General features: G+C 60.9%; 46 protein-coding genes, 1 tRNA gene and 1 pseudogene (1 of these 48 running past the window's edge). 27 read left to right on the top strand and 21 right to left on the bottom strand.

What is annotated here, in order from left to right; all coding sequences use genetic code 11:
* The 12 genes from ACFMO7_RS12680 to ACFMO7_RS12625 form a co-directional block, all read left to right on the top strand.
* Positions 1-141, top strand: partial view of an FAD binding domain-containing protein gene (locus tag ACFMO7_RS12680; protein ID WP_376795851.1) — the end only. 819 nt of this gene lie to the left of the window's left edge; the window shows 141 of its 960 coding nt (coding positions 820-960); its start codon lies off the left edge, out of view; the stop codon is at positions 139-141.
* A gap of 4 nt (positions 142-145) precedes the next feature.
* The gene (locus tag ACFMO7_RS12675) at positions 146-3,100 is read left to right on the top strand and encodes a molybdopterin-dependent oxidoreductase (protein WP_376795850.1); all 2,955 of its coding nucleotides are present in this window, start codon (positions 146-148) and stop codon (positions 3,098-3,100) included.
* Positions 3,101-3,226: 126 nt separating this feature from the next.
* Entirely contained in the window at positions 3,227-4,255 is a 1,029-nt protein-coding gene (locus ACFMO7_RS12670; protein WP_376795849.1) for an alpha-hydroxy acid oxidase, read from the top strand.
* Positions 4,256-4,407: 152 nt separating this feature from the next.
* Positions 4,408-5,649, top strand: coding sequence for a threonine synthase (gene thrC / locus ACFMO7_RS12665; RefSeq protein WP_376795848.1), 1,242 nt, complete (start codon positions 4,408-4,410; stop codon positions 5,647-5,649).
* Between the two features lie 66 nt (positions 5,650-5,715).
* Positions 5,716-6,606, top strand: a complete 891-nt coding sequence (locus tag ACFMO7_RS12660; RefSeq protein WP_376795847.1) for a hypothetical protein — start codon at positions 5,716-5,718, stop codon at positions 6,604-6,606.
* Between the two features lie 287 nt (positions 6,607-6,893).
* Positions 6,894-7,913, top strand: coding sequence for a hypothetical protein (locus ACFMO7_RS12655; protein ID WP_376795846.1), 1,020 nt, complete (start codon positions 6,894-6,896; stop codon positions 7,911-7,913).
* 432 nt (positions 7,914-8,345) lie between these two features.
* The gene (locus ACFMO7_RS12650) at positions 8,346-9,695 is read left to right on the top strand and encodes an AAA family ATPase (protein WP_376795845.1); all 1,350 of its coding nucleotides are present in this window, start codon (positions 8,346-8,348) and stop codon (positions 9,693-9,695) included.
* A 2-nt stretch (positions 9,696-9,697) separates the two neighbouring features.
* Positions 9,698-10,711: a tetratricopeptide repeat protein gene (locus ACFMO7_RS12645; RefSeq protein WP_376795844.1), complete on the top strand. Its 1,014-nt coding sequence runs from the start codon at positions 9,698-9,700 to the stop codon at positions 10,709-10,711.
* Positions 10,712-10,812: 101 nt separating this feature from the next.
* Positions 10,813-12,768, top strand: coding sequence for a protein kinase (locus ACFMO7_RS12640; RefSeq protein ID WP_376795843.1), 1,956 nt, complete (start codon positions 10,813-10,815; stop codon positions 12,766-12,768).
* 266 nt (positions 12,769-13,034) lie between these two features.
* Entirely contained in the window at positions 13,035-13,361 is a 327-nt protein-coding gene (locus ACFMO7_RS12635; protein WP_376795842.1) for a putative quinol monooxygenase, read from the top strand.
* A 287-nt stretch (positions 13,362-13,648) separates the two neighbouring features.
* Positions 13,649-14,161, top strand: coding sequence for a hypothetical protein (locus ACFMO7_RS12630; RefSeq protein ID WP_376795841.1), 513 nt, complete (start codon positions 13,649-13,651; stop codon positions 14,159-14,161).
* Positions 14,162-14,910: 749 nt separating this feature from the next.
* On the top strand, positions 14,911-15,930 hold the full coding sequence (locus ACFMO7_RS12625; RefSeq protein ID WP_376795840.1) for a tyrosine-type recombinase/integrase: 1,020 nt from the start codon (positions 14,911-14,913) through the stop codon (positions 15,928-15,930).
* Between the two features lie 215 nt (positions 15,931-16,145).
* Here ACFMO7_RS12625 and ACFMO7_RS12620 read toward each other — a convergent pair whose 3' ends face one another.
* The 3 genes and pseudogenes from ACFMO7_RS12620 to ACFMO7_RS12610 all read right to left on the bottom strand — a co-directional run bounded on the left by ACFMO7_RS12620 (position 16,146) and on the right by ACFMO7_RS12610 (position 20,636).
* Positions 16,146-16,709 carry a hypothetical protein gene (locus ACFMO7_RS12620; RefSeq protein WP_376795839.1) on the bottom strand — a complete coding sequence of 188 codons (564 nt, stop codon included), beginning with the start codon at positions 16,707-16,709 and terminating at the stop codon, positions 16,146-16,148.
* Positions 16,710-17,133: 424 nt separating this feature from the next.
* Positions 17,134-19,667, bottom strand: a pseudogene (locus ACFMO7_RS12615) (ComEC/Rec2 family competence protein).
* A gap of 117 nt (positions 19,668-19,784) precedes the next feature.
* Positions 19,785-20,636, bottom strand: coding sequence for an SLBB domain-containing protein (locus tag ACFMO7_RS12610; RefSeq protein WP_376795838.1), 852 nt, complete (start codon positions 20,634-20,636; stop codon positions 19,785-19,787).
* Positions 20,637-20,995: 359 nt separating this feature from the next.
* Between ACFMO7_RS12610 and ACFMO7_RS12605 the strand changes: the two genes are divergently transcribed.
* A tRNA-Arg gene (locus ACFMO7_RS12605) sits at positions 20,996-21,070 on the top strand.
* A gap of 168 nt (positions 21,071-21,238) precedes the next feature.
* Here the strand turns inward: ACFMO7_RS12605 and ACFMO7_RS12600 are convergent.
* The 3 genes from ACFMO7_RS12600 to ACFMO7_RS12590 form a co-directional block, all read right to left on the bottom strand.
* Positions 21,239-21,685 carry an Hsp20/alpha crystallin family protein gene (locus ACFMO7_RS12600; protein ID WP_376795837.1) on the bottom strand — a complete coding sequence of 149 codons (447 nt, stop codon included), beginning with the start codon at positions 21,683-21,685 and terminating at the stop codon, positions 21,239-21,241.
* 254 nt (positions 21,686-21,939) lie between these two features.
* A complete protein-coding gene (locus tag ACFMO7_RS12595) occupies positions 21,940-22,737 on the bottom strand; it encodes an ABC transporter permease (RefSeq protein ID WP_376795836.1) in 798 nt (265 codons plus the stop codon).
* Positions 22,738-22,779: 42 nt separating this feature from the next.
* Entirely contained in the window at positions 22,780-23,739 is a 960-nt protein-coding gene (locus tag ACFMO7_RS12590) for an ABC transporter ATP-binding protein (protein WP_376795891.1), read from the bottom strand.
* A 504-nt stretch (positions 23,740-24,243) separates the two neighbouring features.
* On the opposite strand from ACFMO7_RS12590, the gene ACFMO7_RS12585 reads away from it, so the two are divergent.
* Complete coding sequence (locus ACFMO7_RS12585) at positions 24,244-25,215, top strand: dienelactone hydrolase family protein (RefSeq protein WP_376795835.1); 972 nt, start codon at positions 24,244-24,246, stop codon at positions 25,213-25,215.
* Positions 25,216-25,248: 33 nt separating this feature from the next.
* Here ACFMO7_RS12585 and ACFMO7_RS12580 read toward each other — a convergent pair whose 3' ends face one another.
* The 4 genes from ACFMO7_RS12580 to ACFMO7_RS12565 all read right to left on the bottom strand — a co-directional run bounded on the left by ACFMO7_RS12580 (position 25,249) and on the right by ACFMO7_RS12565 (position 28,759).
* Positions 25,249-25,770 (bottom strand): hypothetical protein, encoded by a 522-nt coding sequence (locus ACFMO7_RS12580; protein ID WP_376795834.1) that lies wholly within the window; start codon positions 25,768-25,770, stop codon positions 25,249-25,251.
* A gap of 616 nt (positions 25,771-26,386) precedes the next feature.
* Entirely contained in the window at positions 26,387-26,770 is a 384-nt protein-coding gene (locus tag ACFMO7_RS12575) for a hypothetical protein (RefSeq protein ID WP_376795833.1), read from the bottom strand.
* Between the two features lie 86 nt (positions 26,771-26,856).
* Positions 26,857-27,135: a hypothetical protein gene (locus ACFMO7_RS12570; RefSeq protein WP_376795832.1), complete on the bottom strand. Its 279-nt coding sequence runs from the start codon at positions 27,133-27,135 to the stop codon at positions 26,857-26,859.
* 148 nt (positions 27,136-27,283) lie between these two features.
* Positions 27,284-28,759: a hypothetical protein gene (locus ACFMO7_RS12565; RefSeq protein WP_376795831.1), complete on the bottom strand. Its 1,476-nt coding sequence runs from the start codon at positions 28,757-28,759 to the stop codon at positions 27,284-27,286.
* 651 nt (positions 28,760-29,410) lie between these two features.
* Between ACFMO7_RS12565 and ACFMO7_RS12560 the strand changes: the two genes are divergently transcribed.
* The 9 genes from ACFMO7_RS12560 to ACFMO7_RS12520 all read left to right on the top strand — a co-directional run bounded on the left by ACFMO7_RS12560 (position 29,411) and on the right by ACFMO7_RS12520 (position 37,823).
* Entirely contained in the window at positions 29,411-29,896 is a 486-nt protein-coding gene (locus tag ACFMO7_RS12560) for a hypothetical protein (protein ID WP_376795830.1), read from the top strand.
* Complete coding sequence (locus tag ACFMO7_RS12555; RefSeq protein ID WP_376795829.1) at positions 29,886-32,012, top strand: hypothetical protein; 2,127 nt, start codon at positions 29,886-29,888, stop codon at positions 32,010-32,012. The genes ACFMO7_RS12560 and ACFMO7_RS12555 overlap by 11 nt, the downstream gene beginning before the upstream one ends.
* Positions 32,013-32,037: 25 nt before the next feature.
* The gene (locus ACFMO7_RS12550) at positions 32,038-33,093 is read left to right on the top strand and encodes a hypothetical protein (RefSeq protein WP_376795828.1); all 1,056 of its coding nucleotides are present in this window, start codon (positions 32,038-32,040) and stop codon (positions 33,091-33,093) included.
* Positions 33,094-33,171: 78 nt separating this feature from the next.
* Entirely contained in the window at positions 33,172-33,462 is a 291-nt protein-coding gene (locus tag ACFMO7_RS12545) for a hypothetical protein (RefSeq protein WP_376795827.1), read from the top strand.
* Between the two features lie 67 nt (positions 33,463-33,529).
* Positions 33,530-34,126 (top strand): hypothetical protein, encoded by a 597-nt coding sequence (locus ACFMO7_RS12540; protein WP_376795826.1) that lies wholly within the window; start codon positions 33,530-33,532, stop codon positions 34,124-34,126.
* A 147-nt stretch (positions 34,127-34,273) separates the two neighbouring features.
* The gene (locus ACFMO7_RS12535) at positions 34,274-35,431 is read left to right on the top strand and encodes a hypothetical protein (RefSeq protein ID WP_376795825.1); all 1,158 of its coding nucleotides are present in this window, start codon (positions 34,274-34,276) and stop codon (positions 35,429-35,431) included.
* 47 nt (positions 35,432-35,478) lie between these two features.
* A complete protein-coding gene (locus tag ACFMO7_RS12530) occupies positions 35,479-35,889 on the top strand; it encodes a hypothetical protein (protein ID WP_376795824.1) in 411 nt (136 codons plus the stop codon).
* 4 nt (positions 35,890-35,893) lie between these two features.
* Entirely contained in the window at positions 35,894-36,334 is a 441-nt protein-coding gene (locus ACFMO7_RS12525; protein ID WP_376795823.1) for a hypothetical protein, read from the top strand.
* A gap of 160 nt (positions 36,335-36,494) precedes the next feature.
* Positions 36,495-37,823 carry a hypothetical protein gene (locus ACFMO7_RS12520; RefSeq protein WP_376795822.1) on the top strand — a complete coding sequence of 443 codons (1,329 nt, stop codon included), beginning with the start codon at positions 36,495-36,497 and terminating at the stop codon, positions 37,821-37,823.
* Positions 37,824-38,508: 685 nt separating this feature from the next.
* On the opposite strand, the gene ACFMO7_RS12515 is transcribed toward ACFMO7_RS12520, so the two are convergent.
* Positions 38,509-38,919, bottom strand: coding sequence for a hypothetical protein (locus ACFMO7_RS12515; RefSeq protein WP_376795821.1), 411 nt, complete (start codon positions 38,917-38,919; stop codon positions 38,509-38,511).
* Positions 38,920-39,487: 568 nt separating this feature from the next.
* Here ACFMO7_RS12515 and ACFMO7_RS12510 point away from each other — a divergent pair.
* Positions 39,488-40,933: a hypothetical protein gene (locus ACFMO7_RS12510; protein ID WP_376795820.1), complete on the top strand. Its 1,446-nt coding sequence runs from the start codon at positions 39,488-39,490 to the stop codon at positions 40,931-40,933.
* Here the strand turns inward: ACFMO7_RS12510 and ACFMO7_RS12505 are convergent, their stop codons facing one another.
* The 5 genes from ACFMO7_RS12505 to ACFMO7_RS12485 form a co-directional block, all read right to left on the bottom strand.
* Positions 40,934-41,614 carry an RNA-guided endonuclease InsQ/TnpB family protein gene (locus tag ACFMO7_RS12505; RefSeq protein ID WP_376795819.1) on the bottom strand — a complete coding sequence of 227 codons (681 nt, stop codon included), beginning with the start codon at positions 41,612-41,614 and terminating at the stop codon, positions 40,934-40,936. It lies immediately after the preceding gene.
* 324 nt (positions 41,615-41,938) lie between these two features.
* Complete coding sequence (locus tag ACFMO7_RS12500; RefSeq protein ID WP_376795890.1) at positions 41,939-42,094, bottom strand: helix-turn-helix domain-containing protein; 156 nt, start codon at positions 42,092-42,094, stop codon at positions 41,939-41,941.
* A 267-nt stretch (positions 42,095-42,361) separates the two neighbouring features.
* A complete protein-coding gene (locus ACFMO7_RS12495) occupies positions 42,362-43,735 on the bottom strand; it encodes an ABC transporter permease (RefSeq protein ID WP_376795818.1) in 1,374 nt (457 codons plus the stop codon).
* Entirely contained in the window at positions 43,732-44,568 is an 837-nt protein-coding gene (locus tag ACFMO7_RS12490) for an ABC transporter ATP-binding protein (protein ID WP_376795817.1), read from the bottom strand. The genes ACFMO7_RS12495 and ACFMO7_RS12490 overlap by 4 nt, the downstream gene beginning before the upstream one ends.
* Positions 44,569-44,820: 252 nt before the next feature.
* On the bottom strand, positions 44,821-46,350 hold the full coding sequence (locus ACFMO7_RS12485; protein WP_376795816.1) for an efflux RND transporter periplasmic adaptor subunit: 1,530 nt from the start codon (positions 46,348-46,350) through the stop codon (positions 44,821-44,823).
* 393 nt (positions 46,351-46,743) lie between these two features.
* Between ACFMO7_RS12485 and ACFMO7_RS12480 the strand changes: the two genes are divergently transcribed.
* The 3 genes from ACFMO7_RS12480 (at position 46,744) to ACFMO7_RS12470 (ending at position 50,443) form a co-directional block, all read left to right on the top strand.
* Positions 46,744-47,691: a hypothetical protein gene (locus tag ACFMO7_RS12480; RefSeq protein ID WP_376795815.1), complete on the top strand. Its 948-nt coding sequence runs from the start codon at positions 46,744-46,746 to the stop codon at positions 47,689-47,691.
* A gap of 236 nt (positions 47,692-47,927) precedes the next feature.
* A complete protein-coding gene (locus tag ACFMO7_RS12475; protein ID WP_376795814.1) occupies positions 47,928-48,410 on the top strand; it encodes a DinB family protein in 483 nt (160 codons plus the stop codon).
* Between the two features lie 380 nt (positions 48,411-48,790).
* Positions 48,791-50,443, top strand: coding sequence for a hypothetical protein (locus ACFMO7_RS12470; protein WP_376795813.1), 1,653 nt, complete (start codon positions 48,791-48,793; stop codon positions 50,441-50,443).
* Between the two features lie 132 nt (positions 50,444-50,575).
* Here ACFMO7_RS12470 and ispF read toward each other — a convergent pair whose 3' ends face one another.
* From ispF to ACFMO7_RS12445, 5 genes are all read right to left on the bottom strand, one after another.
* On the bottom strand, positions 50,576-51,085 hold the full coding sequence (gene ispF / locus ACFMO7_RS12465; protein ID WP_376795812.1) for a 2-C-methyl-D-erythritol 2,4-cyclodiphosphate synthase: 510 nt from the start codon (positions 51,083-51,085) through the stop codon (positions 50,576-50,578).
* Entirely contained in the window at positions 51,082-51,792 is a 711-nt protein-coding gene (gene ispD / locus ACFMO7_RS12460) for a 2-C-methyl-D-erythritol 4-phosphate cytidylyltransferase (protein ID WP_376795811.1), read from the bottom strand. Before ispD ends, ispF begins: the two co-directional genes overlap by 4 nt.
* Positions 51,793-52,022: 230 nt before the next feature.
* Positions 52,023-53,192: a PIN/TRAM domain-containing protein gene (locus tag ACFMO7_RS12455; RefSeq protein ID WP_376795810.1), complete on the bottom strand. Its 1,170-nt coding sequence runs from the start codon at positions 53,190-53,192 to the stop codon at positions 52,023-52,025.
* A 337-nt stretch (positions 53,193-53,529) separates the two neighbouring features.
* Complete coding sequence (gene radA, locus ACFMO7_RS12450) at positions 53,530-54,966, bottom strand: DNA repair protein RadA (protein WP_376795809.1); 1,437 nt, start codon at positions 54,964-54,966, stop codon at positions 53,530-53,532.
* Between the two features lie 224 nt (positions 54,967-55,190).
* Positions 55,191-57,671 (bottom strand): ATP-dependent Clp protease ATP-binding subunit (locus ACFMO7_RS12445; RefSeq protein ID WP_376795808.1); only part of this gene is annotated, 2,481 nt, incomplete at its 5' end.

Genomic DNA, 57,671 nt, shown 5'->3' with positions numbered 1-57,671 from the left:
GATTTCCGTCCTCCTGCCGACTTCCGAGCCAGCTCAGGCTATCGGCGCGTCTGCGGGGCCAACCTCGCCTACCGGGCACTTGAAGAGGCCGCCAACATAGCCCGCTGGCGCGATATTACCTCCTCGGAAGGGAGAGCCTAACCTCATGGAACTAGAACTGCGCATCAATGGAGTGATCAAGAGCCTCGACGTTGCGCCCAACGAGCTGTTGCTCAATGTCCTCCGGCGCGAGGGCTACTACAGTGTCAAGCACGGCTGCGATCACGGGCACTGCGGGGCCTGCACAGTTCTCATCGACGGCCTGCCGCGTCCGAGCTGCGTCATGCTGGCCATGCAGGCCGCCGGGGCGACAGTGACCACGGTAGAGGGGCTTGGCTCGCTCCGCCGCCTTCACCCTCTACAAGAGACCTTCATCGATGCAGGGGCCGTCCACTGTGGCTTCTGTACCCCCGGGATGCTGCTTTCAGCCTACGCACTTTTGCAGCGCAATCCCAATCCGGGCGAGGAAGAGATTCGCGAAGCCCTGGCGGGGAACCTCTGTCGCTGCAGCGGCTACAACCGGATCGTCCAGGCCGTACAGCGCGCCGCAGCGCTCCTGAGGGGCGAAGACATCGAACCGCTCAGCATTCCCGACAGCGGGGCCCGTACTCGTCCCTGGGACCCCGGACGGGCCCCGCTGGAGCTGCCCGAGCGACAGGCGCCCGCCGAGCAGGGGCCTGTAGGCAGGCAGCGCGTGCATATCATGATGGGACGGCCCGAGCGTAGGATCGATGCCACCAAGCTTGTCACAGGCAAAGCAGCTTTTGCCGATGACTATGACCTGCCCGGTCTCCTGCACGCCCGTCTGCTCACCAGTCCTCACCCGCACGCCCTCGTTCGGGAAATCGACACCACCGAGGCGCGGGCCTTACCGGGCGTCCACGCCATTCTCACCTACAAAGACATTCCGCGCCTCCCCTATACCAGCGCGGGCCGTCCCTGGCCTGAGCCGGGGCCACACGACCAGTACTGTCTGGACTACATCGTCCGCTACGTAGGGGATCGCGTGGCAGTCGTTGCCGCCGAGACGGCAGAAATCGCCGAGCAGGCTCTTAAACTGATCAGGGTCGACTACGAGCCATTACCCGCCGTCTTTGATCCCCGACAGGCTCTAGAGCCGGGAGCACCGCGTCTCCACCCAGAGTCAGAGTCGTACCACATCTATGACGCCAACCGCAACATCGCGGCTCACATCCAGTTTGAGCAAGGTAACGTCGAGCGGGCCTTCGCCGGAGCCGAGCTAATCGTAGAGGGCGAATACGTCCTGCCTCAGATCCAACATACCGCCCTAGAACCCCACGTCGCTCTCACCTACTGGGATGAGGATGACCGCCTTGTCGTGCGCACGAGCAGCGAGGTGCCTTATCACGTCCGGCGTATCGTAGCCACCCTGACCGGACTGGCCCCGCGTCGGATTCGCGTTGTGGCTCCGCGCGTGGGAGGCGGCTTCGGCGCCAAGCATGATCTCATCGTTGAAGACCTCTGCGCTCTGCTCACCCTGGCCACCGATCGTCCAGTGCGCCTCGAATACAGTCGCGCCGATGAATTCCGCAGCAGTCGCGTAGGGCCAGGGCAGATCATTCGCCTCAAGACGGGCCTCCGGCGCGATGGCACCATCGTTGCCAACCAGATGCTGGTATTAGTCAACGCCGGCGCCTATGGCGGCCAGGCCGCCTCGCTGGCCGTCGGGATCGGGCAGAACAGCCTGCCCCTTTATCCCTCTGCCAACCTGCGCTACAGCGCACAGGCGGTCTACACCAATCTCCCCCCAGCCGGGGCCTGGCGCAGCAATGGGGCCTGGGCAGGTCTCTTTGCTCTCGAAAGCCACATGGATGAGATCGCGCGTCGTCTAGGCATGGATCCCCTGGCGCTGCGACGCAAGAACTGTCTCAAAGAGGGAGACGTCTATCCCTTCCTCCCACCTGCCAGAATCGGCCACGACGCTGTTGGAGAGCCAGCAGGCCGGCTCTCCACTCATACAGCAGAGGTGCGGCTCAAACACTGTGGCCTGTCGCACTGCCTGCAGATCGTCGAGGAGCAGTTGAACTGGCGGGAAAAGCGCCGACAGGCGGAGAAGACCGGCGGACCAGGTGGGCGCATCCAGCGTGGCGTCGGCATCGCTCTGGCCATGCATTTGCCCGACCCTCGTCAGCCCTCACTGAGCGGCGCCACCCTGAAGCTCAACGAGGATGGTTCCTTCCACCTGCACATCGGCCTTCCCGAGAATGGCAGCGGCAGTCACACCATCCTGGCCCAGATCGCCGCCGACGTCCTTGGGGTGCGTCCCGAGGATATCCTCGTTCATGCTTCCGATACCGACAGCACCCCCTTCGACACGAGCAGCGACCTTTCGGCTTCCCTCTACGCCTGCGTTCACGCCGTCAGGCAAGCAGCGGAGCAGGTGCGGAAACAGTTGCTCATCACAGCTGCAGGTCTGCTCGGGGTAGCAGCCGAGAGCCTCTCGCTGGCAGACTACCTGATCAGCGCCCCGAGCGGGCAGAGTGTGAGCCTCTCCCAGGTGGCTCTCCAGGCCCTCTATGGCGAGCAGCCAAGGGTCATCAGCGCGACGGCCTCCTGGAGCGCACCCTGCAAGGCTCCGACCTTTGCTGCTCAGGGGGTCGAAGTTGAAGTTGACACCGAGACCGGCGCAGCGCGCGTACTCAAGGTCGTCTCGGCGATCGACGGCGGCCACATTGTGAATCCCATCATTGCCGAGGGACAGATCGAAGGTGGCATTGCCCAGGGACTAAGCTATGGCCTATGTGAAGAAATGGTATATGATCAGCAGGGGAACCTGCTCACGACGAATCTGAACGACTATCGCATCTTGAGCGCCCGCGACATGCCAGAGACCAGCATTGTCCTGCTCGAGGGCGATGGCGCTGACCCGCTTGACATCCGCGATATTGGCGAGATTGCCGTCGCTGCAGTGGCCCCGGCCCTGGCTAATGCCGTGGCCGAAGCGATCGGCGTGCGCCTGCGCCAGCTTCCGCTGACACCCGAGCGCGTGCTGCGCTCCCTCTATCTGGCCAGGCAGCAAGCGGCGGGCAGACCGGGCTGATCCTCCTCCAGCGCCAGCCCGAGCGGGCCAGGCAAAGTAGCGCCCTCTCGGTCCGCCGAGCCGCAGAGCCGCCGAGCAGAGAGCGAAGGGCACGCCAGTCAGAAAGCAGAGAGGTGAGAAAGCAGGATGGACCTGATCAATGTCTTCGACTATGAGGCTCTGGCCCGCGAGCGCATGGAAACCGGCTCCTGGGTTTATTACGCCTGTGGGGCCGAGGACGAAGTGACACTCCGGGCCAATCGCAGCGCCTTCGAACGCATCAAACTCAGACCACGGGTGCTAGTCGACGTCAGTCAGATCGAGATGAAGACGACGGTCCTGGGCACCCCCTTGCCGATGCCCATCCTCATCGCACCCACGGCCTTCCAGGGGCTGGCCCACCCCGAGGGGGAGTGCGAGATGGCGCGCGGCGCGGCTCTGGCCGGCACCCTGATGATTGTAAGCAGCTCGGCCAACCGCCGTCTCGAGGAAGTCGCCGCTGCGGCTGGTGGCCCGCTCTGGTTCCAGCTCTATATTACAACGCGCCCCACCGCCCAGCGTCTGGTGACGCGGGCGGAAGCCGCTGGCTATCAGGGACTGGTCCTAACGGTCGACACGCCCCGCTGGGGAAACAAAGAGCGCAGCGCGCGCTATCCCCTCACCGGCAGCACCTACAAGGCCAATTTTGAGAACGAGAGCGAGGGCGACCTCCCAGATCCCTCCTGTACCTGGGAGATCATTCCCTGGCTGCGCTCACTCAGCCATCTACCCCTTATTCTCAAGGGTATCTTGAGAGCAGAGGATGCGCAGCGAGCCTGCGAATATGGTGTCGACGCTATCATTGTCTCGAACCACGGAGGGCGCCAGCTCGATGGCGTACCTGCCACCATCGAAGTCTTGCCCGAGATCGTCGAAGCCGTGGCGGGGCGCTGCGAGGTCTACCTGGATGGAGGGATCAGGCGCGGCACCGATATTCTCAAAGCTCTGGCCTTGGGAGCGCGGGCCGTACTCGTTGGGCGGCCACCCCTCTGGGGCCTGGCTGTCAATGGAGCCCAGGGCGTGGCCGAGGTTCTGGCCCTTCTGCGCGACGAGCTGGAGCAGGCGATGGCCCTGGCAGGCTGTCCCAGCCTCAGCAGCATCGATCGCTCCCTGGTCAGGCTAAGCTATGTGCCATAATAGCAAACGGTGGTATGAGGGGGAGGAAGAACGCTCTTCCTCTCCTCTCTCTTCAACAAGAAGACTGGCAGCCGGCCAGAGCCGCGCTTGTCAGCCAGCCCACTACTACTCATCTCGCTTTACTGCATTACATAACATAAAGGACAGGTTCTATGCTGTTAGCGAGCCATATTCTGAAGTTGGAATGTGTTCTTTGCGGCAGCAGCTATACCCCGGGCAGCGTGAACTACACTTGCCCGAACTGCGGTCCCCAGGGCACTCTTTTGGTTCATTACGATTATGACCAGATTCGTTGGAACTACCATGCCGAGAGCCGCGACCCATCAATCCGGCGCTACCGTCCCTTCCTCCCTATTCCCTACGGCAATCGCCTGCCGCCGCTGATCGTCGGGGGAACGCCGCTCTATCCGGCAGAGCGCCTGCGCAAGCACCTGAACATGCGCAACCTCTGGCTGAAGGATGAAACGCGCAATCCCAGCGGCTCCTATAGCGACCGTGCGGCCTTTGTCGCGGCCAGCCTGGCTCTGCCGGAAGAGCGCAGGCTCATCTGTGCCTCCACAGGCAACAGCGCCCTGGCGCTGAGCCTGCAGGCGGCAGCAGTGGGGCTAAGCTGCCAGCTTTTGCTGCCCTGGCGCAGCGCTCGTAAGCTAGCGGGGACCTTGCAGCTGTGCGGCGCCAAGGTCTTTGCCGTCGACGGGAGCTACGACGATGCCTTTGAGCTGAGCGTCGAGGCTACAGGCAAATTCGGCTGGTACAACGTCAACATCGGCTACAATCCCTATATGGTCGAGGGACTCAAAACCGTTGGCCTGGAAATTGCCGAGCAATTGGGACATGCAGTTCCCGACGCTATCCTGATCCCTGTAGCTGACGGTGGTCTGATCAGCGGCATCTATCGCGGTTTCGAGGACCTGCGCCAGCTTGGGGTTGTCCGTCAAATTCCGCGCCTCATCGCCGTACAGACAGAAGGTGCGCCGGCCTTCGTGCGCGCTCTCGAGAATGAGGCTATGCGCCAACCCGAGGCCGTGGCCCCCACCACGCAGATAGAGAGCCTGGCGGTCGGCCAACCACACAATGGCGCAATGGCCCTGCGCCACGTGCGCCAGAGCGGTGGTTTCGGGATCACCGTCAGCGAGGAGGCTTTGCGGGCGGCCCGCAAGGAGCTGGCAACCCTGACCGGCATCTTCGTTGAGCCGGCGGGGGCAGCCTCCTACGCAGCCCTGCGGCAATTGCTGGAGGAAGACAAGATCAAACGCCACGAGATGGTGGTCCTACTCGCCACGGCCAGCGGTCAGCGCGACGGCGAGGCCATCGAGCAGCGAGAAGCAGAGCCTGTCACGCTCGCCAGAGGCGCCGAGGGACTGCAGTCCCTGGAGCTGCAGGTCAGTGCCTGAGAAGACCACCGCAGATGCTTGCTGGCCAGCGGAGAGAATTACCCGAGCGAGGAGGATACCCGTTCAATGAGCAAGCTGGCTGTTGTTGCCATAGGCGGTAACGCACTCATCGAAGACGAGGGAGACAGGGATGGGCCTGGGCAGCTTGAGGCCATATGCGCATCAGCGAAGTACAGCGTCGACCTGATAGTCAACGGCTGGAGCGTTGTCATTACGCATGACAATGCCCCCCAGAGCGAGCAAGCGGACGGGCAGCTCCCTGAGAGGAAGCTGCTCATGAGCCGCTGTCTCCCCGCGAGTCGCGCGGCGGAGCTTCAGGGGAGAGTAGGCCATCTGATCCAGACATCGCTCGATGCCGAGCTGCAGCAGCGCGGCCTCAATCGCCGCAGTGTCTGTCTGCTCACGCGCGTCGTCGTCAGCCCGGCCGGAGCCGAGGTGAGGCGGGAGGCAGAGGCCCAGGCGAGCGCTTCAGCGAGCCAGGGCCTGGAGGCCAGGGATGGGCCACAGGCCGAGCCGCGGGAGCTGGTAGAGCAGGAAGCCATCAAGGCCCTGCTTCAGGCAGGCTTTATTGTCATCGCCGCTGCCGGCGGCAGCACCCCCGTCGTGCGCGACGGAGAGGGACGTCTGCAGGCAGTGGAGGTCAGGCTCCAGAGCGAGCTAGCCGCCAGCTTTCTGGCCACTCAACTGAACGCCGACCTCTTCCTGATTGCCACGGCAACCGAGAAGGTGCCACTCTTCCCCCAGCAAGCTGGGGGAAATCAGGTGCCTGATATGCTCACCCTCGCCGAGCTGCGTCAGCACGAGGCCGCCGGATACTTTGCCAGCCAGCGCCTGCACACCAAGATTCGCGCCGTCATTCGCTATCTGGAGCGCGGTGGCGGCGCGGCTCTACTCACCTGTCCCCAGGCCATTGGACGCGCTCTGGCCGGACGCACCGGCACCTGGATCCTCCCTTAGAGAGGCAGGGCCTCGCGCGGGCAGTCGCCAGCGCTGGCCCCCTCGCATGGCCGGCCAGTCAGCCAGCCTCTGCCCGCAGAGCTACCCCTCCTCCGCAGGGCCTCTGACCGGCCGGCCTCTCTTGAGCGCCTGGCCTCGCTCGCATGGCACGCCTGGTAGAATAACAATAGGGGTCATCCTCCGTTGCCAGAGGAGCCTGTCGGTCCCCCTCGATAGCCAGTAGAGCACCGTCTTGCTATAATAGCAGCATGCCAAGAGACGGCATGAAGTGAGGGGAAGAGCACCTTATGGCCAGTCGCATGCCTTCACGCCCGCGAGCAAGCGACACATTGCGCTCGCTTTTGCGTCTTGTACCCTGGAAGCTGCTGCTGCTCCTGATTTTGTTTGGAGCTATTGTTACTCCCGTTTTCGGCTATAGCTTCCGCCTGGGGGACCGCATCATGCCGGCCATCAGCGGCTTTTTTTACGCGCTTGGGATACCGGCGACCCCGGTGCCGACGCCCTATCCGGCCTTTGCGCGGGCCTTGCCGCAGCCGGGTTCCCTGCTCTACACCGTTCAGGAAGGGGACAACTGCGACGAGATTCTGACCGTTCAAATGCACATGGCTGACGCCAGTCAGATCTTCAGCGATGCCAAGCCTGAGACCGTGCGGGCCTTAAGTGCGGCCATCGGCAAAGACTGCCACAAGCTTCAGCCGGGGATGGTCATCCGCCTCTCACCGCAGTATCCCTTGATGGCCCTCGGTGGCATCATCCTCAAGGCGCGGCCCGTCACGCCGCCCCAGGTTCTGCCGACGCCGCTCATTCCTGTGCCGACGCCGCCAGACCAGGGCATCGACTGCTCCCAGGGATGCACTATGCAGGTGCGTATCGCCCCCGGCGTAGAAGTCAACGTTGACGCGACCACCACGCTGCCCGTACAAAACGGCTCCTGGATCTGGGCCTTTGCCACCTATCCATTGGCCCACGTAGCGGGGATGAGCACCTACCCCTATGCCAGTCCTCAGACCTCGCTCAACGGTGCCACCCTGCACGCCTGCCAGATTCAGATCGACGACACTTACGACGAGCACTCGCCTTCCTGCGATGCTTTCCAGCCCAACACCATTGACGACGACGGAGGGGCCTGGCTGCTGGGCGTTGTGGGGCCAAGCAGCCTTGATCACTGGAAGCTTCCTCTGCATTTCCCCCAGGGCACCCGCGTCCTCCTTTGGCTCACCCTGGACGCCCACGGCAACCTGACCTTCCACAAAGGCAACGCGGTCTACCGCTACGACGAGCAGCAGCAGATCTACGTGCGAGCGTAGGCTGCCTGAAAAGCAGCCTACGCCCACCGCGCCTACTCTGCTCGCTCTCCCGACGAGAGCGACAGCCACAGCGTTTCGTCATGCAGCCAGCCAGCCAGCCAGTCAGTCAGGAACGCGGCATCCCCAGACAGAGGTCAATCTCAGGCGGCTCCAGTCCAGGATCAGGAGCTTGAAAGTTCCCCGCTCTTGCATCTCAGCAACAGAGCTGCTAAAGTTAACAGGGATATGACCGAGCAGGCGCGTCTCAGGGAGCAAAAGCTGGCAAGAGTTTATCATGGCACAGGCAAAGCTGCCAGCGGCGCAGTGGGGCATACAGTTGGGTAAGATGGAGAAGAGACCAGACAAGCTGCCTCGGCATAGGTCATCTCCCAGAGAAAGAGAAGAAGGTTTTGCTACCCTGACAGTCCACGATTCAGCGAGATAGAGAAGGCAATGACGTATCAGGAAGACGAGCGCACCATTGCTGCATTAAAAGAGGCACTGGCCGTCAGTCCCGAGAACGTACCTCTTCGCAGGCATCTGGCAGAGCTGCTGCTCCGACTGGGCCGCATCGAGGAAGCCATCGAGCAGTTCCAGGCGGTGCTAGAGCGCAGCAACGACCAGGCGAGCCGGGTACAGCTCGGGAGGGCCTATCAGCAGCGCGGCGAGTTCGAACGTGCGGAGCAATTCCTGCAGACTGCCCTGGCCCAGCAAGCCACCCCCGAGATCTACCTGCTGCTCTCCAGGAACGCCCTCGCGCGCAAGGAGTATCAGCGCGCCGTCTACTACTACGAGCAGGCCCTTGGCCTCGATGAAAGCCTGGCAGACAGCATCTACGAGGAGGAACTGCTCAGACAAGGCGCGCCGCTTCGACCGAGGCTGCGTCTTCTCCGCTTCAGTGAGGCGGAGGAGCGAGGGGAGAGCGATCAAGGGCTAGTCGAGCGGCCCAATATCAGCTTCAAGGATGTTGGTGGTCTGGAGGAAGTCAAAGAGCAGATTCGTATGCAGATTCTCTATCCGCTTCAACATCCGGACCTCTTCCGCCGCTTTGGGAGAGGCATCGGTGGCGGTATCCTGCTCTATGGACCGCCCGGCTGTGGGAAGACCCTTCTTGCCAGGGCGGCGGCTGGTGAAAGCCAGTGTCACTTTCTTCCCATCGCCATCCATGACATTCTTGACATGTACATTGGGAATAGCGAGAAGAATCTTCATGGCATCTTCGAGCTGGCGCGACGTCATCGGCCGGCGATCATCTTCATCGACGAGCTAGACGCCCTTGGAGGGAGCCGGCAGCAAATGCGCCATCACGGCCAGCGCGTTCTGACCAATCAGCTCCTGCTCGAACTGGACAGCATCACCGCAAACAACAGCGAGATTCTGGTCCTGGGAGCTACCAATAGTCCCTGGTTCGTCGATAGTTCCCTGCGACGGCCCGGGCGCTTCGACCGCATCATCTTTGTGCCACCCCCCGATCTGGAGGCACGCCGCGAGATTTTGCGCATCCATATGAGCGACAAACCGACCGAGGCCATCGATTACCTGCAGCTCGCCCGGCAGATGGAGAAATTCTCCGGCGCCGATATCCGAGCCGTCTGCGAGCGCGCCACAGATGCCGTGCTCAGCGAAGCGCTCAAGACCGGGAAGCCGCGTCCCCTGCGCACCGCCGACCTCCAGGCCGCCCTCAAAGAGGTCCGTCCCTCGACCCTCGAATGGTTCGCCACCGCCAAAAACTACGCTACCTATAGCAACGAGGGAGGCTTCTACGACGACGTGGTTCGCTTTCTGCAGAAGACAAAGTGGTAATTATGACGGAGCAGGAAAAGGACTTTCAGGCAAGCCCCAACGGGTTTACGCGCGAATACTATAAGAAAGCCATCGCTGCTCTGAACATCGATCGTCCCCAGTTAGCGATGGAGTTTATCGCCCGTGTCTTGCAGGCCCAGCCTGAGAACACAGGAGCGCTCACCCTGATGGCCATAGCCGCTCTGCGGAATAAGGACCTTGCCCAGGCTGAGCAAGCTGTGCGGGCGGCTTTGCGGCTTGACCCGCAATCCTGTGCCTTGCATCTGCTCTACGGGATGATCTTGCGCAGGAGGCTGCAACTCTCGTCGGCTCGGGCCGAGTTTCAAAGGGCGATAGCGCTTGATCCCAGCCACCCCTGGCCCTACTACTTTCTCGGAGCGATCTACCTCTCCTATCCGGTGCCTCTGGCAGACGAAGCGCGCCCCTATGTCTATAAGGCCGTTGAACTTGATCCCGAGGATGCCCAGATCCAGGCATTGCTTGCCAGGCAGGCCATTGCCGATGGCAACCTGGCACTGGCAGCCCAGGCCTATCGCCGCGCCCTGGCACTCGCCCCCCAGGATGCGACGATCCTCAGCGACTACGGCGACTTCTTGCTCCATAGACAGGTACAGCCACAGGAGGCTCTGCACGTCCTTAAGGAAGCTATTCGCCTGGACCCCAACGACAAACAGACACAGAAGCGGCTGCTGAAAGCCATCCGCGCGGCCCACCCCCTCTATCGGCCAATCGTCAGCTATCGCGCCTTTCTCCGGCAAGCCTCCCAGGGCCTGAGACTTGGCGTCGGCCTGGCCGCCTCCCTGTTTACCTGCATCGCAGGAAGGCTGCTACTCTCTCTCACCAGGGCCCTCTCCGATTCCTCTCTCGCGAGTAGGAACCCGCTGCTGTCGAACATATCCTTGATCCTCCTTTGTCTCGGCTTTTTCATCGTCTCTCCCTATGGCTTCCTTTTGCTCTACCGTGCGGTCATGGCCCCGCTACTGCTTTTTCTTATCAAGCGAGGCTGGATCAAGTAACGAACGGGAGGGTCAACCGTTGTATCTATAGGGAGATGCCACCTGGCGACGGGCGGGATAGAATTAACCGAGACCGTGAGACTTAAATCGGGAGAAGATGCATGGCAGGTCTGGAGGGGAAAACCCTCGATCGATATGAATTGCGCCGGCTCATTGGCAAAGGCGGCATGGCCGACGTCTATGAGGGCTATGACTTGGCGGTTGAGCGTACCGTGGCGATCAAGATCTTCAAGCGCGAGGACGAGGAGCTGCTGCGGCGCTTTATCCGCGAGGCGCGCCTGATGGCTGCACTCAAACACGAGCATCTGGTGCCGATTTATGACACCGGCTCGGGTCAGATCGACGGCCTGACCTGGTATTACATCGTGATGCCATTTATGGAGGGAGGAACGCTGCGGGCGCGTATCCGGCAGGGGCCGCTTCCCCTCAGCGAGGTCTGTCGCAGCCTGCGCGAGATAGCCGCTGCCCTCGACTATATCCATCGTCAGGGGATCATCCATCGCGACATCAAGTCTTCCAACGTGCTCCTGGATGCCGAGGGGCACTGCTACCTCTCCGATTTTGGCATCGCGCGCACCACCAGCGACGCCACCCAGCTCACCAGCACCGGGAACGTGCTTGGGACCGTCGAATACGTTGCGCCGGAGTTGTTCGAGGGAGACAACCGGGCCAACGTGCGCAGCGACCTCTACTCGCTCGGCGTCCTGCTCTTCGAAATGGTCACCGGGCGCCTGCCCTTCAGCGCCGAGAATCCGATCGCGGTCGTCACGATGCACATCAGCAAGCCGCCCCCTCCGCCCCATCTCTACGTCTCCCACCTCAGCCCCGCAGTTGAACAGGTGATCCTTAAGGGACTGGAGAAGCGACCAGAGCTGCGCTATGGCAGCGCCAGCGAGCTGGCCGAAGCTTTCTGTCAGGCAGTTGCCAGCAGCAGCCGGGCCGCAACCAAGGGAGCCACAGCCCAGCACTACCAGGACTGGGCCCAGGCCAGCACCTATAACGCGGGAGCTGGGGGAGCGCCTCAGCCGCTGGTCCTGCGCAGTATGGGTAGCGTGCACGCGCCGGTGGCTCCTCAACCAACTTCTTATCCGGTGGCGCAGTCAGCCAGTTTTCCGGCGGCAGGCCTCCCAACAGGCACAGGCTATCCTGGCTATGGGCAACCCCCAAGGGCCTCCTCCACGCGGCGGAGTTTGCTTGTGGTCACCCTGGCGCTCGTCTTGCTCCTCGTGGTCTCGATTCCCTTAGCGCTGGCTTTCTTCTCCTCATCACCGCAGGGAACCAACGGAAGGCCCACGGCCACCAGTGGTCAGACAAGCGAACAGCAGCCGACGCCCACAGCCACACCTGATCTGACTGCCACGGCCCAGACGCAGGCCACGGCTACCGCCGCGGCCCAGGCCCAGGCGACACAGACGGCCATTGCCGGTGCTACTGCCACCGTCCAGGCCCAGGCCACGGCTACCGCCGCCGTCTGGCAGACCGCCACCGCCGGCAGGTTGGTCTATAGCGACGCTCTGACCAGTGCCGATAACCCGGCAACCAGCCAGGCAAATTGGGACCGCAGCAGCCACTGTCTCTTTGGAGGCGACGGCTACCACGTCGTGCAGGCTGTCAGTCTGACAACAACGCAGCGTCTCTGTCATGAGGCGAACTATAGCTACGGGAATATCGCCCTCAGTGTGCAGATGAAGATTCTCAGTGGCGCCTCGGGCGGGGTTGTTGTGCGCCTGGGTCCAAACGTCTTCAATCTCTTCTCAGGTTACCTTTTCGAGGTCGATAGTCAGGGCCGCTATCGGCTTGCCAGATTCGACGGGGGCTTCGCACAACCCTTCGCCGACTGGGCCAGCTCCTCTGCTCTCCGGCCGGGAACAGGCGTACAGAATACGCTGCAAATCATTGCTAATGGAAGCAGCCTCTCCTTCTATGTCAACAACGTTTATCTGACGACGGTCAATGACAGTACCTACGCGCAAGGCAATATCGCCTTCCTGGCTACGCCGGGCGACAACGATGCCAACGTGGTCTACACTAATCTAGCGATCTACGCCCTGGGCTGATCAGCAAGCGACAGAGCGTAGATCGCTCGCAGCCCTGCACCGGCTTTACTGTCGGCCACCCATACGGGCCACAGCCAGCCACTCAGTCAGTCAGCCAGCCAGTTAGCCAGCGAGAACATGAGGCTGGCTGGCTGACTGGCTGCTTTCTTTTGAGGCCAGGCTGTGGTTGTGCTTGCCAGGGACCTGGGTTAGGGGGTACAACAACAGCATCGGCCCGGTATCCGATGCGGCAATGTCTTGCACTGTAGTTCAGAAAGGGAAATCTCATGTACGGAACCGTCGCCCACTGCCGGATCAGGCCAGGAGCAGAGGAGCAGCTCCTGGCAGAGCTACGCGAGTTTGAGCAGGCCCATGTGCCTGGAACCGTCGCGACGCTGGTTTACCGCATGGATGCCGATGCCCAGGAATGCTATATCGCTGTGGCTTTCAGCGACAGAGAAGCTTACCTGGCCAATGCTCGCAGCCAGGAGCAGGACCAGCGTTATCAGCGCATGCTGCGCTGGCTTGAAGGTCCACCAGAGTGGCACGATGGAGAGATCATCGCCCGTGTTGGGCTGTCAGAGCCAGGCCAGCGGTCAGGCCAGTCGGCCTAGCCAGAGCCGGCTGGTGACCGGCTAGCCGGTCAGGTTTTCTCACGAGGGCGCTGCCAGCCGACGCCTCTCGCTCCCGAGGTAGGGCGCGAGATAGGAGGCCAGCGGCGCCCTCCTCTACTGGCAATGGCCCGGGTTATGTGGTATCGTAAATAGCGGAAGGATACAGATCCGACTCTCCTGGCCTTGCTTGGCAAGCAGCATTGAGGCACACTGCACACAGCAGCGCGGCGCCAGGAGAAGAGACCAGAGCAGGTGGTCTCAGTCCTGGGAAGGACGGTTGACAAGCTATGAAAAAAGCGGAACGCAAGCGCTCGTCGTTGCTAGCTACTCTGGGGGATCTGAATCGTCCTCTGCGGGTTCGCCCGGTACGCCTGTGGGGGCGCGAATGGTGGGCCATTGCCCCAGAGGATACCTGGCCCGGCATGGTCATGGATCTGCGTCGCTTAGGCTTCGACGCTATGGCCTGGGGGGAGGAAGTCCTGGTACGGGAGAGCGCTCCGGCCTACGAGCCTCAGCTCGAAGGCCCTGCTGCACCAGAGGGACTGCGCACCTTCCCCGCTATGCGACCTACCATCCGTGTCTGGAAGGAGTCGCGACCGGCGCGCTATAGCGATTGGGGACGGGCGGTCAGTCTTGAGGAGAGCGAGGAGGCTGACGAGGAGGAGTTTGAGCCGGAGGATCTGGAAGCCCCCCTTTTCTCCCCGGGGAGTGAGGAGACGGCGGAGGCCAGCAACCCAGAACGAGAGGAAAAAGCCGAAGGAGAAGGCAGGTCAGAAGGCCACGAAAACGAGCTGGCATGATTCGCTGACGATGGGTCGGGTCGGATTGAATCGGCTGACAGATCTCAGTCCAATGCAGCAGTCTGAGCGAATGGCCTTCTTGCTTCGACCAGCTCCCCTATTCGCCAGGGGACAGGCCCGCTGTCGCACCCCGCTACTATAGCAAGCTAACGTTAAAGCGTTAAGTTAAGAGCACGCCTGCGAGAGGACCTCAACCGATTGTTCCTCCCAAGGTCAGGACAACTCGGGAGAGGTCTGTTGTTTTCTTGCCGTCACGTTCAGGTTCAACCAGCTGCTCCCCCGCAGGTCAGTTCGCGCATTGGAAACGGCGAAGGGCTATCTTCATTATCAGTCCGGGTTGTTCTCAGAGCGGTCCCCCGTCGGCGCCAGCGCTCTGACAGACCTCCAGGAGTCCAAGAGCCGCAGGCGCTCATACAATCAGGGGCCCTCGGAGAGGAGAAGACAGGCACAGGCAGCCATCCTGCCCGTCCTGCCCGAATCGGGCTAGCCAAGAGTCCTCTCGCCAACCCAGGGCCGCCTCAGGCCAGCCAGCCCAGGTCACCCCTCTGCTCCTCTCTCAGCTAAAGAGGCCATCCTCTCTAGCTGTTGCCAGCGAGAACCGCATGACTGCCTCCACATGAGAAAAGGCGGGCGGGAGAAAGGAGTCACGGGAAGCGAGCGCGAAGGTTGAACAGTGCAGGCTTCTCCTGCTATAATGAAACACGAAAAGAACAGCTCCAGAGCATGAAACTACCACCGGAGAGCAGCTCATGCACGAGGATAGTCAGAAGAAGCAGCCAGCGGAGAGCCGACTTCAAGAAGAGCAAGTTGTGGTCCAAAGTGGTCTTTTCCCGGGCACGACGCAGGTCATTACCGAACCGGTGGACCCGGGCGAGGTACCGTATCCGCCGCTGGTGCGTACCCAGCCGTTGACGGAGCAGTCCAGTCTGGCAGCCTGCGCTTTGCCCTATCAGCAGGAGCTAAAGTTACGAGGCAAGTCGAACTACACCGTCACCTGCTTTCTCTCTGACCTCAAGATGTTCACCGAATTCATGGGGCCGGAGACGCCCGTTGGCCGGATTACCAAAGAAGACCTCGTCGACTGGCTGATGAAGCTGAAATTCGGCAACAAGGACCATACGCCGGCACCCAAGACGATGGCCCGGCGAGTGACCTTTCTCAAGAACTTCTTTTCCTGGCTGGCGCGTGAGGGGGTGATCCGCGAGGATCCTTCGGCCAGCCTTATTCTGGAGCGCCCGCTGCCGCCACTGCCGGAGCTTCTTTTCGATGAAGAGATCGAGCGGCTGCTCAAAGCGGCGGCTGACGACGTACGCTGCCTCTGTCTGATCTACCTGACCCTGCACGCGGGCCTCAAGAAAGAAGAGATCATGATTCTCAAACCGGAGCACATTGACCTCTCCAATCCCCAGCAGCCGCTGGTGAGTGTCCACTTCCCCCCCTCTACGGGCAAGCAGCACAGAGAGCGCAGTCTGGCGCTGCCACCTGAGTTTACCGAGATCGTGCGGGAATATTTGCGCAAATACCAGCACCAGTCGGGTGAGACACTCTTCAACTGTACCGACCGCAATCTCAACTATATTTTGGCGCGCGCGGTCAAGGCGGCCGGCATCAAGAAGCGGGTGACGTTGCAGCTGCTGCGCGATACCTTCGCTGTCCGTCAGCTTCGAGCAGGCGTCTCTTTCGAGACGCTGCGCGAGCGGCTGGGCCTCTCCGATGAAGCCTGGCTGGAATCGCGAGAGAAGTACCGGCGCCTGGCCTTTCCGGCCTGACTGCTTCCAGCTTCCACCGATCATTTCCTGACGAGCGAGCTACCAGGACAAGGTGTCACCAGCGCACCGGCGAAGGGGCGGCTGCACTCCCAAGGCTAGCCAACGGCGAGTTTCTTGTAAGTAAGTAGGATGCAAAGCATTTCCTGCTGCTCCAGAGCCTCTCTGGTACCTTTGCTTTCGCGCCGAGAAAGCAGCCCCATCCATTGTCGCCGATTCTACCATTGGCGTGGGAGCGGTGGGGGGACCTGCAATAAACGGCTAGCTGCTCGGCGATCCAGATAGTTATTCAAGAGCACGGAGTTGATCACCAGTCCCACAATGAGCATGAGCTTTAAGCCGCAGCAGACGGGCCAGAAAAAGAGAGAAATCAGGAGGAGAGGCCAGGCAATGACAATGCTGCCGACCAGGAGCAGGACCCCAGCGAGGGGTGCTCCAGCCATCAACCAGCCAATCCCGTAGATATTCAAGAGCAGGGATAACAAAAGCTCGACGATCAGGGGTGCCACCTCTTTCTGGGGCTGGACCACCGTCACGTTGACCTGCTGAGGCGGCGCATAGTGTCCATAATACTGCTGCGGCCAGACATCGGCCTGCGAGCCAGAGCCGACCTCTCCCCAGCCGCTAGTGCTATAGGAAGAAAATGGCTCGCTCACGCTCCCGGACAGCTCCGAGCCTCCCAGGGGGGCATAGGGGCCGGAGGAGGTAATCACCGAGCCGCAGATGGGACAGATCGCCACATGGTCGGGGCTATCGTAGCCACAGCGTTCACAGCGGCTCATAAGGGGTCAATGCTCCTTCGTTCTGTCTTACTAACTATCAACGAGTCCCCCCTATGATAGCATGAAAAGCTGCCTTAGCAACAGGGCTGTTAACTCGTGCTCCTCGTAGGCCGCATATCACTATGCGCCTGACTCTGCAAAACAGATCAGCCTGAGAAGGCAAAGAACGCCATACTGTACCTATCCTCTTCCTCCGTGGGAAGTCAGCGTACTGACGACGGTGAGTCTGGCCCCGGTGCGGGCCTTCCTTCCGCGGAGACTGTTGCAAGGCAGTCTCCACCGACAGTCTCGACCGAAAGCTTCCAGCATTCCGCTTTTTTCACCTGCCTCCCTGGTCTTGAACCAGCCTGTTCTGAGGAGGTTACCCCCTGGTCGACTTTTCAGGCCGGAGGCTCAGTTTCCAGGCAGGCGGTCAGTCCTGCACTCACGGAGGTACCAGGCCAAAGGACCAGCCGGGGGGGCGGCGCTGAAGGCTGAAGGCTGCAGGGGCCTTCAGCCAAAACACTCTGCCGACCAGCGAGGCAGGCACAGAAGAGGGCAAAGACCCAGCCGTCCGAGCTGCGGGCGTCCTCACTGGAGGCGGCGAAGGGATTGGAAGCGGAGAGCGCGATGGGCGACCAGCCGGGCGATCGGGTGGTATATCTACTACCAGCAGAGAGGGTCGCACCTGCTCCAGCAGATGGAAGAGTGCAGGAGGTGGTTTTTGGTCAGCAGCCAGAGCGGCCAGAACCACATCCACCTGGTCTAAGGAGGTCGAGCGGGCAGTGGCCAGCAGACCATTGAGGGCGTAGGCGCTCTGAGCGGCCTCTCCCAGCAGCAAGATACGCAGGCCAGGGGTGACCAGGCGCAGGACCAGCGCATTGTTGCGGGCCTCATCTCCTCCGCGATGAAGGGAAGCTGGGGGCCAGAGGGCTTCCAGGCGCAGATCCTGCCCCAGCCCAAGCACCTGACCCTGACGCAGCGTCCGATAGGGGATATCACGGGTTCGGAGCGTACGACGCCAGAGAGCGTAGCCCGTCCCTGGATGGAGCACGCCCCCATCCAGAGCCTGGCCTATCTCAAAGCGGGCCGTTGCATCCTGGAGGCCCGCCAGATGCGAGAGCAGCGGAGAGGACAAGACCAGCCAATCGAGGCGGCGCTGCCAGAAAGGCAGGCGCCGGTCGAGCGCGTGAGCGAGGGCTACCGCATCGGGGCCGCCATCGATCAGGCAGATCTTTCCTTGCGGCATCTGGACCAAAATGGCGGGGCCACTCACGCCCGAGGGAGCGGCCAACGAGAAAACGGTCACTACCAGTCCTGCATCGCCGCCGCCCAGCAGAGCCTGCAGGCCGGTCGCCAGGAGCAGCCAGAGGGCCAGAGCCATCTGGGTCCCCAGCAGCAAGCCACGAGCGCGCCCATGTCCCTTGCCCGACTGCGGGTGGTCCGCCTGTGTCCATCTGGGACCAGCGCCTGCCGACGGGGCCAGGCACCGCGAATAAGAGTGCCAACCCAGTCCAAGGGCGCTGGCCAGCGCCAGATAGTAGCCCCAGGCCAGCGGGACCGAGAGCGGCCACCCCGCTGTACTCAACCAGGCCAGGGGGAGGCGGGCACAGAGCGTCACAGCGCCGATCACATAATGCAGCGGGAACCAGGAGAGCCAGCCCACCACCAGCGCCAAAGGGAAGCACAGCATTCCCAGCAAGCAGATAGTCGCCCCTAGCAAGAGTAGCAGCTCCAACAAAGGGACTGTCAGCAGATTGGCCAGGGGGCCACGAACGAAAGCTGAGCAAAGGTCAGTGCGAAAATAGGCAAGGTTGCTAGCTGAGCCGCCAGCGTCACTGCCAGGGACTCTACCAGCATCGAGCCCAAAGGAAGATCCTCCAGCCGACGCAGAGGACGGGCGAAGAGAGGGGTGAGAAGGACAATTCCCAATGTCCCCAAAAAGGAGAGCTGAAAACCGCTATCCCAGAGAACAAAGGGATCGACGAGGCTCATAGCCAGAGCCGTCGCCGCCAGCGCGCTATAGACGTGGTAGCGGCGTCCCAACCTGGGGGCCAGGACCAGCAGGCCCCCCATCAAACCGGCGCGCAAGGCTGCCGGTCCAGCTCCACTAAGGACGGTGTAGGCAGCAATCGCCAGGAGCTGAAGCCCACAGAGGAACCAGAGCCGACGCTGAGCACGCCGACGCTGGGCCGGCAGCAGAAGCCAGGCATCAGGCATCTGGCGAGCCAGAGGGCGCAGCGGCAGCCCTACCAGGCCGGCGAGGAGCGTCACCTTAAAGCCGCTTGGGACAATCAAATGCGCGGTGCCAGTCACATTGAACAGAGGAGTCAGCGGCTGCAAGGCAGGCGTCCGCAGGCCGAGCAAAATCGCCACCAGAAGAGCGGCCTCGGGTTGCGGCAAGGCCCTTCCTACCACGTTGGCCAACGCGAAGCGGAGCGCATAGAGCCAGGCCAGCAGCGGATTTCCTCCGTGCCCTTTCACCGTCAGACGCGGGAAAGCCATCACCGCCTGCAGATCGGGCGAGCTGCCAGCGGCAGGGGGCTGGAGGCGTCCCCGCAAGACAACCTCATCGCCGTAAGCAGGCCCATAGGGATCATCGAGCAGCGTGCCAGAACTAAGCACGGCGATCTCACCATGCCGCGGCCACCAGCGCAAGCCGCCATCGTCGCTCACCTCTGCCACGCTTACCAGCAGGCGACGAGCATGGCCCTCCAGAGCAGGAGGAGCACTTACCTCGCCCCAAATCACCACCGTGCCGCTCTCCCTGCCAGAGCGGAGCAGGCTGGCTACTGCCTCGGGATCGTGACGAGGGTCGGCCACCGCCATGCGCCACGCTCCGCAGAGCAGCGCGGAGAGGCAGAGCAAGAGGACAGCGACCAAAGGCCAGCGGCGCCAACCAACCAGGAGCACCAGCAGGACAGCTACCATCGGCAATGGCAGCCAGAGCGCAGGCAGCGCCAGCCAATAGGCCAGCATCAGGCCCACAAGCCAGCCCGAACAGACCACCATCAGCGGCAGCTTCCGCAGCCGCAGTAGCCCTCCCTCTAAAGCCACCCAGGACAACACAGCCATCCCCCTTCTCTGCCGCCATCCTCAGACGGTCACCAGATTCTTGATCCGGTCATAAATCGAACGGCTAACCACCTGGAGAAGCTGCTCAACTGCCGTATATGGGCCATGCTGGAGGCGATAGTTGACAATATTCTGAGCAGTCGTTGCGCTGACATGCAAGCGCTGGCGCAGCTCATCGACGCTGGCGATGTTGATATTCACCGGAGCAGAGGCAGCAGCGGGGGTAGCCGCACTGGAGCTGTCAAGAGTAGAGCCGCCATTCCCAATCAGCGGAGGGATCTCCCCAACGCGCGCGACATAGATCTCCTCGCCATCGTGAAGCACAGCGGCCAGATTGAGAGTCACCAGATTGGCTTCGGGCAGCGGGCCGCCAGCCGCCTGCAATAACTGGTAGATACGGGCGCCTACCGGCAGCCTGTAGATTCCAGGATGGCGTACAGCTCCCACGATATAGACCACAATGCCAGACGCCGGCGTCGAGGCCAGCGAGGGCGCCGTAGCCGTCGCAGCGGCCAGCCCGGCGCCCGATCCCTCTTCCGCCGTAGGCTCCGGGGAGACTGGCGTGCTCCCAGAGGGAAGCGACGACCAGGGCGCCCTGGCGGGAGCCGCCCCCTGCCAGACCAAATAGAGAGTCAAGGCCAGCACAAAGGAGAGAAAGAGCGCCACCGCCCGTAGCCGTCGTCCTCTGGACGTTCTCACAGTAGCCGGGACGCTCAGCTCCAGCGTCTCAGCCAGGGCCAACTCTTCTATGCGACCCTGGTGGCTCTCAGCAGCGGCTTCCACAACCTCACCGGGCCGCAGAGCGCTGCCAGGAGCGGGGGGAAATGTGGGGGAAGAACGCTCGCAGGATGGATGTTGGTAGCTATTTTGCATGACCCAAACCCTTTCTACCTACTCTCTGTTCCCAGAAAATACAGGGGCATGGTACCACGGCCTTTGACGATCTGTCAATAACTAAATGTGTCAATCTAATAATGATGCTGATAAGTCGCATAGAAACTTAAGAAGCAAGCAGTAATAGGGGAGGATGAGGAGAGGAGAGCGCACCTTTGGCGGGACAGGCGCCTTATCAGAGCGGCGGAATGAGACGTCCGGAAAAGAGCTGCTCCCCCGAAGCGCCACCGGTGACAGAGGTTACGAAAGAGGAAAGGGCGCTTCAGGACGTCGCCGGCCTGAGCATTGGGGAGGTGATGACGCGCGTTGACAGATATGGTATAATTCTGGGTGAGCAGGTCCCCGTAGCTCAGTGGATAGAGCACCGGTCTCCGGAACCGGGCGCGCAGGTTCGATTCCTGTCGGGGACACCAGGAACGTTGACCCGCTTGGGGCATCGATTCGCGTGAGGATACTGAATGAAAGAAACCCCTCACCGTTGGCAGAGAACGGTGAGGGGTTCGCCTTAGTCAGGGCGATCTGGCCCTCTTTGAGACGCCTTCAGCCTCACTGCATCTCAGCTCCCCGAACGGCTCTCAGGTTCAGGCAGCCTTGATGCGGATCTTCTTCGGCTTACTGGCCTCGCCGAAGGGGACGTTCACGGTCAACACACCGTTCTCATACCTGGCCTCGATCTTCCCGCTGTCGATATCCTTCGGGAAGGTAATCGTGCGCGCGAAGCTCCCGCTGCGGATCTCCCGCACATGCCACTGACCACGCTGCTCTTGGACTTCCTCGCGCGGTACCTCGGCCTTGAGCGTCAGCGTGTTGCCTGTGACGTTCACCTCCAGCTGCTCCGGCTTGACGCCTGGAACCTGCGCCTGAACCTGATAGCCGTGCTCATTCTCACGAACGTTAATGGGAATGGCCACCGAAGTCTCATCCCACCGCCAAATGGGCGCCACAAAGCTCTCTTCGAAGAGTCGATTGATGGCATCCCGCAGGCTGATTACCTCGCGGAAAGGATCGTAGCGAATGATGTCGACCATAGCCGCTCACCTCCTTGTAGGACGGATCGTCAGGGCTTCCCCGCCTTTCCCGCACGTTGCGAGGCCCCCAGACTTTCTGCCAGGTCTCACCTCACGGCTCGCCTGGCCTGCCCGCCGGCAAGCCAGGCGCCTTGCATGCACCTCGTCAAGCTATCCGGCTTTGCTGGCGAAAGGTTTTCTGCTTGTGTTCCCTTTTTGGGGCTTCCACCTGACAAAAACAATGAGGTGATTTAATTTATTCCCGCAAGTATGGTCTACTCCCAGCGGAAGGTTTTAATGGCCAGCGCCAGGATCAGGACCATCCAGATCAGCAAGGTCAGCAGAGCGGTCCCCGGGAAAGGGGCTCCGGCAGTCATGGCCGCTTGTAGAGACTGAGTGAAGGCTGCGGCCGGCAGATACTGAGCCAGGGCAGCTAGAGGCGCTGGCAGATGGTCGAGGGGCAGGATACCGCCCCCGATGAGCAGGAAGAGCAGATAGAGGCCATTGGCCGCCGCCAGAGTGGTCTCGGCGCGCAGGCTACCGGCCATCGCCAGGCCCAAAGCCGCGAAGGTAACCGTACCCAGGGCCAGGACGAGCAGGGCCAGGCCGGGGGAACCGACGGGACGCCAGCCATAGAAGAGGAGGGCTATGCCCACCAGCAGGATCACCTGCAGGACCTCCAGGAGCAGCACAGCCACAATCTTGGCCACGATGAGGCCGCTGCGCGGGAGAGGCGTCGCTCCCAGACGCTTGAGAACGCCGTAGTACCGTTCGTAGGCGGTTGAGATGCCCAGGTGGACCATGCCCGAGGCCATAATCGCCAGGGCTAGAATACCGGGGAGCAGAAAGTTGATCACCGAGCCTGTGCTCACAGGAATGATCTTGAGTGAGGCAAAGAAGACCAGGAGAATCACTGGGAGAATGAGCGTGACAAGAATATTTTCGCCACGGCGCGAGGTCAGCAGCAGCTCGGCTGTAATCTGGGCTCCAACCTGGCGGAGGAAGGGGGCGGCGCGCGACGGCTGCGGCTGCGTTCCCCCATTCGGGCTTCTTGTCTCGGCAAGGGTTGTCATCTTTTCTCCTCCACATCTAGCGCTTGGGAATCTCCAACCTCTTCATTCACGCATCTCCGCTCCAGTCAGGCGCAAGAAGAGATCTTCGAGCGAGCCGTGACCGACGCGCAATTCAGTCAGGGTGATGCCACGGTCGCGCAGCCAGGCCGTGAGGTCAGCCAGTACCGCAGGCATGCTCTGCGGCTCTGTCTCGAGCAGGTAGCTGCCAGGGCGCACCTCCTCGGCACGCTGGACAGCCGGCAGGGCCGCCAGAGCCTGGCAGTCGAGGCCGGCAGGAGCGACGAAGCGCACGACGGTCGCGCTGTGGACGCCGGTTAGCCGCTCGGGGGTGTCCAGAGCGATGAGTCGGCCATGATCGATAATAGCCACTCGGTCGGCCAAACGCTCGGCTTCATCCATCAGATGAGTGGTCAGCAGGATGGTGACGCCCTGAGCCTTGAGGTCACGAATGATCTCCCAGGTGGCCAGACGGGCCTGGGGGTCCATGCCCGCCGTCGGCTCATCGAGGAAGAGCAGCTGAGGATTACCGACAAGAGCCAGGGCAAGTGCCAGACGGCGCTTCTGGCCACCGGAGAGCCGGCGACAATTGGTCTTGGTGGCAGGATCGATGCCTACACGCTCCAGGAGCTGATCAATGGGCTGGGGCTGCTGATAGTAGCCGGCAAAGAGACGCAGTACTTCTCTGGGGCGCAGCATGGGATAGAGGCCATCCTGCTGAAGCATCACGCCAATAAGCGGCTTGAGATGGGCGGCCTCTCGAAGCGGATCAAGTCCCAGGACACGCACGCTCCCCCCGTCGGGACGCCGGTAGCCCTCCAGGGTCTCAACAGTGGTGGTCTTGCCGGCCCCATTGGGTCCCAGCAGGGCAAAGACTTCGCCACGCCGCACGCTGAAACTCAGTTCGTCTACAACACGTCGTCCGTTGTAGCTTTTGGACAATCTATCTACGATGATGGCCGCCTCCGCTCTCTCTCTCTCGGGCAAGGTCGCAGGACCGGCCATCTGCCCTGTCGTCTGCGCATGAGCAGACATCATGGTCAGTCTCTCCTTGGTGTGGTCAGCTGGGACTGGCACCGGCCGCTTTTTTGCGGCTTCTTCTCACGCTCAGCCCCATTGGTAATACACTACCGCAGCTCCTGCTCTCTGACAAGGTGGCCTGGTAGGCGCAAGGCTTGAGGCTTGCAATCCTTAAAGCAGTGCATTACAATATGCATATCATACAATTCACATCTTTTATGCTATACAAGAAATGAGCGGCTCAGAAAGGGTCTGCGAGGCACAGCGTTGGAAGGCGCTTGTCGCGGGACGGCGGCTAGCCCGTAGGCGGCGAAGGTCCAGGTAGGACCACTTTGCCGAGGACTCTCTGAGCGAGGATCTCTCGCTGGCGGTGAGCTGGCGGCAAGCTGGCGCCCTTGTTGTTGGTTGGCTGGGGGCTGACCCGGGTTGAAGGCCAGGTCGGCCAGGGTCTGGCTAGATGGTATTGCAGGTAGAAAGAGAGGAGAAAAGATGGAGAATCGGCTGTTGCGAGAAAAGATCATGGCACGTCTGGGGAGATTCCCTTCGAAGGTACCTCTGGAGGCCGTTTTCGAGGAGCCTGTCGATGAGGGCGCTTATACACGGACCCGCGTCACCTACATGGTCGAGCCGGGCGAGATCATGCCGGCCTGGTTGCTGCGCCCGCAGGGGGAGAAGCCGAAGAAGGGCTGGCCAGCGGTCCTGGCCATTCACCGCGATAGCGAGCACTGCGAGTTGGGGAAAGGAGAGGTAGCCGGGATTGGTGGTGATCCCATGTTCCATTATGGACGAGAGATCTGCCTGCGCGGCTATGTGGTGCTCTGTCCCGATCTGCTCTGCTATGAGGAGCGTCGTCCTCCGGAGGAGATCCGCCGCCGGCGAGCGGCGTTGACAGGTGAGAGTTACGAGCGCTTCGAGTTCACCAAGCGCTTGCTGAAGGGATCCTCGCTGCAGGCGAAGTACCTGCACGATCTGGCTTGTAGCCTCGATCTGCTCGGCTCGCTGCCCGAGGTGGATAAGCAAAATCTGGGAGTGATCGGGCATTCGCTGGGCGGCCTTGAGGCCCTCTGGTTGACCTGGTACGATGCCAGGGTGATGGCCGGAGTGGCCTCTTGCGGGCTGACACTGATAAAATCCCTGTTGCGCGATGGGCTGAGTCAGCCCCTGGCCAACTGTATCCCGGGCCTGCTCGATGTGGCAGATATGGATGACCTGCTTGGCTCCCTGGCTCCAACGCCTTTCATGATGGTAGGCGGCGAAGGGGATCCCTTGTTGCCCATCGATGGCTTCTACTTTATGGTGAATTACGCTCAGAGTCTCTATATTCAGCTGGGAGTGCCAGAACGCTTCCGCTACTTTGTCTTCCAGGGCGGCCACATCTTTCCGTCCGAGGCGAAGGAGGCAGCTTATCTGTTCCTGGACCGCTGGCTGAAGCCACTCCCACCCGGTGGCCTGCTGCCTTGATCTGAGCCGGTGGCCTGCTCAGGAGGAAAGACCCTAGCGTAGGCGCTGGGCCTGGATAAAATAGAGGATGACGAGCAGCGGGGGAAGGCCCGCCAGAAAGAGGAAGCCCAGGAAGATCCAGCCGTTGAGGCCACCGGTGGCCCCCTGGATAAACATCCATGAGAGATAGGCCAGGAGGATGCTGAGACAGAGCTTTAACCCCGCCAGAAGCAAACGCCCGAGCCGATAGCGGCGCTCGACGCCCTGAGTGGAAGTCGCTAGAGGATAGTGTAAGCTACGCAGCCAACGGCTGAGCAGGCTGAGCAGCCCGTAGAGAGCCAGGGCAAGCAGGAAGAAGAGGACCAGAATCCATTTGCTGCCGTTGAGGTCGGGATGAATCGAGCCACTGAGGCTGTAGTGAATAGGAATGGTACCGGGCAGAAAGAGAAGGCCCCAACCACTGAGAGTGGCGATAAGCAGGAGTACGAGCAGCGTGATCAGTTCTATGCGCCTTTCAAGAGCCTCCAACGTTAAACGCAGCGTCGGGCGGCACCTGGTTGATGGGCTGCTTAGCACGGCTCCCGCCTCCTTCCGTTTCTCCCACCTGACGCTGGCCGACACTGCCGGCCAGCACAACGTTTGGTCCTCTGTAATAGAACGAGGGAGCTGCGTTTTTCTCCAAACCAAAGCGCAGCGACCTCTCTTCCCTGTCCCCGGTCGACAACAGGGAGAAAGCTTCATCTGGCCGGCCCTACTGAGATAGCAGCGCTCCCCAGAACCGAGGCCAGCCTCACCCTGCTTGACCTAAAGAGAGGCTTTTTCTAGCTGAACCGATCCTGCCTCCATCACTCTTCTGCCCGCGCCCGGCCCCGAAGCGAGGCGAGGCACGGACAGTTCCCACCCAGGTAACAGGTGCCCCGGCCTCGCGATTATTACTGCGGGCCGCGATTGAGCGGGATGCTGTTCTGACCCTGGTCGGCCTGAGACAAAGAGCAAGGTCGTTGAGCAGACACCAGCGAAGGTGCAATCCTGACAGGAAGCATCGGCGAGATGCAGGCATGCTCGCCCCCTCAAAGATGCCCGACGCTCTAAAGCCAATTTCAGATGCTCAAGAAGAGTGCACCATGAGCGGAGCCGGTAGACAATCGCACCGCTTTTCGGCCTGGCTCGCTCAGCGATGTGAGCCAGCGAATCAGCGTAGGCGGCGCAGAAGCGCGCGCAGATGGGTGCCACCGGGCAGGAGGCCGATGGGAACAACCTCGATCAGCTCATACTTAGGAGCCGCAGCTACAGCCCCGGCATTGGCCACAGCGCAATCAGCCAGGTAGACGACGCCAGTAAAGTCGGTACCGAGCGGAACAACCAGCAAGAGATCTGCCTCGTGTCGCGGAGGCTGGCCACTGCTGTCATAGATCTGGGGATCAGAACAACGTAAGGGACGGACAATGCCCTGGACGAGACGGTAGCTGTAGCCGCCAGCGCCGAGAACAACAGCCACAAGGCTGCGTTGTCGTCCTACATAACTGCGGTTGATGAGCTGAAGCAGATGCTGTGCTTTACGCGAGTCAAGCGGCATAAGCTCTGCGCCTCCTTTCTGTTTTGAGAGGGAACGCCGGGAGCATTGGGGGGGACAAGTCGGGGAAGCCAAAGCTGGACCGGCTTTCAGACGCGGGGCCAGTCTTCCTGCTCACTGTCCTCCTCACCCGGCCAGGGGCGGAAAGAGGAGGCCATTGGAATGAGGCTACGATGCTGATGATAGCGCGCCAGCGGGTAGCCTTGATGGCGGGCATGCGGGGTCAGGCCCTGGCGATCAGTCAGCCTGGTCAGCCGGGGAGCTGAGGAACTGGCAGCAGTTGAAGATGGCGCCGCTCCCGAGCGGCTATAGCCAGACCGAGAGCGGCCAAAAAGCAAAGGGGTAGCAGCAGCCCGCGCAAGGGCCATAATGCAACTCCTTTCCGAGGCGCTGAAGCCTCAAAAGGCAAAGCACTCACTCAGACAGGCAGACTCCCTCTCCTCGCCGCAGAGAGCCCGAGTGAGCCGGGGGGGAGCTTTCTGCCAGACCAGCGGTCGGGGATAGCTCAGAGACGATCTAGAGCTGGCCAACGCGACGAGCGATCCGCCCCTTCTCCTCGTGGACGTCGATCTCCTCGCCGGCGAACTGGAAGATGAGGCGCATGGCCGTCTCATCGCTGACCCAGCCTTCGGCTTTAGCGGCGCTGAGGGCCGAGACCAACATCTGCACGGCCCCGGCCAGGGTGGCGTGATCGGTAACCTCGATCTCGGGAAAGATGATGTCGTAGTGCCTGTCAACTTCGCGAGCAAGCGCGCCGGCACGACAGGCCTCCTCTAACACGCGGTCGAGAATGGCCCGCAACATGGCCCGCATGACATACTGCCGACGCTGAAACTTCAGCAGGGTTGGCAGGCCCATCTCGGCGGCAGTGGCCCGATTGCCATAGCTGCCGTCACTGAGATAGTGCTCAGGCAACTGAGCCCCGACCGCGATCATCAGCTTGATGGCGCGCCCATCCTCAGCTGCCTCGTTGGCGTTGATCTCGGGCCTGACGGCCGACCAGGTCTCGGCCTCATTGTGGATGATCACACTGCCCGGCTCCGGCGGATAGCTGTACTCCATCTTCTTGCGCTCAATGGTCTTGCGATCAGCCCCCTGCAGGCGCACATCCCATAAGAAGGCCCCTTTGTACTTGTTGATGCGCACGCGGTCGGTCAGCCAGTCTTTGTAGCGGCGCAACCAGGGCAGAAGAGTCGCCAGATCGCTTTTGCCCCGTTTAGCACTGGACACCTTGTTAATGGCAAACTGGAGGACCTCTTCCCCAGCCTTGAACCACTGCCCTTCGAGAGAGGCTGCGGCTGACTCTCGCCCTGCGTCAAGGGAAAGGGAGGCGCTCAGGCCACGGCCGCTCTCCAGACAGGACGAGGGACCGATGGGCCGGCAATGGAAGCGCAGAGGTTTTTCGACGTCGTCGGGATCGGTCTCAATCTGGTCGATGAGCGAGGGATCAATCTGGCGAATGGTGACTCGCCCGCTGTAGGGGTTGACAAAGAAACGGATGAATTGTTCACCATAGAGAGCCAGTTCGGTACACAGGGAGTAGACACGCGTCTCCATGTGGTTTTCAGGATCATGCCAGAAGTCAAGCAGAATGCGCTGCACCCGCGGATCACGAGCCGCAATGGTGACGCCCTTCCCCATGACGAAGCTGGTGGTGATTTCGATGATGGCAAAGGCCAGAGGATTAGCATTGTAGGCTTCGTAGCACAGGTTATGGAGTTCAAGGTAGGTCGAGGGAAGGGGATCCTTTTGATACCAGTTATCGCAGAGACGGCGCCAGAAGTAGTCTTCTTCACCACCACTGGCGAGCCGCCCCCAGTACCAGTCTTCCTGCGTGGAACCAGAGGCCAGGATGGCAGGACTGTACTGCTCGCTGATGCGCTCGTCGGGAGGAGGTCCGGCGACGAGAGAGGGCTCAACGGCCCCGGAACGGCGCGATAAAGCTGCCAGTCGTCTGGCAAGCAAGCTGCGCAGGGAGAAGTCAGAGGGCATGCGGGTTCTCCTCTTGAGGCGGCGATGGACCGACCGGACAGGCTCGGCACAAGAAGAGCGGCGGGAACCGATGGCGCTCGCCGGAGCCGCCAGCAGGTCTTTATCTGGAGAAGACAGGAAACGAGACGCGGCACGGCCAGGGGACACGAGTGCAACGGTCGCCCGAGCCGTGCGCAGTAGGCGAGGATGTGGCAGGTGGCAAACTGCCAGCTAAGCCAAGTATAGGCGATGACAGAGGAACTGTCAAGGTGAGAAATGGCTGGCGAGTAGCCTCCCAGGGAGCGAGCCAAATGAGGTGCTGGCCATGCTTAGACTTGACTTCTAACCAGACCACCGTTATACTTGTCCTTTGGTAAGCTCTTCTGGCTTGCCGCCGCACGATGCAACCACGAAACGGCCCCCGGCGTGCCCCTTCACGTTCGGGCAAGGCAGTGGTGAGTGTACCCTCTCGCGCCCACTCATGATCTGTCCTTTCTCGATTGTGCCTGCAAAGCGACGCTCACCTTACCTTCGCGGCTGCATCGCTGATTTCTCCTCATCCTTCCGCTGCTAGCTGCCTCTTCCTGAGCAGCGCGATCCAGAGGAAGCGCCCCAATCCCACATCTCTGGCGGCAGCCGCCCGCCCCGCCAGAGAAGAAAAGGAGTCCCTTCATGACCGATGAGCAAGTCTCCACCGCTTCTCAGCTCCCCTCGCTCACACCAGAACCTCCTGACCAGCCCACGCTCGCTCTTCCCGATCCAGAGCAACCCGATCCACCCGTTCTCTCACTGCCTTTGCCAGCTTCCGACCTTCTGGACCAGCTTCCTATCCACCTGCCCGATCCACCTGTGCCCAGCTTGCTTGAACCCATTCTAACAGCCAATCTGTCACATCCGCCCGCTAATACGCACATTGCGGACCCGGTAACGGTCGCACCAGTGCTGGGAGCAGTCCCTGCCACACTCGCTTTGGATATAGCAGCCCGCGTTCAGCGGAGCGCTGACGCTCAGCTGCTTCCTGCGAACCTGCATTACGACGAGACGCGTACCACCCAAGAGCATATGACCCATCGCCTGCGCCATCTGGCACCGCTCCTGCTAGCTCTCAGCGCAGAGAACATGCCCCAGGCAGAGCGGGAGGTCCCTTATGTCGACTGAGCACTCCCGGTCCTTCAGCGGGACAGACCAGGAGCCAGCCGAGGTAGAACAGAGCCCCGGCCTGACTCAGTCCCAGGCGCGCATTCGTATCGACGGCTTTATTCGCGAAGAGCAGAACTTCAGTCCAGAGGACGAGCGCCGTGAGGTGCTGGTGACTATCATTCGCGGGGGCGCTAGCCTCAACGGCTACTACTATAGTGAGGCTATCCTGCAGCGGATTGCCGCTCTGCTTGAGAGCGCCCACGCCTACGTCGACCACGCCCGCAGCGATAGCGAGAGCCTTGCCCGCTCTGTGCGGGACATGGTCGGCTTCTACCGTGCTCCCCACTACGTGCCACCCACTGCCGGCGAGCATGGGCGCGTCGATGCCACTTTGCACATTCTCGAATCCGCCGACTGGCTCTGGCGCCTGATCCGTGAAGCCTGCTCTCTGGGCCAACCGGGGCTGATTGGCCTTTCGATTGACATCTATGGCACCTGGCAAATGCGTGAGAGCCAGAACGGCAACAGCCGTCCTTTGCGAGAAGTGATCAGCGTCAGCGCCCTCAACTCCTGCGACATCGTCACTCGCCCAAGCGCCGGCGGAGGCATCCGCCGCATCATTCACGACCTTTGTCCTTCCCACGAATACGAAGCCGAGGGCTGCTTGCAAAAGCCCTCGGCTTCCATTCCACCTCAGAGAGGCCCTATGAGCACTTCAGACAGCCAGAACCTTTCGATCAGCCAGGCCAACCCCATCCGCGAGCAGGAGGTCATGGCCGCGCCCGATCCGTCCTTAGAGGCTCTTCTGCATGAGCTGCGTCTCGAGCGCTCTCGTCTGAATCTGGAAAGACGCTTGCAGGAGGTTCACCTGCCCGAAATTGTCAAGCAGCACTTGCGCCGCCGCTACGAGGGGCGCCTCTTCGAGGCTGCGGAATTAGAGGAGGCCATTGCCGAACAACGCAGTATGCTCGCCGAGCTGGCTACCGCTGGTCTTGTGCGCGACCACGGTTACGCTCGCCCCGAGATCGGCGAGCAGATCACCGAGGCAGAAAAAATCCAGGCCGCCTTTGATCGCATGTTCGATTTGGAGATCGACACCAGCCGCCTGGGCAACATCCGCGGCTTCACCAGCATCCGCGAAGCCTACGCCCGGGTCACCGGCGATCCGAGCGTCAGTGGCCTCTCCGAGCGCAGCCTCCTCGGCCAGATCCGTATCGGAGAGCATGCCCCCCTTATGCGCATCAGCGAAGGAGACATCACCACCGCCTCCTTCAGCTACCTGCTCGGCACTTCTATGAACAAGCGTCTTCTGAAAGACTACCAGGCCTGGCCAGCGGAGTGGCAAAAATTTTGCACCATTGTGCCGATCAAAGATTTCAAGCAGCAGACACGAGTGCGCCTTGGAGCCTTTGGGAGTCTCTCAACCGTGGCCGAGGACGCAGCTTACACCACCCTCAGTCTGACCGATACGGCGGCCACCTACGTGCCCATGAAGCGCGGCAACCTGGTTACCATCTCACGCGAAACCATCATCAACGATGATTTGATGGCCATTCGCCAGATCCCCACTAAGCTGGCCGTTGCCGCCGCCTATACTCTGGCCGAATTCGTCTACAGTTTTCTCTCAGGCAACCCCACCATCTACGATGGGGCGCCGCTCTTCACGACCGGCAACCCGCATAACAATCTTGGCAACGCCGCCCTCTCGACCGTTGCCATGCAAGCTGGGGTCACGACCATGCGCGAGCAAACCAACTTTGCTGGCAAGCGCATCGGACTGCGTCCGCGCTACCTGGTTGTTCCCCCTGAGCTAGAATGGACCGCCATGATTGCCACGCGGTCGGCAGGCATTCCCGGCTCACCCAACAACGACATCAACCCTATGATGGGCTACGTCACCCCTATCGTTTCGCCTCAGCTAAGTAGCCCGAGCCAGTGGTTCCTAGTAGCCGACCCTCAGGAAGTCGATACGATCGAAATTGGCTTTGTGGGTGGCCAGATCAACCCTGTCCTCTACATTCAGGATCAGCCTCTCTACGGACTGAACTTCACCCAAGACGTCATCTCGTACAAGATCCGCCATGAATACGGCGGCGCCGTCGTCGACTACCGTGGCCTCTATCGCGGCATCTAGTCAGGCTCAAAGGAGAGAAAAGAGCATGTCAGGCTACCTCAACGGTGACGGGTCGCTACTGATCGGCGGCCTGAATCCCACTGGCCTGGGCCAGGCCCTGCAGCTCGATGCCCAGGGCAATCTGAAAACTACCGCCACCCTCAACGCCGCCGCCGAGCAGAATGTCAATTTGAACCAGCTTAACGGTGTCGCTCCCCAGGTCGATGGCCCCAGCACTAACCGTCTGGGCGTCAGCCTCTACGGCAAAAATAGCGCGCCCGGTGATACCCCCGTCCTGTTAGACAACGCCGGGCGCCAGATCGTGAACGTCAACAGCCTGCCTGCCCTGCCCACCGGTGGCAATCTCATCGGACAGGTCCGAGTCTCTGATGGCACTGGCAGCAACCTGCTGGCCATCGACAGCAATGGGCGCCTGCAACTAGTCCCGAACCAGGCCATCAACGTCGCGCAGATTGGTGGAGCCGCACCGGGCCTGGATAGCAGCAACGAGTTGCGAGTCTCTAACTACGGTAAATGCAGCATTGCCGGCGATACGCCTCTGCTACTCGACAATGCCGGGCGCACTCAGGTTAACATCGCCCAGTGGAACGGCGCCGCGCCTGGTGTCAGCAACCCTGTCTTTGTGCGTCAGCAGTTCAACGAATGGTTGAGCAACGGGCAGGGCTACAGTGCAACGACCGGCAAACAGACCAGCACGGCCACAGCAACGACCGGCCTCAGCCTTTTCAACCCGAGCGGCTCCGGCAAAACGTTGCTCGTCTTCTCTGCACGTGTGGCCGAGGCCGCCTCAAGTTGGCATCAGCTCAACCTGACCAGCAGCGATCCAGCCCTGGGCACAGCGCTCACTCCTCTCAATCTAAAGGCCGGAGGTCCCGCTAGCGTTGCCAGTGTCAGCATGAGCAACAACAATCTCACGCCAGTGGGGAGCCAGCTCGATACCCTGCTACTCGTCTCCAATACCACCATTGAGTTTCTCAGCAACGGCGCTCTGGTCATCTTGCCACCAGGCACCGGCCTGGCAATTTACCTGGCGACAAGCAGCAATAGCTGGGCCGCTGCCCTGAAGTGGCTTGAAATCTAGTCAGCGAGCACGCTCTCTTGGCAAGCACGCATGGTGACTCAGAGCGAAGATAAGATAAGAAAGGGGTAGGCTCACACAATGATGGATCTCCTCGAATTCGCTTATGGACGCTACAATGGTGGCAGCACGGTTCCGGCAGGCAGTTACCTCAATCCACGCACCATGTGCATTTTTCAAACGACGAGCGATGCCGTTCTTCCCCAGGATGGCATCTTCTGCCGCGTCGATCCATCCGGCAGCCAGACCTTTGCCAACATCGCCGCCACCCTTAATGCTCTGCTCGGCACGAGCTATACGGCAGCAAGCTTCCACGCCTGCGGCAATCCTGACATGGCACCCCAGCCCGGTCAGGGAGCGAACGATTCCTAGCTCTTTGTCCCCTTTTAGGAGCTAGAGATGTCTGATAGTTAAAAGACTTAAAAAGGATATAATAAGCATGGGAGTTACTATCAGACGCGGCATCATTCAGTCCTTCAATCCAGGCACATATCAGGCCTCAGTGCTGCTCTTTGAGGCCACCTCTCACATACTCCAGGGTATACCAGTGGCCAATAGCCTTGATGGGAGCAGCGGACTGGTCGGGGCCCTGTGTGCAGTGCTCTTCTTCGATGAGCAGAATCCTCAGGATGCCGTAGTCATTGCTACCTATGCTAACGGTCTCAGCGGCCTGCCCTCACCACCGCCGGGGCGTCTCACCCTGGTGAGTGGGGTGCAACAGCTCAATAACATCGCTATCAGCAATGGAGCTACCGCTACCTTTACGCTGGTTGGCGGCAACAGCGGCATTCCGCTCAGCGCCCTGGCTGTTTTGGCCAAAATCTCCTTTGCTGCCAGCAGTCAGCCAGCTCATCTGGATATTGCTCCGCATGGTGGCAATCTGGCCCAGACGGTTACCTGCGGGGACCTGCTCTCGACGGCAGCTCGCTGGCAAGGTCAGGCCATCCTACCCCTTGACAGCAATGGACAGGTTGACATTCGGGCTGTCGGAGCGACCTGCACAGTGACGCTTACGACCTGTGGCTACCTCAGCTAGCCAGGCCATTATGCCTATCGCCCTGTAGCGAGGAGAGATCAGCTCCTTTGAGGCCCCGCCTCTTGAGTGGGTTCTTCCCTCTCTCCTCGCTCAGGACACGATTTGCTCCCCATTCTACAAAGAGCGGAAAGGAGAGCTATCAGCAAGATGAACCTCACAGACATTGAAAATGCTCTACGCCTCGACCTCTTCGATCCCGCTGGTCCTGATGAGCGTTGGTCGAACGCTGATCTTGAGCGGGCCATCAATAAGGCTGTGACCCGCTACAGCCAATACTATCCTAACATCAGCTACTGCGATATGAACACGCGTCCCTACCAACGAACTTATCCTTATCCCCAGCCCTGGAACTCAGCTTTTCCTGTCTGGTGGATCGAACGTATTATCTACCCGTTGCAGGCTTATGGAAGTTACTTTCAGCCGCCTCCAGGTGGCTTGAGCGCCAGCTCTGGCAGTGGCGGCGCTCTGAGCGCTGGCCTCTACCAGTATGCCATCACTTTTTTGAGCGAGGGCGGAGAGACGACGCCCTCACCGGTGACTAGTGTCTCGGTCTCCAACAATGGAAGCGTCACTTTGAGCAATATCCCTCTCAGGCCAGCGCAGCCCAGCAGTGCCCTAAACAGCGTCATCGGGCGCAACCTTTATCGTACCCAAGCCAATGGCACTACTTTGCTCTTGCTCGCCACTCTGGCTGACACTACTACCAGCAGTTACTGCGATACGCTAGCCGACAGCGCTCTTGTTGGCAGGCCAGCAGCACCTACCGTTAACACCAGCGGTGTCATGCTCTGGCCTCCCCAGGAGCGCGATTTCGCCGAATATTCCAATCTTTTCGATAGCAGCGCTGCCCTGGCAGCAGGCGGCAATCCTGGTCCGCAGGGCAGCATTGGAAGTGGTCTAGGGCAACCTGCTTCTCAGACCCCCACCTTTACCCTTAAACTCTCCAGTGCCGAGCTGCCGCCAGACAACACCCTCGTGATGCGCATCTTCTACGCGACCAGGCACCAGCTCGATGCCAGTGGCTCCACTATTCCCGAGATGCACCGCGATCTGATTGTGTTGGGGGCCAGCCTCTACGCGATGGAGGCCTACCAGGTACCCACGAACGATAACTTCAGCTTTCAAGACGGAGAACTACACGACCATTTCGACGATACCGCTATCCCCCGCTCCTGGCAACAGACCATCGTCGCCCGTCGCGCCGAATTCGAGGCGCGTTTGCAGGAGATCCGCAACCAGCGCGACTTCGCCAGCGCAGCACGTGTTCACTGGGGCGACGTCCCGGCTCGCTGGATCCGCCTCTAAAGACAGTCATTCCTCTATTACACAGTCGAAAAGGAGTAGCTCAAACGATGCAAGACTTGCTGAGCTTCACGAACCTCCTCATCACTCTGGCGCTGATTACAGGCGCATTCCTGGCCTACCATCATGGCTTCGCACGCACTGCCGATGAGGTCAAGGCGCGTGTGATCAGCGTCATGCAGCATGAGATCGATACCCTCAAGGACCGCCTGGAGACGCTAGAGAAAGAGAATCTGCGCCTGAGCCAGATCATCGGCACTATCCGTCTGGCGCTGCAAAAGCGTGGTTTACAGATCACCATCGAGGGAGAGCTGGTTAGCATCCACGACCATTGTGGCTATTGCACGCAGGCCAGTCGCATCGTGGAGAAAGAGCCATCGGTCTCGGCTTCGGCTCCAGGGGTTCGTCCAGCGAAGGGTCACTCCAGAGAGGTCACCGGTCGTTACAGCGAGGAGGGTTAGGCAAATGCCCACCATCGGTCTCGATTGCGAGATTATCCTGGACGGCATTGGCTACTTTGTGAAGCCAGGCAGTTACCGCATGATCCAGCCAAGGATTCGTCGGGCGAGTGTGCGCGCCGACGGAGGTGAAGCCTATGTTGATCTTGGACCAGGCCGACGTACCTGGAGTATGACGATTCTCTGCCTCAACGACCTCGTTGGCTACAATGGCCAGCCTACCGGGCTGAGCGGCCAGTACTATCGAGATGCGCTGCGTACAAGCTATCTCTCTTCAACTGGCCGCACGATCCTCTTCTGTGAGCCGATCGGGGGGGTACCCATTCCCGTGCACTTCGACTACTACGCAGAAAGCGCCTGCGACCTGCACAGTCAGCAGGTTGCCCTTTCCAGCGGCACGCCAGCAGGTCTCAGCTACGAGGTGTCGATCGAACTGGTCGAGGCATAGCCTTTCTGGCAAGGCCCATGCACGCTTTCTTGACACATAGGGAAATGCATCCTTACACTGAATAAGGATGGATTTATACACAATCACCGCACATCACAGCGGCCAGGCTCCCGCTCGCGGGAGCTATTTTAGCGGCAGAATGGCGCACGCAAGAGAGAGAATGGTAGCCCCTCGCGCTACCAGACAGACCTATGAGCGAGGTCCCTGGCAGCAAGCCCAAGCCCAGTGCCGCATGTGGCGCCCTGGTCGACCAGAGAGAGAGCTGGGCCTCTTCTTGATCGGACTGTTTGTTACCTGGCTACTTGCTATGGGCAGCCTCGCCCCAGCCCGGGCAGCCAGTCGAGATAGTGGGACGCTTAGCAGTAGCCCCAGCTCGGGGCCGGCGGGAACGGTGATTAGCGTCAGCGGCTCGGGCTGGACACAGCTCAGCGACGGCACCCAGGTCTCCTTCGGCTACAGTGAGCAGGATTGTTTGCTAGGCTATACCCCGGTAAGCAACGGCCAGCCTGGCACGGTGCAGGGAGGTAGCTTTAGCGGCTGGTTGATCCTGCCAGGCAACCTGACCCCAGGCACGTATAAAATCTGTGCCCTTACGGGCGTCACGCCCACGACGGCAGGGAGCTATACCCTGCTGTCAAGCGCTTCTCCCAGGCTGAGCATCAGCCCAACACAGGCCATGGCGGGACAGACGGCCACCGTCATCGGCAGCAACTTTCTGCCTGGCGGCACGCAGGTGACGTTGGTGCTGCAGGCCAGCGGCACCAGCATAAGCCTGGGGAGCGTCACCAGCGATAGCCAGGGGAACTTCACCCACAGCTTTACCATACCAAACGGGCTGAGCGGTCCCGCTCAAATCAAAGCCAGCGTCGGCAGCGGCTCACCTGCCACGCTGAGCGCCAGCGTCGCATTCACCATTAACCCCGCACCTGTGCCTATGCCAACAGCGACCCCGCTCGCCACCGCGACGGCCACCCCTTCTCCCACGCCAACAAGCAGGCTGACGCCAACGCCTGCCCGGCCAAGTCCTACAGCCGATACCAGCACCAACCGCATGCCGGCGATCGCCACTGCCAGCACCAATACAGGAGTCCAATCTCAACAGTCGGCCTCAGCCAGCTCGCCTTCGCCATTCGGCAATGTGCTGGCCTGGATGCTCGGCACCATAGCCGGTGGCCTCCTCCTCTTTGGATTAGTTGGCGGCTTTCTGCGGTATCGGCAACCTCGCCAGCAACCAGCCGGAGCAGGCTTCCGCGCCCTTCAAGAGGGCGAAACCCTGCCTCTCTCTAGCCTACAACCGGGAGGAATACATAGCCCACAGTCCAGACAGCCAACGGAGGAGGCGACTTTCTTGTCCGCTGCGGAAGCGCCAGGAGAGCAGGTTGATGCGGCCCCAACAGAGATTGAGCTGGAGGCCTTGATGCGCCAGGCCCAAAGCGGCCTCTCGGTTCTTCCTGGCCGCAGTCAGAGCAACTCACCTCAACAAGAGTAGTCGGCGGGAAGGTCCGATTGGGGCGCGCCGATCGGTCTGAACAGGTTGAACAAAGGAGAGCCGCAGGACAGCAGGAGTCAGGAGACCTGCCCACAGGACCAGGTCCGTACCCTTCGGTCCTGTGCTCTCCTTCGCTCAGCACCGGTCCCCCAATTGCTAGCCAGGGCTTAGCGATAGTGAGGAGCCAGCTCTGAAGCGTAGCGCTGGCCTACCTCCGCCGCATGAGCCTGTAACCAGTCTGCGAGATGGGCCAGACCTGTGGGCGCCTCGCGCGAGCAGAAGATTGGCCATCAGGCCAGCGATCTCGTCGCGTGTAATCAGGACATCCCCAACAAAGGGAGCGATCAGCTTGCCCAGAGCTAAGACCAGCGCAGGTGGCACAGCTACCAGCCAGACACGCCGTCCCAGGACGCGCCATCAGAGCAACCATTTCCCTATAGGTGAAGATCTCCGGGCCAGCAGCCTCCACAATCATGTTCTCTCGCCCATCTCCCGCCTGCACCGCTCAATCAGCCATGTCCTCCATATAGACCGGCTGGAGACGATAGTCACCAGCCCCAAAAAGGCAAAGCACGGGAAGTGTTTGAGGAGCCAGGCAATATTCTTGATCAGAACCTTCTACAGGCCCAAGATGACCTTCGGGCGCACAATTGCGTAGGAGAGATCACCCTCACCTGACCCTTGCTCAAGGAGAGCCTTGCCACAGAAATAGGGGAAAGGCGAGGAAAGACTGGGATGTTGTCATGCTCACATGAACGATGCGCCCGACACCGGCCTCACGCGCCGCCACGAAGAGAGGGCGCATATTCCCGATTGCGCGTTCACAGGTCTGCTGACCATAAGGGAAACGAATCCAGTAGGTACCGTAGAGGACCCGCGCCCCAGGCAGAGCCTCCTGCAGGGGGTGCGGGTTCTCAAAGGCCAACGGGAAGACCTGCACCTGGCGGCTCAATGGATGCCCAGGCTGCGGATGGCCAGTCAGTGTGCGCCCCCTTTTGCCCCGCGCTAGCAGGTGACGGGTAATATACCGACCCGAGTAGCTGAAGGCACCGGTCACGAGATCGATCTCGCCAGTCGGACGGCTGTCGCTCTCCATAGCAGGCCGCTTCCTTTAGTGTAGTGTGAGCACCCTGCCCTGCAGCAGTTCGAGCGGAGTGGCTGGCATCACCAGGACCGAGGAGGGGCCAAACAGGTAGGGCTGCAAGGGGCTGACCGCCAAAGGCCATGAGCGCACGCCCGACCCATGGTTCTTTCAATCTAATTTATAGATCTAAATAAACTTATTAATAAATAGAGAGTGTGAGGTAGGAAGAACCAGAGGGGTGTGTGATCAACGTCCTGGCTGGTAGAATTGCAGAAGAGCGTTTTCCATCTGGATGGCGCAGGCTCGCTCAAGGTCAAAGGGTCCTAAACATTCACATTTCGACTAGTACATTTGGATATCCTCTTCAGATTGCTTGACCATCGGAGACGCATATTTTATACTCCCCTCTAGGGCGATGGTGGCTCACCAAAGAAAGCGCGCAGCCAAGAGTGGAAGCCAAGGAATGAGCCGCGAGCCATCGCCCTGCGCCTGCCGGTCGCGTTCCATGTCGAGCACGCGGCGCCTCGTGCGCACCAACCGCTGACCGGCAACGACCGCCGGTGCAGAGAGGTAGGGATAGATGTTTAGACAGACTGACCCCGATCTGGGGAAATTTTTATTGCGAACGCTCACACTCACGCTCTGTGCCTGCCTGCTATCGATTTCCGTGATCGGCGTGCTGGCCAACCTGGTGCCGATGTACGCGGCGTCAGGCCCGCAGATCCCGCTCTTGCAGCCGCTTGACGAGACGCCGACGGCTAATCCAACAGCGACGGAGCCTCCCACGATGACTCCCTCGCCGACGGTGCCGCCGATGACTCCGTCTCCTTCTCCCACATCTGCGCCGACGGCTCAGCCAACCAAAACCAGCACACCCGCCCCGGCGCCGACGCGCCCGGTCGCGCCAACTGCTCTACCCACGGCGACCGCCGCGGCGACCGCTCTGGTCACAGCGACTCCCACGGCGACCGCCAAGGCCACCGCCACGAGTCGGGCCACCGCCTCGCCGACCGCCTCTCCGACCTTGTCAAACAACTCCGGCTCTGGCGCTCAGCAGAGCAACAACTCTAATACGGCAGCAACGACGCGCATTGCTCAGAGCAATAACCTGAGCTTCCTCCCAGTGATTACGGGCGCCGTCTTGATGCTCCTGGCGCTGATCCTGGTAGGGGTCTTGCTCCTGCGCCACTACATTGCTCCAGAGCCACTTCCGAGAACACGCCTGGCTTCCGGGGCACGCCCCTGGCGCCGCACCCGCAGCGCGGAGAGCCTGGCCGGTGATCGCGACCTGGCGGGCAACCCTCTCCCCCTGGAGGGCAGTCCTAGCAGCCTGATGCTCAACAATAGTTGGCAGCCATCCGCTGCCGGTGCCGCTGCCTCTCAACAGCCGCCGCTTCATCTTGGTCCTACAGCCTCGCCCAGCGAGACTTTTGCTGCCGCGCCAACACAGATGCAGCCGGCAGCTCCTTTGACCACGCCCTCGCCCCTGCCAGGTCCACTTGCTCACGAGCTGCCTCTTGTGCCGACCGGGCTGACGGTGACTCCAGGCAGCTCTGCCTCAAGCCAGCACAGGCAGACCAGCCTCTCGTCCGGGGCGCTGGAAGACACCGCCCGCCGGCCAGCCACTGCCCGCCCTACTGGTGGCGGCCCCGCCTCTTCCAGTCGTCTTAAGCGCAATTTCCTTTTCCCAACTACCAGCCTGATGCCTACCACGGGCGAGCTACCGGTGGCCTCCAACCTGGCCTTTCCGCCCCACGGCACCAGCCCCTTCAATGGGAACTTCCTCTTCCCAACTACCAGCCTGGTACCGGCAGAGGGCATGCCTTCAGCTCCCGGAAGCGGCCTTCAAGATACGCCGCCTCAGCTCTCGCCACAGCCGGAAATGTCAGGTCCATCTAGCTCTTTATCTGCCACCAGCGAGCGCCAGACAGAGCCGGGAGCTTCTGCCCTACCGCCCTGGCTGGCTAACCTGACCGCCAACGGTCCTTCTAACGAGAGCGGGGAGCAAGGAAAAGGACAACAGTGACTACTCCCCCCGCCTGAAGGCGGGGGCTTCTAGGGGCAAACCCACGCTCTGCAGCCCCAGAGATTTGATGTTTCTCGCCGCATTGAGGTCGCGATCAAGTTGAGCATGACAGCAGGGACACTCGAAGAGGCGCTGGTCAAGCGGCATCTCCTGCCGATGTCCCCACTGGCTGCCTGTCTGACTCGTATAGGCCGGGTTGACTTTGACAAAGGTCCTACCAGCCTCTTCCGCTTTGTAGGCCAATTGCGCAAGGAACGCCGACCACGCAGCATCTGCTATGCTTTTGGCAAGACAGTGGAGGTGAACCATGCGGTTCACGTGCAAGTCTTCAACGGCAACGAAGCCGGAGGCGTTGACGATCTTACGGCTGAGCTGGTGCGTGAAGTTCCTGCACCGGAAGGCAATCCGCTCGTGCACACGGGCAATGACTTTGCCGTGCTGGCGTCTCTCAGGCGTTCCCTCTGCCAGCCGGCTGTGTTTGCGTTGCACTTTGGCGAGAGCTTGTTCTTCTTGCCTGAAGAAACGGGAATTGGCAATGGCCGTCCCATCCGAGAGAGTGGCAAAGGTGTGGAGCCCCACATCGATCCCGACCTGATGGGGGTTCTCAGGGAGTCTTTCCGGTTCGCACTCCACCGAGAACGCAGCGTCCCACCTGCCCGTCGAAGAGCGGCGGATGGTCAATGTCTTGCGCTTGCCTCTCGAGGGGCGGTGTAAGACGATCTTGATGTGCCCGCCCCGGAGGCGTAGAGTTTCCCTTGCTCATCGATCCGGAAGCCGAACTGGGGATAGGTGAAGCTATCATAGCGGTTCCGGCCTTTGAAGCGAGGATAGCCCGGCTTCTCGCCCGCTTTGACCCGCCGGAAGAACGCCTTGAACGCCAGATCGACGCGGACCGCGACGTTCTGCAACACCTGAGAGGACACGTTCAAGAGAGAAGGGCGTTCTCGCTTGAGGGCAGGAAAAGTTGCCTGCTGCTGATACAGACTCAGCCCCTTGCCGGTTTGCTCATAAGACCTCCTTACGCTTTTCCAGCAGGTGGTTGTAGAGCCAGCGGCACTCATCCAGGGTGGCTTGCAGCAAGGTGGCTTGTTTCTTGGTTGGATAGATCCGATACACCAACGCTTTGCGCACAATCCAGTGATAGCCTAAAAACACAAGCATGGTCAAGGGGAAGGAGCGCGGCCATTCAGCCCCCTCGCTGAAGCCAGGGGCCTTCTGGCCGCTTAGGGTAAGTTAGCCAGCCAGCTTGCTGCCGGGACCACAGATCCCTGGACAGCGCGAGCATCTCCTCACCCACATGGAGAGCCAGGCAGGGGACGGGAATGAGTTGCTTCCAGCAGAAGCCGTCAGGAGAGAGAGCGGAGGTCGGTCTCTGGCCCGCCCTCCCGCAGCGAGCCGCCCGCTCTTCTCTCCACCTGCTTCGCAGGCTCATTCCGTGCGCAGGGCGATGATCGGGTCGAGACGCGCCGCCCGCACTGCCGGATAAAAGCCGAATGTCACCCCTACCAGAGCCGAGACGCCAAAAGCCAGGAAAATCGAGAGCGGCTGCGGCACAAAAGGCACTCCAAAGTTGGTCGTCATGAGCCAACCCACCAGCAGACCGAGCGTGATCCCAAGCAGCCCTCCAAGCGAGCTAAGGGTCAGAGCCTCAATCAGGAACTGATTGCGAATATCTCGCCTTCGCGCTCCAATCGCCATCCGAATGCCAATCTCACGGGTCCGCTCGGTGACCGAGACGAGCATGATGTTCATAATGCCAATGCCGCCCACCGTCAGGGAGATGCCTGCAATCCCAACCAGGAGCAGGGTCAGGGTCTGCGTGGCCTGCTGGGCCGTCTGCAATAGCTGGTTGGCATTGCGAATCTGGAAGTCAGCGGGACTGCCGGCACCGATGCGGTGGCGCTTTAAAAGAGCAGTATCAACTGCTCGCTGCACTGAGTCGACATATTCAGCTTTATCGACTAAAACCTGAATCTGATCGACATAGCCGGTGTTCTTGAGGCGTATCAGGGCCGCAGTGAAGGGGACGAACACGACGTCGTCCTGGGTGAAGGCCCCAAAGGAGCCTTTCGGCTGCAAGACCCCAACGACGCGAAACATCTGGGTGCCGATACGGATCGTCTGCCCGACGGGATCGGTGCCGGAGGGACCGAAGAGGCTGTTGGCTACCAATTGGCCGAGAACGGCCACCGGCAAACCCGCCAGCTCGTCATGGGCGTTCAACCAGCGCCCGCGGGCGATCTCCCACCCCTGGATCTGCCGATAGCCGGGGTAGACTCCCTGGATGCGCGTATTCCAGTTCTGGCTGCCGTAGACAACTTGTGCTCCCAGGGAAAGGACCGGAGAAACCTGTACAACGTGGGGTATGGAGACCAGGGCATCGGCATCCCCCTGGGTCAGACTCTGTTGCGAGCCAAGGGAGCTGAAAGCTCCGCTGCTGGTGGCCGCCCCGGGAATGATCAACAGGGTATTGGTTCCCAAGACATTCAGACGGGCCTGGATCAGCACGCTGGCCCCTTGTGTCAGCGTCATGGCAGCAATCACGGCAGCCACGCCAATGACGACACCAAGGGTGGTCAGCAGCGAACGCAGACGATTGGCCCACAGAGATTCGAAGGCGCTGGCGAAATTGGCCATCAGTAGGCTACCGCGATGGCTTTCCCGGCGCCTTCCCCATCCGCCGCTGCTGAGAGGCAACGTTTGAGATGGCTGCGACTGGGTCCCAGCCCGCTTATGAGCACCCTGGGCCAGTATGGAACTGCTGGCTGTCATCTGGCGTTCACGCTCAACTGGCTCGCTCATCGCTCTCCCTCCCCAGGAAGCGCCCGATGGCCATCGCTGCCTATCTGATACTGCTGGAACAGCTCATGTTGAGCTGAGCGGGCCTGACCGACCGGTTCATCGCTCACGATTTGCCCATCGCGGAAGAGGATGCACCGACGGGCATAGGCGGCGATGTCGGCCTCATGGGTCACAAGGACAATCGTCAGGCCACGGGCGTTCAAGGCTTGCAAAATGGCCATGATCTCGACGCTGGTTCGACTATCAAGGTTACCGGTCGGCTCGTCAGCGAGCAGCAGAGCAGGATTGTTGACCAGAGCGCGCGCGATGGCGACGCGCTGTTGCTGGCCTCCGGACAGTTGCGAGGGCCGATGGTGGAGACGACTGCCCAGGCCAACCAGCTCCAGGGCCCGGCGCGCGCGCCGCTCTTGCTCGGCGCGGGGCAGTCCGGCGTACATGAGGGGGAGGGCCACATTCTGGAGGGCCGTGGAGCGGGCCAGCAGATGAAAACCCTGGAAGACGAAACCGATGCGCCGATTGCGCACATCGGCCAGCTCGTCTGGGGTCATCTGGCTGACCCTTCGCCCGACAAGCCAATAGTCCCCGCTCGTGGGGCGATCCAGACAGCCGAGCAGATTCATAAAGGTCGTCTTCCCTGAACCGGAAGGGCCCATGATGGCCACAAACTCCCCGGGCCTGACCGTCAGCGAGACCCCACGCAGGGCCACCACACTGGTTTCGCCCAAACGATAGACCTTGGTTAAGTTGCGCACAAGCACGATCGGTGGGCGTCGCTGGGCGACAGGAAGAGACCGGTCGCCGCCCTCTACCAGTTGTAGTTCTCCGTCGCTCATACTTCTCTTCTCTCTAGCTAGCTAGCTTTGAGCATTGGCGCCTTCTCTTGGGCCTGGCTGTCGCCTGGCCTGTCATTACCCGGCCAGGCCGGCCATCGGGATCACCGGGCCTTGTTAGTAAGCAAGGGCTTGCTCTGAACCAGGCAGGTTGCGGCTGTTCCTGCCCGCCATCGGCAGCCCGTCCTTTTTTTGGGTGGTGTCTTTCTGGAAAGGCGATTCCTATTCTGCCTTCTATTAGACCACAAGCACCACTTAGCTGCCCACCTGGTTGAGAGCAGTGAACGGCCCGCCCTGGGCGCCGGTGACAACGCTCTCGCCGACCTCCAGACCCGCCAGCACCTCATAGGTGTTGCCATCGGTCAGCCCGAGCACCACCGGTTTGATCACCCAGCGGTCGCCAGCCCGCTCCAATACGTAGCCAGGTGTCGGCTGCTCCCCTGGCGGAAGGTTGCGCAGGTCCTGCACAAGCTGACGAGCCTGGGCAACAGCGGCCTGGATCTGGGCAGGATCAAGGACAGGCGTACCGTTGCGTCCGCTGAGATTGGCCACGCTGCGCGCGAAGTTGACCGCGTCGACAGGGATCAGCAGGACATCCTCATGCTGGAGAGTGGTAATGGTCAGGTTGGCGGTCATCCCAGGAAGAAGGTGGGCGTCGCGAGCGCTGCTGAGATCGACAGTAATGGTGACCGGGTAGGTGACAACGTTAGAGACGCTCTGGCCTAGTGGCGAGATGGCGCGAATGCTGCCGCGGAACTGGCGATTGCCATAGGCACTGACCGTAAAGTGGACCTGCTGGCCCGTGTTGACCGCCCCAATATCGGCCTCATTGACGTTGGCCGTGATCTGGAGGCTGGAGAGGTCGACAATTTGTATAAAGGCTGCCGTCGCGGGGCTTCCCGCGCTGCCCGCTGTTCCCGTATTCACACCACCGCTCTGGCTGCCACCACCACTGCTGCTGCCAAGGCCACTGACAGAGCCACCAGGATAGCTGCCCACGCTGCCGTTAATGGTGGCCACCACCCCAGCGTGGGGAGCTGTGATGGTGGTCAGGCTCAGATTATGTTGAGCCGTGGTCAACTGGGCCTGGGCCGTCTTTAACTGGCTCTGAGCGTTGTCGACCTGGGCCTGGGCCGAGGCGATCTGGGCCGCAGCCTGACTCTGGGCCTGGGCATATTGGTCTTCTGCCAGTTGCTTGCAGTTTGGAGGAACCGCTTGATTGAGCGCCGGATGGTCACAATTGTAGAGTGCGTTCTGCTCTTGATCGTAGGCTGTGGCCAGGCTGGCATTGGCCTGAGCCTCAACTTTGCTGAGGTTGTTCTGGGCATCGGTGAGCGCCGTCTGGGCAGCATTGACTTGAGCCTGGGCCTGGTTGACGGCATCCTGCAGCGAGGTCGAATCGAGCTTTGCTAGCACCTGGCCGGCGCGTACCTGCTGGCCCACACTGACGTAGAGAGCGGTGATCTTGCCACTCGTAGGAGCAGTAACGTTATAGACGGTTCCCTGCAAGGTGCCAGTGGCGCTGACCACCTGAGTAAAGGTTCCGCGCGCCACCCGCTGGTACTGATAGGTCACTCGCCCTCGCCTGAGAGCCACCACGGTTAAGACGCTCCCCCCAATCAGCACGAACAGCAAAATAAGGCCGATGAGCACTTGCCAGCGCCGCTGCCGCCACCAGGGGCGCCTCGGCTCGGCTGGGCTTAGCTCTTCGAAGATCTGCGTCTCCTGATCGTAGAAATCAGGAATGATCTGCTCTCTACCCTCGGTATGTTCTTGATCAGCCATATGGCTATCAGCTCCTCAACTAAAAATGACATCCATATTACGGCTGGCTCCATCCGTGCACAAAATAACCCTCTTTTCTAAGATACAGGAGCAATTGCATCACTCGGCCCCGGCGAGAAAGAGGGGGAGAAGCAGCGACACCAGGCGTGAGAGCCACCTGTTCCTCCCCAGAGTACCTTAGAGCTAACAGTTTGGGAAAATCCCCATATGCGAGTACGATAAAGGTAGAGCAGAGTTACAGGGCCGATGGCCTGGTACTAGCCCCGCCGGCGTCTGCCTTGCCAGAGCAGCTTTTGCCCGGTGGCTAGTTGAGCAAATCTCTATAGAAACTCAGGGTCGAGCGTTCCTGGCTGGCTCATCAAAGAGCTGGAGAGAGCGGGAAGAGCAAGAGCGATGTTGATCTACGGCTTTGACTGGCAATGCTACCGCGATCAGGTCATGCCCGCCTTCGCGCGCTGGCTGCTCTCCAACGATGCAGCAGCAGTGGAGGCGCTTTATGCAGGAACGCGCCTGGCTTACGAGGAAACCTTTCTTCCCACCGCAATGGGGGCCGCGCGCACCTGGTCGCGAGCATTGGCCTTTGTCAGCGCTCTCCCTCGCGGCCCCCATAGCCTTTGCGAATATCGCCTGCTGTGTTCCGCGGAGGAGTTCACGGCCCTCAGCGATCGCTATCTCTACCGCCATGTGCCTCACCTGCACCGCTGTTCGGAGGCCCTGGCGGCTGTCTGGGGAGCCATCGTTGAGCGCTACTGTGTGCGCAGCGAGAGGCGGAGGCAAGCCCCAGCCGAGGCGAAACCGCAGGCCACCTCAACCCGAGCCGTCGCGGCACTGCTGAGCCAGCCAGTGGAGGGCGAGAGCAGTCCGCAGGCAGCGAGCGAGATCTGCTTTGAGATCAGCGAACCAGGACCGACGGAGTCGCCCCCAGAGGGCTTATCTCTCGGGCAGCATCCGAATGTACTGCGCTTGCGTGGCTGGTTGGCGGCTATCTCGCCTGCGGCGATGGCGCTCTTTGAGTTCCTGGCATGTGGACGACGGGTCCTACCGTTTACAGAGACTTTAGCGCCTGGCCCGCAGGGGATTGTCAGCAGCGTCTCCGTTTGCCACTACATCGGTTATCTGACCCCCAGCGAGGTCGAGAGGCTGGCCCAGTACCTGCGCACAGTCTCCGCTCCAGATCCCAAGGCCGCTGCCAGAGACTACGACCGCTTCCGCCAGAGGCTGGCTGCGGGACAGGAGGCCCCCCTGATCGATGAGGTCCTTCCAACTCACAGCGCTCATTTATTGTCGGCAGTACGCTCTGCCGCCGAGCAGAAGCTCGGTCTGATCTGCCGCCAGCCATGAGGCTCTTTCCTCCTCCCTGGCCTCTTTTGCCCAGCACTCATTCACAGGCCAGATCATGGGGCTTTCCTCCCCTCGCTCGCTCAATTCCCTCACCTCCTCCACCAGACGACTACCGCTGTGACCAGCAAGGTGATAGGATGAATAGCGAAGGCCAGGTAAAGGGGGAAGAGTCAGGAATTGGTTGTTCCTGCTTCTCTCCACTAAAGACATTCCCGCCTATGGAGGAGGTAGCTTCGATGAGCGTGAGCGAAGGAGCTTGTTTTGCTCACATTTTGGAGCGCCTGACACGCGATGCCCTTTTCCAGCTAGAAGACGTGCCAGAGGCTGATCTGAATCGTCAGCTTGAGCTGCCCGAGACCAATACCCTCTTTGCTCTGGCGACCCACCTGGTCGGGGCCGCTGAGTACTGGGTGCTGACCCTCGTCGGACAACGCCAGATTGAGCGCGATCGCTCTGCCGAGTTCCAGGCCCAGGGAGACTTCGACAGCTTGAAAAAGCGCTACGAACGCTGGTTGCAGGCCATGCACGAGGTCCTGGACGCTCTTCCCGATGAACGCCTGCAGGAGCCTGTCACTGGACCAACCACCTATCGCTACGCACCCGCTGATCGTCCTCTGATCGCGCGCGATGCTCTCCTGCATGCCGTGGAGCATAGCGCCCTGCACCTGGGACATATCCAGCTCACGCGCCAGATGCTGGGTCTACCGGCTCGCACCTAGCTGCTGACAGCCCGCAGCCGGAAAACAGGATCGGCATCTCAGGACCGGACACCTTCTCCCTCTCCTGGAGTCCGAAGGAGGAACCGCCCCGCGAGCAGGCCACCTCTGGCGGCTCCTCCCTCGCTCTGTCTTGATACAGGGACCTGCCTCTCCTCCATCCAGCTCCGTTGCCCAAGGCTAACACGCCGACCTCCCTCAGCTCAGAAGGGCCGCCAGAGACTCCAGCAGTCATCAATGCCAGCATGATTAATATACAAATTAGTGCTTGACTTTTTAATCGATATATTCTACAATTTATTTTGAATTATTGGCGACATACCACCTTCTTGGGCAAGCAAGAACTGCCACCGCCGCAGAAGAGCAGGTCAGAGGAGGCCGCTATGACTAGCTTTGCCGAGATCGCCCGGCTTGACAATGCCCCAGTCATTCACGCGCGGCGCAAAGACAAGGCCCTGGTGATCGCCACGCGTGTGCCCTTCAGGGCAGAGATGCTGGAACGCTGGGGCTGGATAGTCACAGTAGTGGACGGAGGCGGCAGAACTCTCGACGGGGAGAGCATCGAGCTACTCTCCGATAACACGGGAGGCAAGTACTGCAAAATACTGAGCTATCAGGACATGCTCAGCTATAGTGATCAGTGGGATTGCCATGACTGGACCCCTGGCTACCCGGGGACCCAGCCCCCGGGTCCTCCACCAGAAGAGGAACGTCTCCTGAGGAGCCTTCAGGCCCTTCATGAGACCCTCAACCAGGTTCCTCGACAGCAAGACCTCTCCGCTCTCTCCGCCTTGCTCCAGGGGCTTAGAGAGCAGCTCACGGCTATTGCCCTCGACACGCAATCTCTCAACGAGCACCTCGAGCGACTTCAACAGGCTCTCGCAGAAAAAGAGCAAGCCCTCGAAGAGAAAATCCTCCAGAATGATAGCGATCTGGCTCAGCAACTTCTGGAGCAGGGACAGCAATGGCAAGATGCCCTCACGCGCCTGGCCTCCGATCTAGAGGACATGTTCAGGAAAACCCTGGCCGAGTCACTGCTCACCAGCAACCTGGAGCAAAAGCTCGAGTCGCTCTCCCAGAGCATGCCTGAATCAACCCAGCGCCTCCACAGTCAGCTCAGCAACCTGGAGCAAAAACTCGAGTCGCTCTCCCAGAGCATGCCTGAATCAACCCAGCGCCTCCATGGTCAGCTCAGCGACCTGGGGCAAAAACTCGAGTCGCTCTCCCAGAGCATGCCTGAATCAACCCAGCGCCTCCATGGTCAGCTCAGCGACCTGGAGCAAAAACTCGAGTCGCTCTCCCAGAGCATGCCTGAATCAACCCAGCGCCTCCACGGTTACCTCAGCAACCTGGAGCAAAAAGTTGAAGCCACCTTCCCCAGCCATATCGCGCCTGCCATCGACGGGCTGGCAGGGGAGCTGCGTGCGACCCTGACCTCCTTACAGGAGCGGCTAGAAGAAGTCGTCCAGGCCGGCAAAAGCGAGATACAGGAACAGGTGACAACAGCGGTAGCCCAGACCAGCACCTTGAAAGCCAGGCTGGAGAGCATCTTTCCTCCAGAAGAGGAAGAGCCAGCCGATCAGGAAGCCAAAAAACTGGCCTCCAGCATTCAAACTCTGTCAGACAAATATCTCAACAGAATTATCATGCGGAGCGATCAATATTTACGTGACTTTAACAAAGAAGCTCGAGATGCTTTCAAATCAGCACAAACCTTTTTTACGATTAGTTTGGTATTGCTTTCAGTCACAATCCTGATCCTGATCACGGCCTTCTTCCGTGGAGCAGATCCAAAACTCATCATTGGCAGTGTCATCGCCAGCATCGTCTCGGCCCTGACAACCGTTCTGGGGGCCTGGAGGGGAATTCAAGAACAGAGCGCCAATCAGAGGCTACAAGCCTTAGGCAGCCTGATGACCAGCGTCCGCCTGGCCCATCTCCAGTTTATGATCGATCGCATCACCGACGATAGCTGGCGTAAAGAGCAATACGAGCAGATCGTTGACCGACTGCTCGACCGCTACTTCTTAACCTGAGTTCGAGCAACCCGACCCAGCCCGACCCGCCCTATCACGAAGTGGGAGGACGTCGTGTGCCAGCAAACACCAGAAAGGGGGAGCCAGAACGTCAAATCACTGAACGTGGATGGGAAAAAGGGGCAGAGGAGCTTAGCCTTCCGCGGCCGCTGGCATCGCAGAAACTGCCGCCTCCAGCAGGGCCACAGCCGAGCAAGCGATCCCCTCACCACGGCCAGTAAAGCCCAGGCCATCGGTGGTCGTGGCCTTGACGCTGACCTGCGCCAGCGGCAGCTCAAGCAGCTCCGCCAGGCGCGCGCGCATCGCCATCACATAGGGAGACAGGCGAGGGCGCTGAGCAATCACCGTCGCATCAACATTGACCACGCGCCAGCCATGCTGGCGCAGCAGATCGCGCGCATAAGTCAAGAAAAGGGCGCTCGGCTGATCCTTCCAGCGCGGGTCACTTGAGGGGAAATGCATCCCTATATCGCCGAGAGCCGCCGCTCCGAGCAGGGCATCCACCAGGGCATGAATCACCACATCGGCATCCGAATGGCCGGCCAAGCCCACCTCTGCCGGAACGCTCACCCCAGCCAGCACCAGCGGTCGCCCTGGAGCAAAGGCGTGAGCATCGAAGCCACAACCGATTCGCAACGTCATCGCGGCCATGTCTCCTGCTGGGCCAGATACTCCGCCAGCAGGAAATCCTCCTGTGTCGTAATCTTCATATTTGAATAGGAGCCTGGGAAGACCGTCACGCGGTAGCCCAGGCGTTCCACGAGGGCAGCGTCGTCGCAGGCTTCGTCGAGGTCCTCCTGAGCGGAGCGAGCATGGTGGGCCTCCCAGAGCACAGAAAAAGCGAAGACCTGCGGAGTCTGGACCAGCCACAGATGAGCGCGCTCAGGTGTCTCGCAGACAGAGTCGCCCTCGACCACCTTGAGAGTATCCTTCACGGGAACCGCGGCCACCGCCGCCTGATGCCGACGAGCCGCCTGTAAGCCGGCCTCAATCAAGGTAGAAGAGACAAAGGGGCGGGCGCCATCATGCACCAGCACCCAGCTGATTCCCGGCAGGCGACGCGCCAGAGCCTCCAGGCCCAGGCGCACCGAATCCTGGCGCCGCGGCCCACCGGGCACAACCGCGATCACCTTGCGCCAGCCCTCCTCGGCCAGCAGCTCACAGGCATCGGCCTCACGAGCAGGGTGGACCACCAGGACAATAGCCTCAATCAGCGGGCACCCCTCAAAAGCATCCACCGTCCGGGCCAGAGTCAAACGCCCGGCCAACGGCGTCCACAGCTTATCGCGACCGGCCATCCGCCGGCTGCTGCCAGCGGCGACGATTACCACAGCGGCTCGTTCCTGCATAGCAATAATCCACCAGCGCCTCCGCCTATAATGAGAGGCACCAGATGCTTGGTGCCTACCCGACATCTACTATGACGTTCGTGGGCAATCAGGGAGAGCCAGGTTCCCCCTTTTTTCTTGGCCTCCATTCTCTGCCTGCAGCTCCCTTGCTGCTACCACCCCACCCGTCCACAGCCGACCTGGCCCGCTCCCAGCCCTCTCCCCTTCTGGCCATCTCCAGACGCTCGGCGCTAGCCCTGACGCTGTTTGCCGGTCGATTGGCCTTGGTTACTAGAGGCCGCATTGCCGCTGCTCTGCTTGGGGTAAGCGAAGATCAGACGCCCAGCGACCGTCTGAATGACCCGCGTCACCGTCACATCGATCGTCATATTCATATACTGGCGGCCACCCTCCACGACGATCATCGTACCATCATCCAGGTAGCCCACTCCCTGGCCCAGCTCCTTACCATCCTGCATAATCTTAATCGAGATCTCCTCGCCGGGCAACAGGACCGGCTTCACGGCGTTGGCCAGCTCATTAATATTGAGGACCTTCACCCCCTGCAGCTCGGCAACGCGGTTGAGGTTGAAATCGTTGGTGATGATCGGACAATGGAGAGCGCGCGCCAGCTTCACCAGCTTGCTATCAACCTCCTCAGAACTGCTCTCCATATCCGTATCCATAATCTCCACCGGCACCGTCGCATCTTTCTGCAGACGATTCAACATCTCCAGGCCATGCCGGCCCCGGTTGCGGCGGAGCGTATCGGCAGAATCGGCGATCCGCTGCAGCTCATTGAGCACAAAACGCGGCACAACCAACTTGCCAAAGATAAAGCCGGTCTGGCTGATATCGGCAATCCGGCCATCGATAATTGCGCTTGTATCAAGCAAAATCTGCGGCCCCGTCGCGTTCGCCAGCGCCTCCGCCTCCCTCGCCCGCTCGCGCTCACGTTCACGCTCGCGCTCCTCCTCCCGCTCACGACGGCGCGTCAAAAAGAGCGACTGAAACATATGGGCCAACTCGCTCTTGCGCAGGACCGCCACCATAGCCCCCAGATAGCCACAGATGAGAGCTGCCACCACGGGCAGAATATGGCCCCAGTTCTCCGGCAAAGCCCCCAGCGGAATGCCAAAGAGCACGGAGATCAGCAGTCCCACAATCAGCCCAATAGTGCCAGCGATCAGATCGCTGACCGCCACCGTTCGCAACTGGTGACTCACCCAGCGATAGGGAACGATGGACACATAGGGTGTGATGACAAAGGCAATTAGTCCACAGGCAAAAGCAATAGCGGCTGACCATTCAAGCTTTTCAAGCAGCGCAGTCGCAAGAGGATGTTCGAAAAAGAAGACGAAAAAACTGACGCTGGCAGCCAGAAGCGCCCCAATGCAGCGAGCGATCGTATTAACAGACATCCCATCAGCCTCCAGAAGGGTGAGAGGTTCGACCACCGACGACGGGCCAGCGTGAGGTAAAGCATGCGGGCAGGAGCAGAATAGATGATAATCAGACAAACAAGAACGATGATTCCGGATAACAGGGCCTGGCCTGCTGTGCTGAACCGCCAGAAACGCGCCCGTCGAATCACAAAAATCGTCATGCCAGCTATAAAGTATACCGTTTTCCAGGGTCAGAATCAAGAGCGAGGATTGGCCTCTGGGAGCGAGAGCCACGATAACGCACGAAACGCTCACCTCCTTTATTTAAGCTCAGCAGATGTTCTGGCCTTGAGATGGGGGCCACTCTTGCTGGTTAGTGTAGCGCGATTTCGAGAGCCACTGCAAGAGTACTGGCGGGAATCACCCGGCACTCCTCAGCCAGGCCGGCCTCCTCCAGTTCACGGCGCACCCGCTCCGTGCGGGCGCTCGCAGGGACCAGGCAGCGCTTGAAGCCTAACTTCGCCGCCTCGCGCACGCGCAGCCCCAGGCGGCTGACCGCGCGCAGCTCTCCCGAGAGGCCGACCTCGCCGATTAAGGCCAGATCGGGCGGGATGCGTCGATCGCGGTAGCTGGAAGCGATCGCTGCGGCCACGCCCAGGTCGACCGCTGGCTCCTCCAACGTGAAGCCGCCGACCACATTAGTATAGACGTCGTGATTGCCCAGGGCCAGGCCGACCCGCTTCGTCAAGACTGCCAGCAGCATCAGCAGGCGATTATGCTCGATCCCATTGGCCGTACAGCGAGCGATCCCGAAATTGCTGGGAGTCACCAGGGCCTGGACCTCGACCAGCAGCGGGCGTGTCCCCTCCATACTCACCACTACCGCTGAGCCGCTGGCGGCCCCGGGGCGCTCGGAGAGGAAGAGAGCTGATGGATTGGGGACCTCTTGCAGTCCCTCGCCATGCATCTCGAAGACCCCGACTTCGTGGGTGGCGCCAAAGCGATTCTTGACGCCGCGCAGCAGCCGATAGGTATGGTAGCGCTCCCCCTCCAGATAGAGCACGCAATCGGCGATGTGTTCCAGGGCCTTCGGCCCTGCCACCGTTCCCTCCTTGGTGACGTGGCCGATAATGAACATCGGAATGTGACTACTTTTAGCCACCTGCATGAGATGCAGCGTGCACTCCCGCACCTGGCTGATGCTGCCCGGGGCCGAGGTCAGATGTGTGGCAAAAACCGTCTGAATAGAATCGATCACCACCAGAGCCGGCTTCAGGCGGGCAATGGCCTCGCAGATCACCTCCAGCTCAACCGTGGCCAACAGATAGAGGCGCTCGCCACTGATCTCCAGCCGCTCAGCGCGCATCTTAATCTGCTCGCTTGACTCCTCACCCGAGACATAGAGGACAGGCCCTACCTGCTCGGCAATATAGCCCGAGACCTGCAACAGCAAGGTCGACTTGCCAATTCCTGGCTCACCGCCAACCAGCGTGAGCGAGCCAGGCACAAGCCCACCGCCCAGCACGCGGTCCATTTCGGCATAGCCGACCGACAGACGGTCATGAGAGAGGGCCTTCACCTGGGGAAGGGGTTGCGGCACCGCCGGGGCAGCAGAGGCCCCCGCGCTTGCCGCTGCCCCGGTCAGAAGGGCATAGCGACGCTGGGGAGTGGCAGCTCCCGAGGCTGGCATCTCGGGCAGAGAGACTTCTTCAAGCGTGTTCCAGGCGCCGCAATCGGGGCAGCGTCCCAGCCACTTCGTCTGCTCCCCACCACACTGCTGACATACGAAGCGCGTACGAGATTTAGGCATAGGACGGCAATCAAAGTTTTCGTTTTATAACCGGCAATGCTCCATTCCAGACGCGGTCGTCCTACCCACCCGGTCGAGCTAGCAACAGATGGCAGGAAGAAGAGCCTTCAGGGCTGTTGGCCTTCTCCGCGGGCAGCAAGTCAGGAAAGAAGCAAACGAGAGCAAAAAAAGAGGAGAGCCTGAGGCGCGGATCAGGCGCCCAAGCGGCTCTCCTCTGCACACACTCAACCTGGCAAGGTTTCGCCAGCGGGGCTGCCCTCGCTGCTGCCCGCGGAGAGGGCGGCCTGCGGCGAAGCCGGGGCGGGCAACTGCTCCAGGCGGCTGCGCACCCGCAGCTCGAGGGCATTGTCGACCACCACCGCCTCGACCACATCGCCGGCATGGAAGCGGCCCTGAAGCAGGCCCTCGGCCAGCGGATCCTCGACGAGACGCTGGATCGTGCGCCGCAGCGGGCGGGCGCCATACTGCGGATCGAAGCCCTCCTTGATCAGGAAGTCCTTGGCGGGCTGCGGGACCACCAGCTCGATCTGCTGCTCCGTCAGCTGATTGCGCACCCGATTGAGCAGCAGGTCGACGATCTGATACATATCCTCGCGGCGGAGCGAGTGGAAGACGATGACCTCATCGATACGGTTCAGGAACTCGGGCTTGAAGGTATTCTTCAGCTCGCCGAGGACCTTATTCTTCATCTCCTCGTACTCGCTCTTATAGGCCTGCTCCTTATCCTTCGTCAGCTTGAAGCCGATCGACGCCTCACGGTTCAGCAAGGTGGCACCGACATTCGACGTCATGATAATGATCGTATTGCGGAAATCCACCGTGCGGCCCTTCGCATCGGTCAGCTTACCATCCTCCAGGATCTGGAGGAGCATATTGAAGACGTCGGGATGGGCCTTCTCAATCTCGTCGAGCAGGATCACGCTATAGGACTTGCGGCGGACCGCCTCCGTCAACTGGCCGCCCTCCTCATAGCCGACATAGCCCGGCGGAGCGCCGACCAGGCGTGCGGCGGCATGGCGCTCCATGAACTCTGACATGTCGATCTTGATAAGGGCGTCCTCGCTGCCAAACATGAACTCGGCGAGCGCGCGGGCCAGCTCGGTCTTACCGACGCCGGTCGGGCCGAGGAAGATGAAGGAGCCGATGGGGCGCTTGGGATCTTTCAGCCCGGCGCGAGCGCGGCGGACGGCGCGCGCGATCTTCTCGATCGCCTCATCCTGGGCGATGACGCGCATATGGAGGGCCTCCTCCATATGGAGCAGGCGCTGGGACTCCTCCTGAGCGATGCGCATCACCGGGATGCCGGTCCACATCGAGACGATCTGAGCGACCTCCTCCTCGCCAACCACAGGGCGATCGCTGCCCCGCTCCTTCTGCCAGCCGGCTTCCAGCTTGGCGATGCGCTCGCGCAGCTTGACCTCGCGATCGCGCAGCTCGGCGGCCAGCTCGTAATCCTGCTGCTGGATGGCGGCCTCCTTCTCGCGCAGCACCGCCTCCAGGCCCTTCTTGGCCTCTTTCAGGTTCAGCGGAGCCAGCGAATGCTGCATGCGCACGCGGCTGGCGGCCTCATCGATCAGATCGATGGCTTTATCCGGCATGAAGCGATCCGTGATATAGCGACTGGCCATCTCGGTCGCCGCCTTGAGGGCCTCATCCGTGATGGTCAAGCGGTGATGGGCCTCATAGCGCTCGCGGATCCCCTTGAGGATCTCGATCGTCTCCTCAATGGTCGGCTCGCGCACGATCACTTCCTGGAAGCGGCGCTGCAGGGCGGCATCGCGCTCGATATACTTACGATACTCATCGAGCGTCGTCGCGCCGATGCACTGGATCTCGCCGCGCGCCAGAGCCGGCTTCAGAATATTGGCCGCGTCGACGGCCCCCTCTGCGGCACCGGCCCCCACCAGCGTATGGACCTCATCGATAAAGATGATGCAGTCGCGACTATTGCGGATCTCCTCAATGATCTTCTTCAGGCGCTCTTCGAACTCGCCACGGTACTTGGTGCCTGCCACCAGGGAGCCGACATCCAGGGTGAGCAGACGTTTGCCCGCGATGGTCTCGGGGACCTCGCCGGCAACGATACGCTGCGCCAGGCCCTCGACGATGGCCGACTTACCGACACCAGGTTCGCCGATCAGCGCAGGATTATTCTTCGTGCGCCGCGAGAGGATCTGAATGACCCGCTCGATCTCCTGATGGCGTCCAATAATGGGATCGAGCTTTCCGGCACGGGCATCAGCCGTCAGATCCACGCCCATAGCGTCGATGGTCGGCGTCTTGGAGTGCTTGGCATCGCGCTCGTGGGGCGAGCCGGACTGGCTGAGCACCTGGATCGTTTGTGTGCGCACCTTCTCCAGGTTGACACCCAGGCTTTCCAGGACACCGGCGGCGATTCCTTCACCCTCGCGCACCAGGCCGAGCAGAAGGTGCTCGGTGCCGATGTAATGGTGGTTCAGACGGCGCGCCTCGTCCACTGCCAGCTCGATGACCTTCTTGGCCCGGGGGGTAAGGCCAATCTCCCCAAGCACGATGCGGTCACCGCGCCCAATGATGAACTCGACGGCGCTGCGCACCTTGTTCAGCTCGACACCCAGATTCGCCAGAACCTTGGCGGCCACACCTTCGCCCTCGCGTACGAGGCCCAAAAGGAGGTGCTCTGTCCCGATGTAGTTATGCTGGAAGCGCTGGGCTTCCTCCTGGGC

It is taken from the genome of Thermogemmatispora sp. (assembly GCF_042408735.1).
In the GTDB taxonomy this organism is placed as follows: Bacteria; Chloroflexota; Ktedonobacteria; order Ktedonobacterales; family Ktedonobacteraceae; genus Thermogemmatispora.
Note: the sequence above shows the minus strand (reverse complement) of the source record. Positions and strands in the feature narration are given on the sequence as shown.

Bases quoted from the DNA above. Each gene is read 5' to 3' on its own strand.
- ACFMO7_RS12485 (WP_376795816.1), bottom strand. From the start codon at position 46,350: ATGGCTGATCAAGAACATACCGAGGGTAGAGAGCAGATCATTCCTGAT.
- ispD (WP_376795811.1), bottom strand. From the start codon at position 51,792: ATGCAGGAACGAGCCGCTGTGGTAATCGTCGCCGCTGGCAGCAGCCGG.
- ispF (WP_376795812.1), bottom strand. From the start codon at position 51,085: ATGACGTTGCGAATCGGTTGTGGCTTCGATGCTCACGCCTTTGCTCCA.
- ACFMO7_RS12535 (WP_376795825.1), top strand. From the start codon at position 34,274: ATGAACCTCACAGACATTGAAAATGCTCTACGCCTCGACCTCTTCGAT.
- ACFMO7_RS12545 (WP_376795827.1), top strand. From the start codon at position 33,172: ATGATGGATCTCCTCGAATTCGCTTATGGACGCTACAATGGTGGCAGC.
- ACFMO7_RS12620 (WP_376795839.1), bottom strand. From the start codon at position 16,709: ATGAGCCGCTGTGAACGCTGTGGCTACGATAGCCCCGACCATGTGGCG.
- ACFMO7_RS12475 (WP_376795814.1), top strand. From the start codon at position 47,928: ATGAGCGTGAGCGAAGGAGCTTGTTTTGCTCACATTTTGGAGCGCCTG.
- ACFMO7_RS12590 (WP_376795891.1), bottom strand. From the start codon at position 23,739: ATGGCCGGTCCTGCGACCTTGCCCGAGAGAGAGAGAGCGGAGGCGGCC.
- ACFMO7_RS12455 (WP_376795810.1), bottom strand. From the start codon at position 53,192: ATGTCTGTTAATACGATCGCTCGCTGCATTGGGGCGCTTCTGGCTGCC.
- radA (WP_376795809.1), bottom strand. From the start codon at position 54,966: ATGCCTAAATCTCGTACGCGCTTCGTATGTCAGCAGTGTGGTGGGGAG.
- thrC (WP_376795848.1), top strand. From the start codon at position 4,408: ATGCTGTTAGCGAGCCATATTCTGAAGTTGGAATGTGTTCTTTGCGGC.
- ACFMO7_RS12560 (WP_376795830.1), top strand. From the start codon at position 29,411: ATGACCGATGAGCAAGTCTCCACCGCTTCTCAGCTCCCCTCGCTCACA.
- ACFMO7_RS12540 (WP_376795826.1), top strand. From the start codon at position 33,530: ATGGGAGTTACTATCAGACGCGGCATCATTCAGTCCTTCAATCCAGGC.
- ACFMO7_RS12530 (WP_376795824.1), top strand. From the start codon at position 35,479: ATGCAAGACTTGCTGAGCTTCACGAACCTCCTCATCACTCTGGCGCTG.
- ACFMO7_RS12660 (WP_376795847.1), top strand. From the start codon at position 5,716: ATGAGCAAGCTGGCTGTTGTTGCCATAGGCGGTAACGCACTCATCGAA.
- ACFMO7_RS12650 (WP_376795845.1), top strand. From the start codon at position 8,346: ATGACGTATCAGGAAGACGAGCGCACCATTGCTGCATTAAAAGAGGCA.
- ACFMO7_RS12610 (WP_376795838.1), bottom strand. From the start codon at position 20,636: ATGCAAAATAGCTACCAACATCCATCCTGCGAGCGTTCTTCCCCCACA.
- ACFMO7_RS12630 (WP_376795841.1), top strand. From the start codon at position 13,649: ATGAAAAAAGCGGAACGCAAGCGCTCGTCGTTGCTAGCTACTCTGGGG.
- ACFMO7_RS12645 (WP_376795844.1), top strand. From the start codon at position 9,698: ATGACGGAGCAGGAAAAGGACTTTCAGGCAAGCCCCAACGGGTTTACG.
- ACFMO7_RS12675 (WP_376795850.1), top strand. From the start codon at position 146: ATGGAACTAGAACTGCGCATCAATGGAGTGATCAAGAGCCTCGACGTT.
- ACFMO7_RS12550 (WP_376795828.1), top strand. From the start codon at position 32,038: ATGTCAGGCTACCTCAACGGTGACGGGTCGCTACTGATCGGCGGCCTG.
- ACFMO7_RS12525 (WP_376795823.1), top strand. From the start codon at position 35,894: ATGCCCACCATCGGTCTCGATTGCGAGATTATCCTGGACGGCATTGGC.
- ACFMO7_RS12670 (WP_376795849.1), top strand. From the start codon at position 3,227: ATGGACCTGATCAATGTCTTCGACTATGAGGCTCTGGCCCGCGAGCGC.
- ACFMO7_RS12640 (WP_376795843.1), top strand. From the start codon at position 10,813: ATGGCAGGTCTGGAGGGGAAAACCCTCGATCGATATGAATTGCGCCGG.
- ACFMO7_RS12625 (WP_376795840.1), top strand. From the start codon at position 14,911: ATGCACGAGGATAGTCAGAAGAAGCAGCCAGCGGAGAGCCGACTTCAA.
- ACFMO7_RS12635 (WP_376795842.1), top strand. From the start codon at position 13,035: ATGTACGGAACCGTCGCCCACTGCCGGATCAGGCCAGGAGCAGAGGAG.
- ACFMO7_RS12495 (WP_376795818.1), bottom strand. From the start codon at position 43,735: ATGAGCGAGCCAGTTGAGCGTGAACGCCAGATGACAGCCAGCAGTTCC.
- ACFMO7_RS12555 (WP_376795829.1), top strand. From the start codon at position 29,886: ATGTCGACTGAGCACTCCCGGTCCTTCAGCGGGACAGACCAGGAGCCA.
- ACFMO7_RS12515 (WP_376795821.1), bottom strand. From the start codon at position 38,919: ATGGAGAGCGACAGCCGTCCGACTGGCGAGATCGATCTCGTGACCGGT.
- ACFMO7_RS12595 (WP_376795836.1), bottom strand. From the start codon at position 22,737: ATGACAACCCTTGCCGAGACAAGAAGCCCGAATGGGGGAACGCAGCCG.
- ACFMO7_RS12470 (WP_376795813.1), top strand. From the start codon at position 48,791: ATGACTAGCTTTGCCGAGATCGCCCGGCTTGACAATGCCCCAGTCATT.
- ACFMO7_RS12565 (WP_376795831.1), bottom strand. From the start codon at position 28,759: ATGCCCTCTGACTTCTCCCTGCGCAGCTTGCTTGCCAGACGACTGGCA.
- ACFMO7_RS12510 (WP_376795820.1), top strand. From the start codon at position 39,488: ATGTTTAGACAGACTGACCCCGATCTGGGGAAATTTTTATTGCGAACG.
- ACFMO7_RS12490 (WP_376795817.1), bottom strand. From the start codon at position 44,568: ATGAGCGACGGAGAACTACAACTGGTAGAGGGCGGCGACCGGTCTCTT.
- ACFMO7_RS12570 (WP_376795832.1), bottom strand. From the start codon at position 27,135: ATGGCCCTTGCGCGGGCTGCTGCTACCCCTTTGCTTTTTGGCCGCTCT.
- ACFMO7_RS12655 (WP_376795846.1), top strand. From the start codon at position 6,894: ATGGCCAGTCGCATGCCTTCACGCCCGCGAGCAAGCGACACATTGCGC.
- ACFMO7_RS12585 (WP_376795835.1), top strand. From the start codon at position 24,244: ATGGAGAATCGGCTGTTGCGAGAAAAGATCATGGCACGTCTGGGGAGA.
- ACFMO7_RS12500 (WP_376795890.1), bottom strand. From the start codon at position 42,094: ATGCTTGTGTTTTTAGGCTATCACTGGATTGTGCGCAAAGCGTTGGTG.
- ACFMO7_RS12520 (WP_376795822.1), top strand. From the start codon at position 36,495: ATGGTAGCCCCTCGCGCTACCAGACAGACCTATGAGCGAGGTCCCTGG.
- ACFMO7_RS12480 (WP_376795815.1), top strand. From the start codon at position 46,744: ATGTTGATCTACGGCTTTGACTGGCAATGCTACCGCGATCAGGTCATG.
- ACFMO7_RS12575 (WP_376795833.1), bottom strand. From the start codon at position 26,770: ATGCCGCTTGACTCGCGTAAAGCACAGCATCTGCTTCAGCTCATCAAC.
- ACFMO7_RS12600 (WP_376795837.1), bottom strand. From the start codon at position 21,685: ATGGTCGACATCATTCGCTACGATCCTTTCCGCGAGGTAATCAGCCTG.